The sequence below is a fragment of the Streptomyces sp. NPDC093109 genome (genome assembly GCF_040701725.1).
GTDB lineage: Bacteria > Actinomycetota > Actinomycetes > Streptomycetales > Streptomycetaceae > Streptomyces.
Map to the genome: position 1 here is coordinate 1 of NZ_JBFBEZ010000006.1, position 56,482 is coordinate 56,482.

The window sequence follows — 56,482 nt, forward strand, 5'->3', positions numbered from 1 at the left end:
CTATCAGACTCTTTCGTGTCCGATTCCCCGTCGGAGCGGGGCTTGCTTTCCAGTTCTTCGCTTTCGCGTTTCCCTTTCCGGCGGTTCCGACTCTATCAGATCCTTTCGGGCCTGATTCCCAGTCAGAGTGGGCTGTCATCCGGGCTGTTCGGCCCTTCCGACGTTCCAAACCTTAGCCGATTCCGCAGGTGACTCATAATCGAGTCAACCGAATATCAATTACGGCACGCCGAAATTGACCCCGGTCTGGGAGATCGTTCTGGTGTTTGGTTGCCGCTGACGCGGCGGGAGTGGTTGCTACGGGACCATGTCGGCTCCGTGACAACTCGAAGAACCTTACGGACCGCTGAGGGGCGTGTCAAACCGGGGAAACCCGGCTACTCAAGGTCCGTCAAGCGCCCGCCGGCATCCGGCTGGGCCTGTTCCACGCGGCGGAGGACGCGGATGAGCATCTCGCCCAGCACGCCGCGCTCGTCGCCCGAGAGGTCCTGGAGGAGTTCCTCCTCGAAGTCCGACGCCATACGCATCGCCTCCAGCCACTTCGTACGGCCCTCGTCCGTCAGCTCGACGATGACCCGGACCCGGTTTTTCTCGTCGCGGTCGCGCGTGACCAGGCCCTCGCCCGCCATGCGGTCGACGCGGTGGGTCATCGCGGCCGGGGTCAGGCCCAGGCGCTTGGCGAGTTCGCCGGGGCCCAGGCGGTAGGGCGCTCCCGCGAGGACGAGGGTCTTGAGGACCTCCCACTCCGCGCTGCTGATCCCCAGGTCGGCGACCTGTCTGCCGTACGCGACGTTCATACGGCGGTTCAGCCGGCCCAGCGCCGAGACGACCTTCTCGACCTGGGGGTCCAGATCGCGGAACTCGCGCTGATAGGCGGCGATCTGCTCGTCGAGGCTCGGTTCCTGGAGGTCCGGCGGGACCGGTTTCTCCGGTGTGGTCTCTGGCATCGGGGCAGTATGCCACGCACCCGGTGGCATTGAAGTCCTTCGATGTGTACAGTTCACCTCCTAAGTTTAGCTTTGAAGTCTTCAGCTTTGAGGGGTGAGTGGTGACCACGGCGACGGGCGCGGCGATGCGCCGGATCCAGGCGGGGAACGCGCTGAGCGCGTTCGGGCTCGGATTCACGGTTCCGTATCTCTATGTGTATGTGGCGCAGGTACGGAACCTGGGGGCGGGGACGGCCGGTGCCGTGCTGGCGGTCTTCGCCCTGGCCGCGCTGGTCGTGCTGCCCTTCGTCGGCCGGGTGATCGACCGCCGGGGGCCGCTGCCCGTGCTGATCGGCGGCTCACTGCTGGCGGCCGTGGGGGCGTTTGCCCTGGGGCTGTCGGGGAACGTTCCCGCCGTCGTCCTCTCCGCCTCTCTGCTGGGCGCGGGTACGGCGGTGCTTCAGCCCGCGCTGGCCACGATGATCGTGTGGTGTTCCACGCCGGCGACACGGACCCGCGCGTTCGCGACGCAGTTCTTCCTCGCGAACCTGGGGCTCGGTGTCGGCGGGCTCATCGGTGGACAGCTCATCGACACGGACCGGCCCGGCAGCTTCCTGCTGCTGTTCTCCATCGAGGCCGCCATGTTCCTCGTTCTGGCGGCTGTGGCCGGTTCTGTTCGGATGCCGCGGCCCGGCGGTATCGGCTCTGTCGGTACCGCCGCGCCGGCGTCGGCCGGGCGCCGGTCCGGGATGCGGGTTCTGCTGCGTGACCGGGCCATGGTGCGGCTCTGTGTGCTGGGCTTCGTGCTGTTCTTCGCCTGCTACGGGCAGTTCGAGTCGGGGCTCGCCGCGTACAGCACTGAGGCTGCCGGGCTCGACCCGTCGATGCTGGGGATCGCGCTGGCCGCCAACACGGCGGTGATCGTGCTGGCGCAGTTCGTGGTGCTGCGGCTGGTCGAGCCGCTCAAGCGCAGCCGGGTGATCGCGGCGGTCGGGCTGATCTGGGCGTTCGCCTGGCTGCTCGCCGGCTACGCGGGGCTCGGGTACGGCAGTGCGACGCTGGCGACGGCGGCGCTCATCTCGACGTACGCGCTGTTCGGGCTGGGTGAGGCGATGCTGTCGCCGACCGTGGCGCCGCTGGTGGCTGATCTGGCGCCGCCGTCGATGATCGGGCAGTACAACTCGGGGTTCGCGCTGGTCAAGCAGTTGGCGCTGGCGGTCGGTCCGGCGGTGGGCGGGCCGATGGGGGCCTCGCTGCACGCGCCGTACATCGTGACGTTCGTCCTCTTCTCGCTCGGCATCACGGTGCTCGCCCTTCGGCTCGGGCGGCTGCTCACCCCCGTACAGGACCAGCCGTCCCTGCTGACGGCGGGGTCGCGGGTGGTGGCCCGGCACGCGCCGGACGCGGTGGCCACCGTCGGTCCGGAGCGGCAGCGCTCAGTGCGGTAGCGCGAATTCGCACCAGACGGCCTTGCCGCCGCCCGGGGTACGGCGTGATCCCCACGACGAGGCGATCGTCGCGACGATCGAGATACCGCGGCCGGCCTCGTCGGCCGGTTCGGCGCGGCGGCGGCGCGGCAGGTGGTCGTCCCCGTCCGTCACCTCGATGATCAGCCGCCGGTCCGTTCTGCGCAGGCGCAGCCGCATGGGCGGGGTGCCGTGCTGGAGGGAGTTGGCGACGAGTTCGCTGGTGGCGAGGACGCCCAGGTCGCGCAGTTCCACGGGGAAGCGCCAGGAGGCCAGGACGCCCGTCGCGAAGGCGCGGGCGCGGGGCGCGGCCTCGATGCCGCCGAGCAGGTCGAGCGCCGCGTTGTGGAACAGCTCCGCGTCCGCTCCCGTACGGGCGGGGTGCTGGAGGACGAGGACGGCCACGTCGTCGTCGTGGTCGTCGGTGACGCCTAGGGCGCGGATGAGCCGGTCGCAGACGACCTGAGGGGTGCCCTGGGCGCCGGACAGGGCGCGTTCGAGCCGGGCGACGCCCTCGTCGATGTCCTCGCCCCGGCGCTCGACGAGACCGTCCGTATAGAGGACCGCGGTGGAGCCGGGCGGGAGGGCGATCGCGGCCGAGGTGTGCTGCCAGCCGCCGGTGCCGAGGGGCGGGCCCGTGGGGTCCTCGGCGCGGGTGACCGAGCCGTCCTGGGCGCGTACCAGCAGGGGGAGATGGCCGGCCGAGGCGTATTCGAGCAGCCCCTCGTTCGGGTCGTGCACCGCGTAGACGCAGGTGGCGATCTGGCTGGCGTCGATCTCTGCGGCGAGACCGTCGAGGAGCTGGAGCACTTCGTGCGGCGGCAGGTCGAGCCGGGCGTAGGCGCGGACGGCGGTGCGCAGCTGGCCCATGACGGCGGCGGCGCGGACGCCCCGGCCCATGACGTCGCCGATGACCAGGGCCGTGCGCCCGGCGCCGAGCGTGATCACGTCGTACCAGTCGCCGCCGACGGCCGCGTCCTCGCCGCCGGGCCGGTAGGTGGCGGCGACGCGCAGGTCGTCGGGCTGCTCAAGCTCCTGCGGGAGCAGGGAGCGCTGGAGGGTGACGACCGTACGGCGGTGGCGGCGCTCGCTGCCGCGCAGCCGCTCGGCGGCCTCGGCGTGGTCGGTGACGTCGGCGGCGTAGATGAGGATGCCGGCGGTGCCCCGGCAGTCGACGGGCGTGCAGGTGACCGTGTAGGAGCGGGTGAAGGGGCCGTCTGTGTGCCTGTTGGGGGCTGCTGTGGCGGCGGTTGTGCCGGGGGGTGTGCCGGGGGGTGTGCCGTCAGCTTCGTTTGCGGTCTTCTCGGCTTCGGCGCCGCCCTGGGCCTTGCGGGACTTGACGGTGCGCGGCTTTCCGCTGCGGAGGACCTGGTCGAGGAGCGGGAGCAGTCCCAGTTCGGCCAGTTCGGGGCAGCTCTCGGCGGCGGGGGCGCCGGCCTGGCGCGGTCCGAAGGCCGTCGCATACGCGCCGTTCACGTACGCGACGCGGTGTTCGGGGCCGTACACCAGCGCGGCCAGGGCGGGGAGTTCGCCGAGGACGTCCCGTACGGAGAGGTCTTCGAGGGCGGGGATGTCCGTCACGGGGTCGGGGCGCCGCTCCTGCTTTCCGCGTTCGTACTCACCGCGGGCCGCCGGCACGGACCCGCGGTCCGTGCGCGCGGCGGCGCGACGCTGCGTACCGGGGAGGCGGGCGCTCCAACGCGTGAAGTTCACGGATTCTCAAGCCTCATGGTGTCGTGATGGGGGTCGGGGCCGGTTCACTCTGTGCAGATGTGAGCCCACCTATGGTCACACGCCCAGTGTGACCGATCGCACTGACAACCGCCTCCCCCGCCGGGTTCCGGCGCCGGGTTCCGGCCGTCTCAGCTGTCCTTGGGCGGCTGGTCGGTTCCCGCAGCGCGTTCGAACTCGGCGCGCGGGTGTTCCAGTGAGCCGAGGGAGACGATCTCCCGTTTGAAGAGCCCGGAGAGGCTCCATTCCGCGAGCACGCGGGCCTTCCTGTTGAAGGTGGGGACGCGGCTGAGGTGGTACGCGCGGTGCATCAGCCAGGCGGGGTAGCCCTTGACCTTGCGGCCGTAGACGTGCGCCACCCCTTTGTGGAGTCCGAGGGAGGCGACCGAACCGGCGTACGCGTGACGGTAGTCCTGGAGGGGTTCTCCGCGCAGGGAAGCGAGGATGTTCCCGGCGAGTACCTTGGCCTGGCGGACGGCGTGCTGGGCGTTCGGCGCGCACTCCTTGCCTGCGGAATCGGCGTCTGTTCCGCCACCTGTCGCGCCACCTGTTCCGCCGGTGGATTCGGCGGTGGATTCGGCGGCGGTCAGATCGGGTACGGCGGCGGCGTCGCCCGCCGCCCAGACATGCGCGGCGCCGTCGACCGTGAGCCGGGCCGTACAGCGGAGTCTGCCGCGTCCGTCGAGCGGCAGACCGGTGGCGGCGAGGAGCGGGTGGGGCCGGACGCCCGCGGTCCAGACGACGGTGCGGGTGGGGAAGCGGGTGCCGTCGCTGAGCACGGCCAGCCGGTCCGCGCAGGATTCGAGGCGAGTGTGGAGCCGTACGTCGATGTTGCGGGCGCGCAGCTCGCGCACGGCGTATCCGCCCATGGTCGCGCCGACTTCGGGGAGTATCCGGCCGGTGGCCTCGACGAGGATCCACTTCATGTCCTCGGCCTTGATGTTGTGGTAGTACCGCACGGCGTAGCGGGCCATGTCCTCCAGTTCGGCGAGGGCCTCCACGCCCGCGTAGCCGCCGCCGACGAAGACGAAGGTCAGGGCGGCGTCGCGGACGGCGGGGTCGCGGGTGGAGGAGGCGATGTCCAGCTGTTCGAGGACGTGGTTGCGCAGGCCGATGGCCTCTTCGACGGTCTTGAAGCCGATCGCGTGTTCGGCGAGGCCGGGGATCGGGAGGGTGCGGGAGATGGAGCCGGGCGCGAGGACGACTTCGTCGTAGCCGAGTTCGACGGTGCCGGTGCCCTCGGCCTCGGAGCCGAGGGTCTTGAGCGTGGCGGTGCGCTTGGCGTGGTCGAGGGCGGTGGCCTCGCCGATGACGATGCGGCAGCCGGGCAGGACCCGTCTGAGGGGGACCACGACATGGCGGGGTGAGATGTTCCCGGCGGCGGCCTCCGGCAGGAAGGGCTGATACGTCATATATGGGTCCGGTGTGACCACCGTGACCTCGGCCTCTCCGCTTCTCAGCTTCCGCTGGAGGCGCAGCGCCGTATACATCCCGACGTAGCCGCCTCCGATCACCAGAATGCGCGGCGCTCCGGGCGGGGGTGCGGGGGTCGTCCCCCGGGAGATCTCAGCCTTCACCTTCCCATGACGCATCGGGGCCCGGGGTTTGTCCACAGGCACGACACATTGTGTGACCGGAGGTCACCGGGGGCCGTGGGCCGCCGGGAGCGCGGCTGCGTGTGGAGGATCCCAGGTCAGTGGGGGCGTGCGGGGGGGCGCGCGAAGGGGGGATCGGGTGCGTTCCGGTCCTTGCTCCGATCGGGGGGCGCTCTGTGCGGAATCACCCTCTTCTGAATTGCCCCGGGCTCAACTATGTTCGTAACCCGTCGGAGTGTCCTGTCCGGCATCTGACCGGCCGGGCACGCCCCGGCAGTCAGGGCGGGGCGTCTCCGGGGGGAGACATCGTTAACCGGGGGAACCATCATGCAGATTCAGGATTTACACGGTCATGCCGTTGTCGTCGCGGGCGGGAACGGCCGAGTGAGTACGGGACCGGGACCGAGTTCCGGTTCGGGGTTGAGTTCGGGTTCGGGCGCGGGTTCGGGTACAGGTCCGGGTACGGGTACAGGTGGCGCGGCCGGGCGTTCGGCGCCGCTCCGGGTGGACGCGCAGCGCAATCTCGAACACGTACTACGAGCGGCGCGTGAGGTGTTCGGAGAACTGGGTTACGGCGCTCCGATGGAGGACGTCGCGCGCCGGGCACGGGTCGGGGTCGGCACGGTCTACCGGCGGTTCCCGAGCAAGGACGTGCTGGTCAGGCGAATAGCCGCGGAGGAGACATCCCGGCTGACCGATCAGGCGCGGACGGCGCTCGGGCAGGAGGAGGAGCCGTGGTCGGCGCTCTCCCGGTTCCTGCGCACCTCGGTGGCGTCGGGCGCGGGGCGGCTGCTGCCTCCGCAGGTGCTGCGGGTGAGTGTGGACGGGGAGGACGTGACGTCGCCGCCTGTGGCGGCGGACGGGGCGCGGGTGCCGCAGCAGCGGCAGGCCGGGCAGAGCGATCCTCGGCCGGCCGGTGCGCGGGTGTCGGCGTCGGCGGAGGGTCTTGACGATCCGGGCGCGGCCGAACTGCTCGATTTCGTGGGGCAGTTGGTGGACCGGGCGCGGGAGGCGGGTGAGCTGCGGGGCGATGTGACCGTGGCCGATGTCCTGCTGGTGATCGCCACGGCGGCGCCTTCGCTGCCGGATCCGGCGCAGCAGGCGGCGGCTTCGGCGCGGCTGCTGGACATCCTGCTGGAGGGGCTGCGGCCTCGGTAGGCGGCTCGGTAGGCGGCTCGACAGGCAACCTCAGCAGGCGGCCTCGGTAGGCGCGGGGTGGGCTGTGCGGGACTGCGTTCCGTACGGCCCGCTCGGTGCCGCTTCTCGAACAGGCCCTCCGAATACGGCAATTGATCATTCCCCTAATGGGTGAAGATTAAAGCTCCGCTCCGGGAATCCACCCCGGACGAGTGGTTGCCACGTTCGAACATCCGGGGACACCCGGTGCGCTGTGGCACGCTGACCCGGTGTTCGGGTTGGAGCGGCGCGTACGGGGGCTTCCGCGATGAGCGGTGACGGGCGGGACGAGCGGACGGCGTCTCCACAGGTGCCTGCGCAGCGCGAGCGTGCCGGGGTGCCGTCCGCAGAAGTGCCGTCCGCCGAGGCGCCGGCCGATGACCGGCCCACGCTCGAACTGGCCGCCGTCGCGGCGCCGGAGGTCGACCCCGCGTCGCCCGCGCCGCCGCCCGCGGACGCCGTGCTCATCCGCCGGATGCGTGACGGCGACGACAGCGCGTACGAGGAGCTGTTCCGCAGGCACGCGGCGGCGGTGCGCCGTTACGCCCGTACCTGCTGCCGGGACGCGCACACCGCCGACGATCTGACGGCCGAGGTCTTCGCCCGCACGTTGCAGGCGGTACGTGGCGGGGCCGGGCCCCAGCAGGCGGTCCGGGCCTATCTGCTGACGACCGTACGGCGGGTGGCCGCGAGCTGGGCCAAGTCGGCGAAGCGGGAGCAGCTCGTCGAGGACTTCGCGGTGTTCGCGGCGCAGGCCGCCGGCTCCTCCGAGGTCCCGGACGCCGAGACCCTCGATCTGGGCGCCGATGTCCTGGCGATGCACGAAGCCGAACGGTCCATGGCGATGCGGGCCTTCCGGAGTCTGCCCGAGCGCTGGCAGGCGGTGCTCTGGCACACGACGGTGGAGGAGGAGTCGCCCAGCCAGGTCGCGCCGCTGTTCGGGCTCTCCGCCAACGCCACGGCGGTGCTGGCCAGTCGGGCGCGCGAGGGGCTCAAGCAGGCGTATCTCCAGGCGCATGTGAACGCGGCGCTGACCTCGGCCGGCGACTGCGCGCGCTACGCCGACCGGCTCGGGGCGTACGCGCGCGGCGGGCTGCGCGTCCGTGCCGAGCGCGGGCTGCGCAAGCATCTGGACGAGTGCGCCAAGTGCCGGCTCGCCGCCGGTGAACTGGCGCATGTCAACGCCGGGATCCCGGCGCTGCTGCCGGTCGCGATGATCGGCTGGTTCGCCGCGGGCTACTCGCTGAAGGCCGCGGGGATCGTGGCGGGCGGCGCGGTGGGCGCGGCCGGCGCGGGAGCGGCAGCCGCGGCGACGGGCGGAGCAGCAGGCGGGGCCGCGACCGGCGGGGCCGCAGGCGGAGCAGCGGCGAGCGGCGGCGCGGCGGGCGGGGCAGCTGCTGGCGGTACGGCCGCGGGCGGGGCTTCCGGGGGCGCGGCCGGGGGCGGTGCCGCCGCCGAGGGGCTCGGCATGCCCGCGAAGGCCGGGATCGGCGCGCTGGCCGTCGCCGTCGCAGCCGCCGGTCTGGTGTGGGCGTTCGCGGGCGGTGAGCAGAAGCCCGCGCCGAAGGCGGCGGCGAAGCCCCCGGTGGCGCGGTCCGTCGTACCACCGGAACCGGCGTCCCCGCCCGCGTCGAAGCCCGCGCCGCCGTCACCGTCGCCCGAGCCCGCCGCCGCCTCAGCTCCGGCCTCGAAGAAGCCCACGCCCACGCCCTCCTCCGCCAAAGCCGAGCCCAGCCCCAGGCCCACCCCCGCCCCGAGGCCGGCTCCCCGGCCCGCGTCCCCCACGGCCGTACCGGACACCCCGCCACCCGCCCCGCCCGAGCCGACGCCCACGCCCACGCCCCCGGAGCCCGCCCCGGCCGTCTACCAGGTGAACCAACTCGCGTACGACATCGGCGGGGACGGTACGGAGCCCGAGGTGCGGCTCGGCGCGAGCGGCGTGCTCTGGCAGCGGTCCGGCGTCTCCATCGGCGGCACCCGCTACGGCCACGGCGTCACCACGCACAGCCCGTCGTCCATCACCATCGATCTGAACCGCGCGTGCACCACCTACGAGGCCGTCGTCGGCGTCGACGACCTGACCCTGGGCCTCGGCTCGCTGCGTTTCTCCGTGTACGGCGACGACACCCGCCTCTGGCACTCCCCGGTCCTGAGCGGCGGCGACGCGGCCGTACCCGTACAGGTCGGGATCGCGGGCCGGAGCACCGTCCGGCTGGTGGTCGAGCCGCAGACACCGTTCGACGCCGTGGCGCTCGGCGACTGGGCGCAGTCCCGTATCACCTGCGCCTGAGCCGGCCCCCGCAGCCGGAAAACCGTCAACTACCGCCGCAGCGTCGGCCGCTGCGGGACCACGCCGCCCGCCACCGCGCGCTGGCGCGGCGCCGCCGTACCCGTCCAGCAGGTGCCCCGGCGCGACAGCAGGCGGCGCAGCCAGAGTTCGGTGGAGACGAGGTCGGCCAGGCCGTCGAGCGGGACGGGTTCGCCCTCGGCCGCCGCGCGCAGGGCCTTGCGGACGACGCGGGCCTCGATCAGTCCGGCGTCGGCGAGGAGCGGCGCGTCGAAGAGGGTGATCAGGTCGCCGACGGCGGCGCGCAGGCCGACGCGGGTGGCCGCGGCCGATCCGGGCCGGGAGGTGGCGCCCCAGCCGTCGGGCAGGTCGTGGATGCCGGTGGCGGCGAGGACGGTACGGAGGATCTCGGCGCGGGCGCCCGGCTGGACGCGCAGGGCCTCGGGGAGTTCGCGGCAGGCGCGTACGACCTGGTTGTCGAGGAAGGGCGCGTGGAGCCGCTGGCTGCGGATCTCGGCGGCCTGTTCGAAGACGCGGTGGTCGGCCGCGAGCCGGGTCAGGGCGGCGCGGGCGCGGGACTCGCCGGGGCGCTGGACGGAGGTCGGGCGGGTCGCCGCCGTCATCAGGCGAACCGATACTTCAGCCAGCGCCTCCCCGGTCAGCCAGCGGGCCGCCGGGCCCGGCCTGGACCAGGTGAGGGCGGAGAGCGAGGCGTTCAGCGGGCTGTCGGAGACGGGGGCGCGGAACCGGTTGGCCTCGGGCAGCCGGGCGGCGGCCTCCTCCAGACCGGTGCGGTACGGGGTACGGGCCAGCCGACGGGCCGCGCGGTACACGGTGAACGGCAGGAACAGCGAGGCGGGCAGGGCGCCTTCGGCCCGGGCGAGCGCGCTGACCGGGTGCAGCAGATGGCGTCTGCGCCGGTCCAGCAGCAGATCGGCCATGCGCGCCGGATGCGCGTCGAGCACCTCGCGCGCGCCCGTACCGGTGAAGTGGTCGGCGCTGCCCGCCGCGAGCCGGCGCCGGTGCCGCTCGGCGGTGACGAGGGAGGGGCCCGGCTCGTCGGTGAGCGGCCCGTCCAGCTCCGCGTACGGCAGGGCCTCCTCGCCGGCGGCGACGACGACATGGTGCAGCCGGGGGTTGGCGGCGATGGACCTGGCCCGTTCCAGCTCGGCCTCGTCGCGGCTCGCGCCGGACAGGTCGTTGAACGTCACGGCGAGCAGCCGCTCGCCCGCGCCCGTACCGTGCCCGAGGACCGTGCCGGGCGCGCCGGGCAGCCCGGCGGCCAGCAGCGCGAGCGTGCCCGAGGCGCTGCCGCCCGACAGGTCGGCGCCGATGCCGGGGACGGGCCCGCCCCGGGCGGCGCGCCGGTCGGCCGGGCCCATGCCGGGGACGGGGCCGGGATCGGGCGGCAGGGTCTCGGGCGCGTGGCGCGGCGCGAGCAGCCGGGCGCGTACGGCTTCGACCAGCGCGTCTCGTACGCCCTCGACCGCGCGGTCGGCGTCCTTCTCGGGCCCTGCGACGGCGAGGGACGCGACCGGTTCGTACCCGGTGATCTCGCGCGATCCCTCGCGCAGGACCAGCGCGTGGCCGGGCGGAACGCGTTTGACGCCGTCGTACGGGGTGGAGTCGCGCAGCGCCTCCGGTGTCTCCGGGCAGGCGAGGAGCGCGGCCAGATGCCCGATGTCGAGCTGGGCCTCGATGAGGTCGGCGAGCGGCAGGGCGGCGGTGGCGTACGCCGTGCCGTTCGCCCAGGGGGTGTGGAAGACGGGCCGCGCCCCGGCCAGGTCCCCGGCGACGGTGATACGGCGGCCGATCTGCGCGACGGCCGTGTAACTGCCCGGCCAGGCGGTGAGATGGCGCAGCGCGCCGCCGCGCGCGGCGAACAGCCCGACGCGCAGCTCCTCGTCGCTGGCGCCGCAGCAGCCGAGCACGGCGAGCCTGGTGAAGGGGTCGACCGTGACGACCCTCACCTCGTCGGGCCGCCAGTCGCCGACGGCCCACAGCGGATCCGGGTCGCCCCACAGGAGTTGGGAGCCGACGGGGTGCACGCTGCCGCTGTCGGAGTCGCCGACCGGGCCGACGGCCCCCGCCGTGCCGAAGCGCGCGGCGATACTGCTCCATCCCACCAACCAGCGCATCGCCGCCTCCACAGCCCGTGGACCATTCCGACCCCGGGCCAGGAGTGCAGAAGTACCGGAGTCCGGGGAGTAATCGGGGTACGCGTCGGAGGACGCGGAGCACCCGAATACCGTCCGGACGACCGGTCCGACCAGCCGTCGCCGGACCCGTTCGGGAACATGCTGCCACGACAACGGCGCATACGACGGCCCTCGGAAGCACGGGCGGGAACGCGAATGCGCCCCTGGCATTCGCCATATGGCGGAGAAACGGCCCTCGGCACATAGGCAGCATTCAGCCAATCTCCGTGCCCAGTACGGTGCTTGGGCGCGGCCGGTTGCCCGCCGCGACGCCGTCGCACGTTCAGCCCGGGAGGCGTTTCCCGCCTCCCGGACCGATCCACCGCCCGCGGGGATGGGGGCGGCGGGATCCCCCAGCCCACTGGTTTCCAGTACGCAATGGGCCGACCCACGCAGGTCTTATGGAAGCCCCGGCGTTCCTTCCCGGCCAAGAGCGCACGGCCGGGCGCACGGCCGCGCACCGGGAGCACGAGACCCCGCGCGGGGGCCGTCCTGGCGGTCGCCGCACGGACAACAATCCCGCCATCCGGAAGTCCGCCCCTTAACGGCCCGGATGTGGCGAACTACGCTGGGTTTACGAATGCCGCGCGCCTATGCCGCGACGCGGCGGCCGTCTGTGTCGAGGGGTGGCGCATGTCCAGGGAGCAACGAGGGCCGAACGAAAAGCTCGGAACCGTTCTCGCCCTCGCGGGAATCAGCAACGCCGGCCTCGCCCGGCGGGTCAACGACCTCGGAGCCCAGCGCGGTCTGACACTTCGCTACGACAAGACCTCCGTGGCGAGATGGGTGTCGAAGGGGATGGTGCCGCAGGGCGCGGCGCCTCATCTGATCGCCGCGGCCATAGGGGCCAAACTGGGACGTCCTGTCCCACTCCATGAGATCGGCCTCGCGGACGCGGATCCGGCGCCCGAGGTCGGGCTGGCCTTCCCGCGCGATGTGGGGGAGGCGGTGCGCGCGGCGACGGAACTGTACCGGCTCGATCTCGCGGGCCGCCGGGCGGGCAGCGGCGGCATCTGGCAGTCGCTGGCCGGATCCTTCGCAGTGAGCGCTTACGCGACGCCCGCTTCCCGCTGGCTGATAACGCCCGCCGACTCCTCCGTCGCGCGTGACGCGTCGGTGGCGGAGGCGGCGCAGGGAGCGCACGGCGCGGGGAACAGCTCGGGGAACAGCGCGTCGAACGGCTCGGGGAACAGCGCGGACGCCAAAGAAGCAAAAGAAACCAAGGAAGCGAAGGAAGCGAAGGAAGCCGGTGAGACGTCCCCGCTCCGCGTCGGCCACAGCGACGTGGCCAAACTGCGCGAGGCGGCCTCCGACGCCCGGCGCTGGGACTCCAAGTACGGCGGCGGGGACTGGCGTTCGTCGATGGTCCCGGAGTGTCTGCGGGTCGACGCGGCACCGCTGCTGCTCGGCGCGTACAGCGACGAGGTCGGCCGGGGCCTCTTCGGGGCCACCGCAGAACTGACCCGGCTGGCCGGCTGGATGGCCTTCGACACCGGGCAGCAGGAGGCCGCGCAGCGCTACTACATCCAGGCGCTGCGCCTGGCGCGCGCGGCGGCCGACGTACCGCTCGGCGGCTATGTGCTGGCCTCCATGTCGCTCCAGGCGACCTACCGCGGCTTCGCCGACGAGGGCGTCGATCTCGCCCAGGCGGCGCTGGAACGCAACCGCGGTCTGGCCACCGCCCGCACCATGAGCTTCTTCCGGCTGGTGGAGGCGCGCGCGCACGCCAAGGCTGGCGACGCGGCGGCGGCCGGGGCGTCGCTCAAGGCGGCGGAGGGCTGGCTGGAGCGGTCCCGCGACGGCGACGCCGATCCGGCGTGGCTGGGGTTCTACTCGTACGACCGGTTCGCCGCCGACGCCGCCGAGTGCTACCGGGATCTGAAAGCACCACGCCAGGTACGCCGGTTCACGGAGCAGGCGCTCTCCCGGCCGACCGAGGAGTTCGTACGCTCGCACGGTCTGCGGCTGGTCGTCAGCGCGGTCGCGGAGCTGGAGTCGGGCAATCTCGACGCGGCGTGCGCGGCCGGTACGCGCGCGGTGGAGGTCGCGGGCCGTATCTCGTCGGCGCGTACGACCGAGTACGTACGGGACCTGCTGCACCGGCTGGAGCCGTACGGGGACGAACCCCGGGTCGTCGAGCTGCGGGAGAGGGCGCGCCCGCTGCTGGTGGCGCCCGCCTGACCGCCCCGACGGACCGCGTTCCGGGCATATCGGCGCGTACGGCATATGCCTCCGGCCGTGCACGCCGGTATGCCCGCCCGACGGCCCCCGCATGGGCTTCGCGTGGGCTTCGTGTGGTTTAAGCACGTCATCCGCGGGCCAGTGCACTATCGGGGTGGGGAGGTGAGCCCGATGGACGGCAAACGCGGGGCCCGAGTCGCACGCGCGGAGTTCGACTGCGACGTGCTCGTGATCGGCGGCGGCATCGTCGGGCTGTCGACGGCGTACGCGGTGACGCGCGCCGCCCCCGGCACCCGCGTCACCGTGCTGGAGAAGGAACCGGGCCCGGCCCGCCACCAGACGGGGCGCAACAGCGGAGTGATCCACAGCGGCATCTACTACCGCCCCGGCTCGCTCAAGGCGCGCTACGCGACCGCCGGCTCCGCGGAGATGGTCAAGTTCTGCGCGGAGCACGGGATCGCGCACCGCGTCGGCGGCAAGCTGATCGTCGCGACCCGGCGCGACGAGTTGCCCCGGCTGCACGCCCTGGTCCAGCGCGGCCGGGAGAACGGCATTCCGGTGCGCGAGCTGGGACCCGCGCAGATCACCGAGTACGAGCCGCGGGTGCGCGGCCTGGCGGCGATCCGGGTCTCCACGACCGGTGTGTGCGACTTCACGGCCGTCGCGCGGCAGCTCGCGGAGTCGGCGGGCGCCGCGGGCGCGGCCGTACGGTACGGGGCCGAGGTCACCGCGGTCGACCGGCGGGCGTGGGGCGTAGCGGTCCGTACGGCGGCCGGGGAGACCGTACGGGCGCGGGCGCTGGTGAACTGCGCGGGGCTGTACGCGGACCGGGTGGCGCGGCTGGCGGGCGACGACCCGGGGATGCGGATCGTCCCGTTCCGCGGCGAGTACTACGAGCTGGCCCGGCCCGAGCTGGTGCGGGGGCTGGTCTATCCGGTGCCCGACCCGGCGTTCCCGTTCCTGGGCGTGCATCTGACCCGGTCCGTGGACGGCGGCGTGCACGTCGGGCCGAACGCGGTCCCCGCGGCGGCCCGCGAGGGCTACACGTGGTCGGCCGTACGCCCCGCCGAGCTGGCCGGGACGCTGGCGTGGCCCGGCTCGTGGCGGATCGCCGCCAGGCACTGGCGGTACGGCGCGGGCGAGCTGCGCCGCTCCCTGTCGAAGCACGCCTTCGCGACGGCCGTACGGCGGCTGCTGCCCGCGGTGACGGACGCGGACCTGCGGCCGGCGGCGGCCGGGGTACGGGCCCAGGCGGTGCTGCGGGACGGGACGCTGGTGGACGACTTCCTGATCCGGCGGGCGCCCAGGACGGTCCATGTACTGAACGCCCCCTCCCCGGCGGCGACGGCGTCGCTGCCGATCGGGCGGGAGGTGGCGGGGCGGGCGCTGGCGGTGCTGGCGGAGGGATGAGGGGAACGTGCGGGCGCTCCGTAGAATTGGCGCATTATGACCGAGCTGACCGAACAGGCCGTGCCGCCCGAGCAGGCCGGGCCGGACGACACGACCGAGCCACCCGCCCCGCACGCCCCCACGCCGCACGCCCCCACGCCGCACACCCCCGCCCAGCGCACCGCCGCGCACCCCATGAGCCGGATGTTCCCCGACGGCACCGGCCCGGCGGCCGACCCGGCCGGCTCGCACTTCGAGCGCCGTATCCGCAGCTTCCAGCCGCGCCGGAGCCGGGTGACCACCGGCCAGGCCGACGCGCTGCGCCGGACGTGGGCCGCCTGGGGCATGGACATCGACGGACAGCGGGAGCTGGACCTCAACGCGATGTTCGGCGGGCTGCCGGTCGTGCTGGAGATCGGCTTCGGGATGGGCGAGGCCACGGCCGAGATGGCCGCCGCCGACCCCGCCACCGGGATCCTCGCCGCCGATGTGCACACCCCCGGCCAGGGCAATCTGCTGCGGCTCGCGGAGGAGCGCGGCCTGGAGAACGTCCGGGTGGCCAACGGCGACGCGATCATCCTGCTCCGGGAGATGCTGCCGGCCGCGTCGCTCGCCGGACTGCGCGTCTACTTCCCGGATCCCTGGCCCAAGAGCCGGCACCACAAGCGCCGGCTGATCCAGGAGGAGTTCCTCACGCTGGCGGCCGGCCGGCTGCGGCCCGGGGCCGTACTGCACTGCGCGACCGACTGGGAGCCGTACGCCGAACAGATGCTGGCGGAGCTGACGGCGCACCCCGGTTACGAGAACACGGCGCCGGGCGGCGGATACGCGCCGCGGCCCGCGTTCCGGCCGCTGACACGGTTCGAGGGGCAGGGGCTGGAGAAGGGGCACGCGGTGCACGACCTGCTGTTCCGCAGGACGTCCGGCTGAGTACGAGAACGGCTCTCTCCCCCATTGTCAGTGCGGCTCGTTAGGGTCATGGGGTGTCAGAACCGTCGCCGCAGCGCCTCGACCCGCGTCCGGCGGTCCCCGACTTCGAGCAGCAGGAGCGGCTCGGCGAGTTGTGGACCGCCGTGCCGGAGCCTGCCCGCAGGCGTTACCGGCCGCGCCGGGCGCTCCTGCGCCACCGGGGGGTGCGGGCGGGGGCCGTGATCGCGGTGCTCGGGCTCTGCGCGCTGCTGATCCTCGCGCTGGTACGGGACGAGACGGGGACGGAGGGGTTCCTGGTCGGGCTGGGCCTGGCCGTCCTGCCCGTACCGCTGCTGCTGTCGGCGTTCCGCTGGCTGGACCGGGTGGAGCCGGGGCCGTGGCGGAGTCTGCTGTTCGCCTTCGCCTGGGGCGCGTTCGCCGCCGCGCTCGTCGCGATCATCGCGAACTCCTTCGCGACGGAGTGGATAGCGACGGCCACGGCGAATCCGGCGGGAGCCGAGTCCGTCGGGGCCACGGTGGTCGCGCCCGTCGTCGAGGAGAGCGCCAAGGCGGCGGCGATCCTGCTGCTGTTCCTCTTCCGCAGACGGTCCTTCACCGGGCTGGTCGACGGGGTGGTGATCGCGGGCTTCAGCGCGACCGGCTTCGCCTTCACCGAGAACATCCTGTATCTCGGGAGCGCCTTCGGCGAGGACCAGGACGTCGGCAACTCGGGCTTCGCGTCGATCACCGCCGCGACCTTCTTCGTACGGATCGTGATGTCGCCGTTCGCGCATCCGCTCTTCACCGTGCTGACGGGCATCGGCTTCGGGCTGGCGGCGACGGCCGACCGGCGCCAGAAGGTCCGCCGGGTCGCCTTCCCGCTGCTCGGCCTGGCGCTGGCGATGGGCATGCACGCGCTGTGGAACGGCTCGGGGTCGCTGTTCGGACCGTTCGGGTTCTACGCGGTGTACGCGGCGTTCATGGTCCCGGCGTTCGCGCTGCTGACCTGGCTGGCGATCTGGAGCAGACAGCGCGAGCTGCGCACGATATCCACCGAGCTGCCCGCGTACGCGGCGGCCGGCTGGCTCACCCCGGCCGCGCCCCTCGCGCTCTCCTCCATGCGCGCCCGCGGCCTGGCCCGTACGTACGCGGGCCGCGTCTTCGGCCCCCACGCGGCCCGCGCGGTCGGCGAGTACGAGGCGTTCGCGACGTCCCTGGCGTTCCTGCGCCACCGTGCCCAACGCGGCGCGGTGGGCACGGACTTCGTCGCGCGCGAGCGCGAGCTGCTGCACCATCTGTGGCAGCGCAGGGAGATAGCGGGCCCGGCGCTCACCCACGCGGCCCGCGTCACGGGCCGGGCGTGGGCGCCGCCGCCGTACGTGGACTACGAGGGCTACAACCCGTACCGGCAGTACTGAGAAGCGGTGGTCCACGCCCTCGCTGGGCACCGCCTCAGGCGGACGCGGCCGTCAGCTCCGCCACCTCCGCCGCCGTCAGCTTCAGCCCGGCCGCCGCGAGCAGCGCGGGGAGCTGCGCCACCGAGCGGGCGGAGGCGATCGGCGCGACCACGGTCGGCCGGGCCGCGAGCCAGGCCAGGGCGACGGTCGCGAGTTCGACGCCGTGCGCCCCGGCGACCCGGTCGAGCGCGGCGAGGACCCGTACGCCCCGGTCGCTCTCCAGATACTTCGCCGCGCTCCCGGCCCGCGCGCTGTCGACGGTCGTCCCGGGACGGTACTTGCCGGTGAGGAAACCGGCGGCGAGCCCGAAGTACGGCACAGCGGCGAGCCCGTGTGCGGCGACGGTGTCCCGGAGCTCGCCCTCGTAGGTGTCGCGCGAGACCAGGTTGTAGTGCGGCTGGAGCGCCACGTACCGCGCGAGCCCCTCCCGCTCCGAGAACGCGAGCGAGGCGTTCAGCCGCTCCGCGCTGATGTTGGACGCGGCGATCGCGCGTACCTTCCCCTCCTTCACCAGGCGGTCGAGAGCGGTGATGATCTCCTCGACGCCGACGGTCTCGTCGTCGAAGTGCGTGTAGTAGAGGTCGATGTAGTCCGTCCCCAGCCGGACCAGCGACGCCTCGGCGGCGGCCCGGATATTGGCCGCGGCCAGCCCCTTGTACCGGGGGTGCGCGCCGACCTTCGTGGCGATGACCACGTCCGGCCGGTTGCGGCGCGCGGCGAGCCACTTGCCGATGACGGTCTCGGACTCGCCGCCCACGTGCCCCGGGATCCAGGAGGTGTACGTGTCGGCGGTGTCGACGAAGTTCCCGCCCGCGGCGGCGTAGGCGTCGAGGACGGCGAAGGACTCCGCCTCGTCGGCGGTCCAGCCGAAGACGTTGCCGCCGAGGTTGAGGGGGAAGACCTTGAGGTCGGATGTTCCGAGCGTACGCAGTTCAGTCATACGGCATCTCTGCGCGGAACGGGATCTTCCTACTCCCCGGAACCGGCCCGGCGGGGCCGGTCGGGTGAACGGCCCGCCGCAGAAAAGCCGGGGCCCGCGCATACCGCGCGGGCCCCGGCTCTCCGTCCCGACCGGACGGGAAACGTCAGGGGTTGATGCCCCGGCTCTGGAGCCAGCTCATCGGGTCGATGCCGGTGCCGCCCGCCGTGTGGACCTCCAGGTGGAGGTGCGGGCCGGTCACGTTGCCGGTCGCGCCGACGCGGCCGATGACATCGCCGGTGGCGACCTTCTGGCCGACGCTGACGGTCATCGAGGACTGGTGGGCGTACCAGACCTCCGTGCCGTCATCCAGCTCCAGCACGGTGCGGTAACCGTACGAGCCCGACCAGCCCGCCGACTTGACCGTACCGCTGTGCACGGCCTTGACCGGCGTGCCCGTCGGCGCCGCGAAGTCGAGGCCGGTGTGGTGGCCGGAGGACCAGAGCGAGCCGGCCTGGCCGAAGGTGGAGGTGATCGTGTACGAGGAGGTGGGGAGGGAGAAGCTGGCGGCCAGCTTGGCGATGCGCTCCTGCTCCGCCTTGGCCTTGGCGGCGGCCTCGGCCTCCGCCTTCTTCTCCGCCGCGTCCTTCTCGGCCTGGGTCTGCTGCTTCTTGGCCGCGGAGGCGGCCTGCTGGACCGCGGCGGCCTCGGCGGCGGCGCGCTGCTCGGCAGCCGCCTCGGCCTGCTGCTGCTCGGCCTGCTGGAGGATCCGTGCGCGGAGCGCCTCGCCCGCGTCGGTGGCGCCCTGCTCGGCGTCCGCGACCGTGAGTCCGGCGGTGGAGAGGGGGGCCTGCGCGAGAGCCTCGGCGACCTCGCTCTTCTTGTCCGCCGTGCCCGTGCCCGAAGAGCCGATCCCCGGCAGGGACTTGCCGTCCGGGAGATTGTCCGCGATGACGTCGGGCAGGGATATGGAGACGGCCGGCTTGTCCTGCGCGGTGGCGATGCCACCGGCGCCGACGGCGGCGATGACGCCCACGCCGAGGACCGTGGAGCTGCGGGCGAGCCCGCGCTGCTTGGTGACCCGGTGCCTGCCGCGTACGGGGGGTCGGACGGTCTCCTCGGTGGGATTCCACTCCCCCCAGGTGCGCTCCGGCTCGTTGCCCTCGCCGCGGCCGAACCGGTAGGGCTCGGCGGGGGCGGCGGTCGCTACGGAACCTTCGGAGGCAGGCTTGTTGGACGCCACTGAGGCGCGCTCCTTTCCTTCCTTCTCGCCTACCGGGTTAGCTGACGGGTTCGGAGCAGGAAGGTCTCCTACGGGTTTCCGCTGTCCGCGCAAGGCAGCGAAAGTTCCCGATTCACCCCAATGTGTGGTTCCCCGGTTCCCTTGCGGGATTCGGCGCGTGCGCGCGGTGCCATCTCTGGCGACGGCTGGGACAACCGCGCTGCGTTATCGAACGTTAATAGAGACCAGGGGTTTATTCCAAGCCGTTCCTGATGATCGTTAACGAGTTCGCAACGGACACACCCGGACACAAGAGCGCGCACCCGGGCGAGTTGACCGGAGATTGGGAGGTTATGTGTTTCTGACGGTGTGTCAGCTGTTATGCGGAGGGGTACGCCCCGATCACCCCTCGTGTCCTTCGGCCCCGGGACGCGCGGATTCCGATCCGGACGCGGCCCCCGGTGCGGATTCCGGCGTGAACCCGGGCGCGGCCCCCAGGACCGGCCGGCTCACCGCCAGCAGCGCCATGTCGTCCTGGCTGCCGCCGCCCGTATGCACCCGTACGTCGTCGATCAGCGCCTGGAGCAGCTCGTCGGGCCCCTCGAAGGTCCGCCCGTCGAGCCGCTCGCGCGGCCGGTAGAAGACGCCCCGGCCGTCGCGCGCCTCGGTGAGCCCGTCCGTGTAGAAGAGCAGCATCGCGCCGTCGGGGTACGGGTTCGGCTCGGCGCGGTCCGGCCACGCACCCAGCTCGCTCATCCCCAGGGGCAGCGCGGGATCGCCCGGGGCCAGCATCAGCACGGAACCGTCCCCGCACATCATCAGCGGCTCGGGATGGCCCCGGTTGAGCAGCCGCACCACGTCCTCGCCCTGCGGGATCTCGGCCAGTACGGCGGTGGTGAACCCCTCGAAGACATCGACCCCCGCCCGGCGCGTCCCCTCCCGCAGCAGCGCCCGCTCCAGCCGCTGCGCGACCCCTTCGAGCGACGACTCCTGCTCGGCGGCCTCCCGGAACGCCCCGATGAGCACGGCCACCGCCTCGACGGCCTCCAGCCCCTTCCCCCGTACGTCCCCGACGACCAGCCGCACCCCGAACGGCGTGTCCTGCACGGCGAAGAGGTCCCCGCCGATGAACGCCCCCTCCTGCGCGGCCTCGTACCGCGCGGCGATACGCAGCCCCCCGATCCGCTCGGCGGGTCTGGGCAGCACGGCGCGCTGGGCGGTCTCGGCGATGACGCGGGCGGAGGCGAGCTGCTCACCGCTGCGTCTGACGATGCCGGTGATGTAAATCGCGAGCAGTGAGGCGACCAGCACGGTCAGCAACTCGCTCAGCGACGTCAGGGTGATCAGTGTCGAGGAACTGATACGCAGCCCCACCTCGGCGGCGACCGCGACCAAGGCGACCAGGGACGTGCCGACCATCGGGTAGAAAGGCGCGGCGACCAGCGGCGCGGCGGCGAGGAGCGGTGCGGCCGTCACCTGCGTCGGCGTGGTGACGTCGAGGATCACGCCGAAAATAATCACCAGCGCAGGCATCAGCGCCACCATCCGGTGACCGGCCCGGGTCCGGCCACCGCGGATGCCGCCGCGGCCGGTGTGCGGGTGGTCGTGGCCCGGATCGCCGGAGCCCCAGAAACCGGTGCCCTCGGCAGCCCAGAACCCCGTACCGCCGGTGGAGCGCCGCCCACTGCCGCCGGTGCGTCGTCCGAGCCTCCTCAGCTTCCCCACCACCATGGTCTCCTCGCCCGGGTCCGCTCGCGGCTGCGGACGGCTCCTCGCTCCACCCAGGCTGGCCGCTGCCGCGCGGGCGGGCGACTCACCCTCGGCCGAGTGGGCTACGGGACGGTTTCCGGGTCCCGGACAAGCACAGCCGTACCCTTCACGTTACTTGTCATAGGCTGGTATGGAATATTGATCATCGAATGATTTGTCGGCTCGGGAGCGCGTACGTGTGCGTGCGCACACGACGAAGGCCCGGATTCTTAGTGAATCCGGGCCTTCGTTTCCATCCAGTAGCGGGGACAGGATTTGAACCTGCGACCTCTGGGTTATGAGCCCAGCGAGCTACCGAGCTGCTCCACCCCGCGCCGTTGAAGACAACTCTACGGCATCCGGCGGGCCCTCATGACCACTCCCGTGACCACTCCCACCTCAGGCCGCCTCAACCACATCGGCCCGCACCGCGGCGGCCCACTCCACCAGCAACCGCTGGTAACGCTCCTGGTCGGCGGGGCGCAGCCGGCCGCCGGAGCGCGTCCACAGGGCGCGGATCTCGTCATTGACCACAGCGGCGGTCCGCACGGACCGTACGGACCGCACAGGCGGGACATGCGCGGCCTGCGCGGCCTGACAGGCGGCACGGACACGGGCACGGTGTAAAGAATCGCGGGCAACTGATGAAGAAGTGGTTGAGGAAACGAACATGGAAGCAAGGTTACGGGCAGCCACTGACAATCGGCGGAGGGTTTTCCCCCGGCGCGGCCTCACCCGTTCAGCGCACCACCACGTCAGCCCGCCTCCCCCTCCCCCTCGCCCCCGTACGCGTGCGGGGCCCCGCCCTGCCACTCCACCCAGAGCGGATCGTCGAGCAGCTCCCAGGCATCCGGCAGGCCGGCCTGCCGGAGGAACTCGACCAGGTGGTCGTCGGAGTGCGCGAGCCCCATGATCCGCCCCCGAACGGTCACCCGCCGACCCCCCGTCCCGGACGGCCGGTGCACGACGATCGGCGCCTCACTACCCATACGGCCAGAGTGCGCCGCCGCGGGCCGGGACGCAGCCCGGGGACGAGCGCGTGGCCCGGGGGACGAGCGCGTGGCCCGCCCCCGTCACTGGCCGGTCACTGGCCCGCGGACCCGAGGTCGTCGAACTCCCCGGCCTTGACGCCCTTGAGCCAGGCGGCCATCTCCGAGCGGGTGAAGAACACGGCGCCGGCCTCGGGGTGCTTGCTGTTACGTACGGCGATGGTGCCGTCGGGGAGGGCGGCGGTTTCGACGCACGAGGTATTCCCGCCGTTGCTCCCGCCGGAGAAGCTGCTCTTGCGCCACTCCGCCTTTGCCAGGGAGTCCTGCTCTGTCATGGGGTCCACCCTTCGCTTCCCTGTCTGCTCACTCATAAGTCTTCATCGTCTCGGCGATCAGGTCGGCGGATTCGGCGCGGGTAAGCGCCAGTTCGGCGAGGACCCCGAACCGCAGCGTGCACTCGCGCACCTGTTCCCGGCTCTCAAGGTAGAAAGTACCCGCGATGCCCTCGGTGTAGACGATGTCGGGGATCGGCTCCGGCAACGTCAGGATCGAGAACGGCCCCTCCAGCCCAGGGCTCGCTCCCGCGTCGCGGGGGAGGATCTGGATGGTGATGCCCGGGCTCTGCGTCAGATCGAGCAGCTTGCGGAGCTGGTCGCGCATGACCGATGAATGCCCGATGGGCCGCTCCAGCACGGTCTGATCCAGGATGAAGTGCAAGCGTGGCGGGGACTCCTTCCGGAGCAGGTGCTGCCGGACCATCCGCACGGCTGCCCCTTTCTCCAGCTCCTCCGGCGTGAACAGCCCGGGATTGATACCGCTCGCCACCGCGCGTGCGTAGTCGGACGTCTGCAACAAGCCGTGGATGAGCTGGTTCTGGAAGTCGCGCAACTCCACCAGGCCACTCTCCAGGCTGAGCAACGGCCTCATTTCAACGGGGAAGCCGCCACCGAACCGCAGCCACCACTCCCGTTGCCGGGAATCCGCTGCCATCTGCACCAGAACGTCACGCGTCGAGGCGTCAGTCACCCCGTACACGTGGAGGAGCTGTTCGACCTCCCGTGGCTTGAGCCGGTGCTGCCGGTTCTCAATCCGCGAGAGCTTCGCGTGCGACCAACGCCCCTGTCCCTGCCTGAGCCTTTCCGCCGCCCCCTCCTGGGTCAGCTCGGCGGACTCGCGCATCTCCCGAAGCGTCGCGGCGAGTTGCCAGCGGCGCACTACGGAGGACCCACCTTGCGGCGTCTGCGTCATGAACACCCTCCTGTCGTTCTCGTGCCAACGAGAGGACCTGAAGCCCCACTCTTACGCGTGAAAACTGTAAGTCCACTTTTAAATGCGGTCAGCTCGTGCCAGCCTAATGGCTACGGAGGGAAGTTAAGCAAGCACAACAAGTGAAGGGACAGTCATGCCCGTTGACACAGACCGCACCCAAGATCCGGTAACCGTCGACTCCGTCGACCCCGTTGACCCCCGCTCGCTCGAACCGCTCTGCGACGAGGAGGAGTTCACCGCAGAGCTGGAACAGCTCGCCACCGACGAGGCCCCACGCCTGTTCGCCGTGATGCAGGTTCTCGGCGACCGGGTGGACGGCTGGGTCGCGGCGTGGGGCATGGCCTTCGGTGACCGCGCCGAGGTGGTGAGTACGGACGGCGGCAGGCGCCTGAGCCTGGGATCACCGGAACGAGCCGTCCAACGGTTCGCTCACGCGCCCGAAGTCTCAGCACGGCTGGTGTGGATGGACCTGCCGCCCGGGGCTCCGGCGGCCGGCGCCGCCTGACAACTGACGCGGGACGGAAGCGAAGCAGGGTGGGGTGGGCCGGTGGCGCGGGTTGCCGGGAAGGGGGCCGCCCCTCCTGCTGTGAGTGTCGCGACTCCGGAACAGGCGTAAAGGGCGCTCCTGGCGTCGCGTCGGCTGCGCCGATTACGCTTCGCTCACCCTTGACACCTGCCCCGGAGTCGCAAGTGCGGCTTATCGGGAGGGGCGGCCGGGTGGGAGGGGGGCCCAAGAGGTCCGCCCGTTCTGCCACTCGGCTCAGGGGCCGGCGGGCCGGTGAGCCCTGCGGGGCCACGCAGCAGAGGAGAGGGGCGGCCCGACACCGGCTCAGCGGCCAACGGTCCACTGCCGGTTGCGACACATGCCCCGCTGATCACCGTGGAGTGGAGGGAAGGGCTGGTGGGACGTGTGTGGCGGTAAGTGGGCTCCAGGAGGCGGTCTTTGCCTCCAGAAGGGCGTCTAACGCACCTCAGGACACATGTGACGTCCGGAGGGACCTCCAACCACCTTCCAAACCACCCCATATAGGACAGATCGGCGGGGGTGTGAGAGCTTGATCCCGACAACTGCGACGCTGCGACCGTCTGACGTGCCCAAAGCGGCTCTAACGTCACACTCCCCGCTCCAGGACACCGCACGAAGACCCCCCGGCCACCCGATCGGCCCGAGGACCCCGGCCGGACAGCAGCCGCCGCCCGCCTTCCGGGCCCACAACGCAACAGTTACCAGCGGGGCATGAGTCTCAGCAAACAACGGACCGCCGGCCGCCGAGACGGGGCCGAGTCGCCCCATTGCACTGCTGCGCAGCCCCGCAGGGTCCACCGGGCCGCCGGACCCTGAACCGACCGACAGCCCGGCCGGCCCCCCGGGCAACCCCCTCCCACCCGGCCGCCCCTCCCAACAAGCCGCACTTGCGGCTCCGGGGCAGGTGTCAAGGGTGACCGAAGGTCATCGCGCAGCGACGCGACGCAGGAGCGCCCTTTACACCTGTCCCGGAGTCGCGACACTCACAGCTGGAGGGGCGGCCCCCTTCCCGACAACCCGCGCCACGGAACCACCCACTCAGCACCGCCCTGACCCACACCCAACAACCCCACCATGACCAGCGGACCCCGAACCGTAGCCAACAGGCGGCCGTCAGCCGCCGAGACCAGCCCCGCCGCCCCGCTCCACTGCCGCGCAGCCCCACCGGGCCACCGGGCCCCGAACCGGCCCCGACGCGCCCCTCGTACCCCCGTACCCCCGCCCCGCGCTCCCCGCGCCCCGGTGCGGGGTGAGTGATCGGCCTCCGGGCGGCCCGGCTCGTACCTACACTGGCTCGGCCGCCATGGAAGGAAAGTCCCAAATGCGACCCCCGCGATTCCAGGATTTCGTTCTTGACCTGGTCAAGAACACCCCGGGCGTGACCCGCGTCCAGAGCCTCAGCGAGGCCGGGGACACCACTCACCCCTTCGGGTTGGCCATCACGACCACAGCCGGAGAGGTGCGATGGCAGATCATCGGGCAGCTGGCCACCGGCGAGAAGCACGATGACCCCGACACCCCCGTGAACGGCGACCCCGTACCGGCCGAGGGCGGCCAGCAGGATCCGGGCGACCAGGATCCGGGTGACCACGAAGGGTGGCTGTACGCCGCCCTCGTGCGGGCCGAGTCGCCCGAGGTCGCCGCCATCACACGGTGGTCCACCCGGGAGGACGCGGGCAAGGCACGGGGGCTCACCCTTGATTTCCACAACGGCGCGCGCGCCTTCGCCCGCCGGCTCTGAGGCCGCCGAGTCAGAGGCCGCCGGGTCAGAGGCCCCTACCCCTCCAGCCTCCCGCTCTGCCGATGTCGCTTCATGTCGCCCCATGCCGGTTGGTTACGGCGCGCTCGGTGGAGCATCGGTGGAGCAGAAAGGCCCCGCCACCTGGGGTGACGGAGCCTCGCAACGTTCGGCTTTCAGGATACCGCGACGGGCCTCCGTCAAGAAGGGCTGTCCGTCGGCGCCTCCGGCTTCCGGGCCCGGGGCACCACGGACGCCGCTGACGCACCGCGCCCCTGCTCTCCTCTGGGAGGGCAGGGGCGCCTTCGTCATGTCCGAACTCTGGCCCACGGGTTGACCGCTGACAGCCTTCCCCTTCAACATGCCTACTGGACCAGTCCACTAGGCAGGGGAAGAGTAATGGCACTGCCCAAGTACGACCAGATCGCCGCCGACCTGCGAGGAAAGATCGTCCGCGGCGAACTCACACCCGGGCAGACACTGCCCTCGGAGCGGGAGTTGACCGACCGCTGGAACGTCTCGCGCGCCACCGTGGTCAAGGCGCTTGACGTCCTGCGCCAGGAAGGGTTGGTGGAGACCCGCCAAGGGACGGGCTCAACCGTCAAGGACCGAATGCTCCTTGCCCGTACCGCCGGTGAGCGGTACGCGACATCGGTGGCCACCGGGAACATCTACACAGCTGGCGAGTACGCGGAAATCCTGGCCGCCGAGCTGATGCCCGCACCGGAAGACGTCGCGACAGGGCTGGGCATCGAGGCCGGCGCTACCGTCGCGCGGCGACACCGCGTGACGTTCGAGGGAGAGACTCCGACGGCCACCTCGTACAGCTGGTTCGCGGCCGAGGTCGCTGAGGCCGCGCCTCGTCTGCTCCAGCGCGAGCGGGTACGCGAGGGCACCACGCGGTATGTGGAGATGCAGACCGGTCGGCGCCCTCACACCGGGCGGGACTGGTGGACGTCCCGGTTGGCGACCGCCGATGAACTGGAGTTGCTGCGCCTTGATGGTCCGGCCGCTGTATCGGAGGTGCGGCATGTCGCCTACGACGTCGAGGGTCGCGCGTTGACCTACGAGGTAGGCGTCTCGCCGTCCGGACGCTGGTCAAGGACGGAAGAGTATTCGATGAACGGCTGAGTGGCCGTCAATCCTCGCGTGAGCCCCCGCTGTTGGCGGGGGCTCTTTCGCGCCCACATCTTGACCTGACTAGTCCACCGGTGGACCATGCAAGTACGGAGCGCTTCCTACGAATCGCTGACAGTTACTTCAGGGGGCCACCATGCCCGACAACGGCATCCCACCGCTCGTGTTCCTCTACGACCGTCACCCCGGCCTGCGCGCCCGCGCCATCCTCGACCTCAGGCTGGACGGCTGCCAGAACTGGGCCGCGGCCCGGCGCTGGGAGATCGCCGGCCGATGGGTCGACCTCGGCGACGACGCGCTCACCGACGACCAGCGGCCCGGCTTCCACGAGCTGGTGACCTTCATGGCCGAGATTCCGGACGATCGCACGAAGATCTGCCTCGTACACCACTGGGATCGCCTCACCCGCCACGGCGACCGCGCCGACTTCCAGCGCAGGGTGCGGGAGGCCGGCGGGTTCGTCGCGACAACGTTCGGCGAGGACGACCGGGCCGCCACCCTCGCCACCCCCAGGAGCGTGCGGTGACCAGGTGCCCGAAGGGAGGACACGACTTCCCCGAGGAGAAGCCACTGTATGCGTGGTGCGCGGAGCACGGCATCACACTCCTGTGGCACGGCGACCCCATCAAGGACAGCGACTTCCCGGGCCCGCCCACCCCGCCGGCCGGGCCGTGTCTGGGCCCGATCCTGTCCAGGGGGCGGCCCTGCCCGTGCGGGTGCACGCCGTGAACATCCACCTCGCAGCCACACACGCCGCCGAGCCGCCCGCCCTGGGCAACTGCTTCCGCTGCCCCCGGCGAGGCGTCCAGACGATCCGCGTCGGCGAGATCAGCACCCCCGGCGGCCCCGGCCACACGGCAGCCGAGACACCGCTGTTCGCCTGCCGGACCTGCGAGCAGGAACTGATCGTCATACACCAGCGCGCCCACGAACCCCCCGCGCGCCGGTACGTACCCGCACGCCCCCACTGACCCCGCTCCGTCCGGAGCGGCAACCGAAGAGCACCAGCGAAGGGACACGCTATGTGGCACACACTGAGCGAATGCGACCACGACTGGACCGAGTGGAGCGGCAAGCAGCGCTGCCGTAAGTGCGGCACGACGCAGAACTGACCGGCAAATACGGAGGGGCGCCGGAGTCCGGCGCCCCTCCCTCATTCGAGAGGATCGCATGATCAACCGCGTGCAATGGGCCGAGCTTCCGGCCGAATTCCGGTCCTGCGTAGAGGAACGGACGGGGGCCGTGCTCTCCTCACGGATCGTTCCGCAAGGGCTGAGCTGCACCCTGGCCCTGACCCTGAACACGGTCCAGGACGGTCTCCTCTTCCTCAAGGGCGTCCACGACAGCGACACGGACGGGACCGCCGCTCTCCGCTGGGAGCAGCTCGTCAGCCCGGCCGTGGCGGGAATCGCGCCGGAGATCCGCCACGCGTTCCACGCATACGGCTGGTCCTGTCTGGCGTTCACGCATGTACAGGGCCGGAATGCCGACCTTGGCCCGGGGTCCGCGGACCTCGCCGCGGTGGCGGAGGCGCTTGAACGCATGGGCGAGTTGGCGCCGCCCGACATCCAGCCCCCGCCTCTTACGAACCGGCTGGCCGGTTACCTGCGGCCCGGGGAGGCTGACGCGCTGGCGGGGGATCACCTCCTGCACACCGACACCAACCCCCACAACATCATGATCGACAGCAGGGGTATGGCTCACGTCGTCGACTGGGCCATGCCCGCCGTCGGCCCGGCCTGGGTGGATCCGGCATACACAGCCGTCCGCCTCATGGAGTACGGACAGCCGCCGGCCGCCGCGCTGGAGTGGCTGAACGAATTCGCCAGCTGGCGGCACGCAGACCCGAAGGCCGTCGAAGCTCTCGTATCTGCCACCTGCCGCAAGTGGACAGACACGGTCGGCGAACGAGGGAGCCTCGCCAGCAACACGCGCTTCCGCCACCTGTCCAACTGACCCACCTACCGCCCCGACCGGTCCGCGTCCCCAGCTACCGGCCGGGGCTCCCTCTTTCACCAGCGCTGGACCCGTCACCATCTCCCGTGCCTACGCTGCGGCGCCGGAGCGCCGTAGCCCACCGCACAACCAGAGACCCCCAGCCGCGATGGTCGGGGGTCTCTGTGTCTTGATCGTTTGCACTTCGATTGAGCTTCGCTGGAGCACCTGCCCGAAATGAACTCGAACAAGAACCGAGCCCCAGGTCAGGTGTGCCCCTGACCTGGGGTCTATCGGTAGGCCATGTCGGACTCGAACCGACAACCAACGGATTAAAAGTCCGCTGCTCTGCCAATTGAGCTAATGGCCCGTGGCACAACACCCAAGAGCATAGCCCGCCGGTGGCGGTGTGCCGATCGGGTATCCCGCTCGGGGATGTCGCGGCGCAACGGGCAGGGCCCGTGGCCACCTTGAGAGTGGTCACGGGCCCTGTCGTACGTCTACGCGTCGTCGTACGACTACGCGTCAGCCGTTGCGCTTCCAGCGGGGCTTGTCGTCGCGGCGGCCGAAGGAGCCGGTGCCGGTGCCGGTGGTGCCGCCGCGGTGGTCGTCGCGGCGGGTGGCCGGACGGTCGTGGCCGCCGGTGCGGGCGCCGAACGCCGGACGGTCGTCGCGGCGGTCGCGGTTGACCGGACGGTCACCCGCGCGGTGGTCGCGGCGCTCGAAGGGACGGCCGCCGCGGTCGCCGCCACGGTCGTCACGGCGCTCCGGACGGTCGTTGCGGTCGCGGTTGAAGCCGCCACCCGTACGGTCGTCACGGCGCTGGAAACCGCCGCGGTCGCCGCCACGGTCACCACCGCGGTCGTCACGGCGCTGGAACCCACCGCGGTCGCCGCCACGGTCGCCACGGTCGTCACGGCGCTCCGGACGGTCACCGCGGTCGTTGCGGTCGCGGTTGAAGCCGCCACCCGTACGGTCGTCACGGCGGTCGTCACGGCGCTGGAAGCCGGCACGGTCGCCGCCCTCGCGCGGCGTGTAGCCACGCGCGCCGCCCCGGCCGCTGCGCTCGCCGCGGTCGTCACGGCGGCCGAAGTTGCCCCGCTCGTCACGGTCGGTGCGGTCGCGGTACGCGGGCTGCGCCGGTACGGCGGCAGCGGCAGCGGCGGCAGCCGCCACCTCGCGCTCGGCCTCGGCGATGACCTCGGCCACCGCCTCCTCCGGGTCGTCTCCCCGCTCGCGCGCCGCGCGGGCGACCAGCCGGCCGGCCTCCTCGCGGAGCTCGACGGCACGGCGCTGCGCGCGCTCCAGCTGCTTCGTCAGGTCGGCGGCCTCGCGCTCGGCCTGCTTGGCCGCGTTGTTCGCGGAGTCGGCCTGGACCTCGGTGAGCGAACGGGCGCCGGTGATCTCGGCGACCTCCGGGTCGAACGCGCCGGCCCCGCCGACCATGTGGCGCGTGGCGTCGACGCCCGCGTCCTCCATCAGCCGGAAGATCTGGCGGCGCTGGTGCGGCAGCGACAGGGAGACGACGACACCGGACTTGCCGGCGCGCGCCGTACGGCCCGAGCGGTGCAGGTAGTCCTTGTGGTCACCGGCCGGGTCCACGTTCAGCACCAGGTCGATGCCGTCCACGTGGATACCGCGCGCGGCGACGTCGGTGGCGACGAGGGCGTTGACGAGCCCCTCCTTGAAGTCCGCCAGCGTCCGCGTCCGCGCGCCCTGCGTCATGCCGCCGTGCAGCGCGTCGGCCTTCACACCGGACTCGCGGAGCTGCTCGGCGATACGGTCGGCGCCCAGCTGCGTCCGTACGAAGATGATCGTGCGGCCCTTGCGGGCGGCGATCGCGGCCGTGACCGGCGCCTTGTCCTTCGGCTTCACGACGAGGACGTGGTGCGTCATGGTGGTGACGTTGCCCTGGGCGCTGTCGACCTCGTGGCTGACCGGGTTGCTCAGGTAGCGCTTGACCAGCGAGCTGATCTCGTTCTCCATGGTGGCGGAGAAGAGCATGCGCTGGCCGCCGGCCGGCACCAGGTCGAGCAGCTCGGTGACCTCGGGCATGAAGCCCAGGTCCGACATCTGGTCGGCCTCGTCCAGGATCGCGATCTGGACCTGGTCCAGCGAGCAGGCGCGGCGGTTGATGAGGTCACGCAGCCGGCCCGGGGTGGCGACGAGGATGTCGACGCCTCGCTCCAGGGCGTAGATCTGGTTGCTCATCGACGTACCGCCGCAGACGACCTTCATCTTCAGGCCGAGGACGTCGCCGTAGGGCTGGAGCGCGTCGGCGACCTGCATCGCCAGCTCGCGGGTCGGGGTGAGGATGATGCCGCGGGGCTTCTTCTTCTCCGTGCGGCCCTCGGCCAGCGTGGCCAGGAGCGGCAGACCGAAGGAGAGGGTCTTGCCGGAGCCGGTACGGCCACGGCCCAGGATGTCCTTGCCGGCCAGGGCGTCCGGGATGGTCGCGGCCTGGATCGGGAAGGGCGCGGTGACGCCGTTCTGGTTGAGCTTGCGGACGATGCCCTCGGGCAGGCCCAGGTCGCTGAAGGTGAGGCCGGGGGCCTCGGACTCGCCGGACTCCTCGGACTCGACGGAGTCGTTCGGCTCGACGGTCTCGGCAGAGTCGTCGGCCTTCACGTTCACGTCGGCCTCAACGATCTCAACGACCTCGGCGACCTCGGCGACCTCAACGGTCTCGACTACCTCGACGGCCTCGATGCTCTCGACGACAGCCTTCACGGCCGCCTCGTCGCTCTCGGGCATGACGGAGTTATCAGTACTGGAAATGGACATGCGAAATGCGAAACCTTCCGGAGTCTCGGCACGCGCCCAAACTCCGTGATTCGCAAATCGACCGCCTCAATGCGGTCAGCCACGGCAAGGGAGAGTACGCGCCACGCGGCGCTCTTCTGTGTCGGCGCCGGGCAATGATCAAACGATCTACTACCATACGCACCCTCCCCCCTCCCTGGCAAATCACCGCCCGAATCAGCCGCGCATCAGCAGCCCATCACCGGCCTACCAGCCCCGCGCCCCGCTCACACCGGGCCCATCTGCGGCGACGCCGACGGCTCCCGCCACTCCCAGATCCCCGCCAGCGGCGCCGCCGCCCGTACGTCCGCCGCCGGTGACGCCGACGGCGCGTCCGTCGGCTTCGGCTCGGGGTCCGGGTCCGGATCGGGGTCCTGGCCGGTCGGGGTCGGGGTGGGCTGCGGCGCCGTGCGCGTCGGCTCCTTGGACGGTACGGGCTCCTCCCCCGGCGGGGTCGGGCCGCCGCCGCCCGGCCGGGGCCGGGTGCCCTGCGTGGGCTCCGGTGCCGGGGTCGCCGCCGAACTGGCGCCCGGCGACGCGCCCTTGGCCTTGCCGTCGCCGCCCGGCTCGTCCGGGCCGGCCTCGTCCTCGCCGTCCTTGCCGTCCTTCCCCTTGGCGCTCTCCTTCGCCCCCGTCTTCTTGTCGACGTGCCCGGCCGCGCCGCCCGCTCCCGTACCTCCGCGGCCCGCGCCGGGCGCCACCGGGCCGGCGTCCGCGCCCGTACCCCCGTCCGGTTCGGCGGCGGAGCCGCTCCGTTCGGTCGGGCGCGACGGCGTCGGACCACGCCCGTCGTCACCCACGCTCATGCAGCCCGCGGAGGCCGCGACCGCCAGTGAGGTGGCGATCCAGACGGCGAGACGGCCTGGGGAGGACAAGGCGGACACCTGGCGCACGGGCGGCACCTCCGGGGCGAAGGGGGTCGGTCACCCCGCCGGCGGCGAGGGAAGGTTTCCCTGCACAACTTCCTTTTCCCCACCGGGGACACGCCCGGGGACCGATCCCCTGCGCGTCCGCGACAATGACCGTGTGCTGGAGATGACACGCGAGACCTTCGAAGAACTGGTCAGCCAGGCCCTCGACCGGATCCCACCGGAACTGACCCGGGTCATGGACAACGTCGCCGTCTTCGTCGAGGACGAACCCGACCCCGCCGACCCCGAACTGCTGGGTCTGTACGAGGGGACTCCGCTCACGGACCGGGGCGAGTGGTACGCCGGGGTCCTGCCCGACCGCATCTCGATCTACATGGGGCCGACCCTGCGCTACTGCGAGAGCACGGAGGACGTGGTCCACGAGGTCTCCGTCACGGTCGTCCACGAGATCGCCCACCACTTCGGCATCGGCGACGAGCGGCTGCACGAGCTGGGCTGGGGCTGAGCGCCGTGCGCGGAGAGCCCCAGGGCTCCCAGGGCTCCCGCGGCTCCCTTGGGCTCCCCGGGCTCCCCCACCGCCCCTGCCCTCCCCCTCCGCTATCCCCGCCCTCGTCACCCGCCCCCTAAACCGTTTTGGCGATCGCTCCACCCATCCCATATGCTTCTCACGTCCCCGACGCGCTGCAAAGCGCCCAGGCGGGCCCTTAGCCCTCATCGTCTAGTGGCCCAGGACGCCGCCCTTTCAAGGCGGTAGCACGGGTTCGAATCCCGTTGGGGGCACGCAACACTGTGTGCGAGACTTGTGCTCGCACATTGCAAGGTCCTGTGGAGCAGCTTGGAGTGCTCGCCACCCTGTCAAGGTGGAGGTCGCGGGTTCAAATCCCGTCAGGACCGCTTGCAGCCGCGAGGCTGCGTGGCTGGGTAGCTCAGTTGGTACGAGCGATCGCCTGAAAAGCGATAGGTCGCCGGTTCGATCCCGGCCCCAGCCACCGCCAGGGAGCCCCAGCCGACATACCGGCCGGGGCTTTCCGCATTACCGCGTTCCCCACTCCCGCGATCCCCGCTCCCCTGCTCCCCCCTCCCGCCGAAATCCGTTCGCCGTTCCGGAGCGCCGGGTGAGATCCTGGTTTCGGTATGTCTACTTCCTTCGCCGACCTCCAGACCCTGCTGGCCGATGTCTCGCTGCGCGACGCGCGGCGGCTCGGCCGCCGTCTCGAAGGCGCCCGGCGCATCCGTAAACCCGACGCGCGACAGGCCGTACTGGACGAGATCGCCGGTGAGGCCGGGAAGGCCGCCGAGCGGACGCGCCGGCGCGGGGAGCGGGTGCCGCCCGTCTCGTATCCGGAGCAGCTGCCCGTCAGCCAGAAGAAGGACACGATCCTGGAGGCGATACGTGACCATCAGGTCGTGATCGTCGCCGGGGAGACCGGGTCGGGCAAGACGACCCAGATCCCCAAGATCTGTCTGGAGCTGGGGCGCGGGGTGCGCGGCATGATCGGGCACACCCAGCCCCGCCGGATCGCCGCCCGTACGGTCGCCGAGCGCGTCGCGCAGGAGCTGGACACCCCGCTGGGCGAGGCGGTCGGCTGGAAGGTCCGCTTCACCGACCAGGTGAACCAGGACGCGACCTTCGTGAAGCTGATGACCGACGGCATCCTGCTCGCCGAGATCCAGACCGACCGCGAACTCCTCGCGTACGACACGATCATCATCGACGAGGCCCACGAGCGCAGCCTCAACATCGACTTCCTGCTCGGCTATCTCGCCCAGCTCCTGCCCCGCCGCCCCGACCTCAAGGTCGTCATCACGTCGGCGACCATCGACCCCGAGCGGTTCTCCCGGCACTTCGGGGACGCGCCCATCGTCGAGGTCTCGGGCCGTACGTACCCGGTGGAGGTCCGCTACCGGCCGCTGCTGGAGGAGGACGGCGAGGAGGGCGACCGCGACCAGATCACCGCGATCGCCGACGCCGTGGACGAACTCCAGTCGGAGGGCCCGGGCGACATCCTCGTCTTCCTCTCCGGGGAGCGGGAGATCCGCGACACGGCGGACGCCCTGGAGAAGCGCAAGCTGCGCGCCACCGAGATCCTGCCGCTGTACGCGCGTCTGTCGCACGCCGAGCAGAACCGGGTGTTCCAGCGCCACGGCGGACGCCGGGTCGTCCTCGCGACCAATGTCGCGGAGACCTCGCTGACGGTCCCCGGCATCAAGTACGTGATCGACCCGGGCACCGCCCGGATCTCCCGCTACAGCCACCGCACCAAGGTCCAGCGGCTGCCGATCGAGGCGGTCTCCCAGGCCAGCGCCAACCAGCGCAAGGGCCGCTGCGGCCGTACGTCGGACGGCATCTGCATCCGGCTGTACGCGGAGGACGACTTCACCTCCCGGCCGGAGTTCACCGACGCGGAGATCCTCCGTACGAACCTCGCCTCGGTCATCCTCCAGATGACGGCGGCCGGGCTCGGCGAGATCGAGAAGTTCCCCTTCATCGACCCGCCGGACCACCGCAACATCCGCGACGGTGTGCAGCTGCTCCAGGAGCTGGGCGCGCTCGACTCGGTGGAGAAGGACCCGAAGAAGAAGCTCACCCCGCTCGGCCGCAAGCTCTCCCAGCTCCCGGTGGACCCGCGGCTCGCCCGTATGGTCATCGAGGCCGACAAGAACGGCTGTGTCCGCGAGGTGATGGTGATCGCCGCCGCGCTCTCCATCCAGGACCCGCGCGAACGCCCGGCGGAGAAGCAGACGCAGGCCGACCAGCACCACGCGCGCTTCAAGGACGAGACGTCCGACTTCCTGGCGTTCCTGAACATGTGGCGGTACGTGCGCGAGCAGCAGAAGACGCTGTCGTCCTCCGCGTTCCGCCGGATGTGCAAGTCGGAGTATCTGAACTTCCTGCGGATCAGGGAGTGGCAGGACATCTACTCCCAGCTCCGTACGGTCGCCAAGCAGATGGGCCTCCATATCGCGGAGGACGACGCGGCGGACCAGGCCGTCCATGTGTCGCTGCTGGCCGGACTGCTGTCCCATATCGGAATGAAGGACGTCAAAGAGGGCGCGAAGAACGAGTATCTGGGGGCGCGCGGCGCGAAGTTCGCCGTCTTCCCCGGCTCGGCCCTCTTCAAGAAGCCGCCGCGCTTCGTCATGTCGGCCGAGCTGGTGGAGACCTCCCGGCTGTGGGCGCGGGTCAACGCGAAGGTCGAGCCCGAGTGGATCGAGCCGCTGGCCGGCCATCTCCTGAAGCGCACGTACAGCGAGCCGCACTGGGAGAAGGACATGGCGGCCGTGATGGCGTACGAGAAGGTGACGCTGTACGGCGTGCCGATCGTCGCGCAGCGGAAGGTGAACTTCGGGCGGATCGACGCGGAGGCGTCGCGGGAGCTGTTCATCCGGCACGCGCTGGTGGAGGGCGACTGGCGGACGCACCATCAGTTCTTCCATGACAATCGCAAACTTCTGGGCGAGGTCGAGGAGCTGGAGCACCGCGCGCGGCGCCGCGACATCCTCGTGGACGACGAGACGCTCTTCGACTTCTACGACCAGCGGGTGCCGGCGGATGTGGTGTCCGGGGCGCACTTCGACGCGTGGTGGAAGGCGGCGCGGCGGGACGAGCCCGAGCTGCTCGACTTCGAGCGGTCGATGCTGATCAACGAGAAGGCCGGCTCGGTCACCAAGGACGACTACCCGGACAACTGGCGTCAGGGTCCGCTCAAGTTCCGGGTGACGTATCAGTTCGAGCCGGGTGCGGACGCGGACGGCGTGACCGTCCACGTACCCCTTCAGGTGCTCAACCAGGTCACGCCGGAGGGCTTCGACTGGCAGATCCCCGGGCTGCGCGAGCAGGTGGTGGTGGAGCTGATCCGCTCCCTGCCCAAGCCGATCCGCCGCCACTACGTGCCCGCCCCGAACTACGCGGACGCCTTCCTGGACCGCGCGGTGCCGCTCCAGGAGCCGCTGCCGGTGACGCTGGCGCGCGAGCTCCAGCGGATGGTGGGGGTGCCGGTCGCGGCGGAGGACTTCGACCTCTCCCGGATCCCGGACCATCTGAAGATCACGTTCCGGATCGTCGACGAGCGGCGCCGCAAGGTCGCCGAGGGCAAGGACCTGGCGGACCTCGTGCTCCAGCTGCGCCCCAAGGCCCGCCAGGCGCTCTCCCAGGCCGCGGCGGCGACCGCCGAGCGGGCGGGCGGCGAGACGATCGAGCGCACGGGCCTGACTGACTGGACGATCGGCACGCTGGTACGGGTCTTCGAGACCCGGCGGGCCGGCCAGCCGGTGAAGGCGTACCCGGCGCTGGCCGACGAGGGCGCGACCGTGGCCGTACGGCTCTTCGACACGGAGGCGGAGCAGCAGCAGGCGATGTGGGCCGGGACCCGGCGGCTGATCATGCTGAACATCCCGGTGAACCCGGCGAAGTTCGCCTCCGACCGGCTCACCAACCAGCACAAGCTGGCGCTCTCCCGCAATCCGCACGGCTCGGTGCAGGCGCTCTTCGAGGACTGCGCGACCGCCGCCGCCGACAAGCTGATCGCGGACCACGGGGGTCCCGCGTGGGACGAGGAGTCGTTCAGGAAGCTGTACGAGAAGGTCCGCGCCGACCTCGTGGACGCGACGGTGCGGACCGTCGGCCAGGTGCAGCAGATCCTGGCCGCCTGGCAGGCCTGTGAGCGCCGTCTGAAGGCCACGACCAGTCCGGTGCTGCTGCGCAACGTCCAGGACGTCAGGGACCAGCTGGCGGCCCTCGTACCGGCCGGCTTCGTGACCCGTACGGGGCTGCGCCGGCTGGCGGACCTGATGCGCTATCTCGTGGCCGCCGACCGGCGGTTGCAGCAGATGCCGACGTCCGTCCAGCGGGACACCACGCGGATGGAGAAGGTCCACGAGATGCGGGACGAGTACGCGTGGCTGCTGGAGCAGCTGCCCCGGGGCCGTCCTGTGCCCCGGGAGGTCACGGACATCCGCTGGATGATCGAGGAGCTGCGGGTGAGCTACTTCGCGCACGCGCTGGGCACGGCGCAGCCGGTGTCGGACAAGCGGATCGTGAAGGCGATCGACGCGGCGGCGCCGTAGCCGCGGGCGGGCCGGGGGCACCGGGGGGCACCGGAGGGCGGGCCGGGGGGCGCCTGCGGGCGGGCCGCGGATCCGGTTCGACCGCACCCTCCGAGCTGCTGTAGAGTCTGTCTTCGCAGCCCGGGGAACACGGGCCGCGAAACCTGGTCCTGTGGAGCAGTTTGGAGTGCTCGCCACCCTGTCAAGGTGGAGGCCGCGGGTTCAAATCCCGTCAGGACCGCAGTAGAAGAAGCCCGCATCCTTACCGATGCGGGCTTCTTCGTGTCTCACCCACCCCAGGGTCACGCCACGGTAATGACGCGGCGATGGTGCGCCTATGGCACGTCCAAATCGGGCGGGGCGGGACCTTCGCTCCTTGACGGTGTCACCGCCCCGGGAGTACCCCAGTCACATGAGCCCTGGGGGGTGGTGCGCGTGACCGTATCCACGACGGATCCGTCGGCAGGACAGACGGGACAGGTGGGACCCGCGGAGCGGCAGAGGCCGCGGAGGCCGTTGAGGCATGAGACCGGCGCGCTGCTGCGCGCTCATCTGGCGGCTGCTTCCGGCCATCCGCATCGCACGGGCCACTGCCCGATCTGTCATCGCCTCCAGCGGCTTGCCATGGAGTCCGCACCGGGCGACGATCTCTTCAAGGGCGAACTGTTCACCACTGAACTCTTCGTGAAGAGCGCCGCGGACCGCTTATCCGACGGCCAATACCCCTCGGCCGGCTGACTCCTGACCGACCGTTCACCGCCCACGGCGACGATCACCCACCCCCCACGAGGGGTCAGAGGTGTGACGGGTGTCACCTCAAGAGTTTCGACAGGAGCCTCCCTTACAACCGCCCTACACGGCACCAATTTAATATGTGCAATTGCACCCTCGGGAAAGCCTCTCCGCACCCTCCCCACGCACCCTCCGCACAGGCTCTCAACAGGGGCGGAACAGCGCCCTCACACCGAACAAAAAAGATCGCGCCGGACTCGGCGGAGTCCGGCGCGATCGACGACTTACCCGTGTTGCGAGGGCATGGCACCTGTTGGGGCAGGTGCCCCGTCGTATGGAGCTATAGGTAGGGAACGACCGAGTTGGGGGACCCGGCGATTTCCCTGGTCGGCGAGCCCTGAAGAGCCCTCACGGGCCCCATCAGGCTCTGGGGTGAGCCCTGTTGAGCGTTGCTGAGCCTTGCTTGAAGCGGTTCAGGCCTCGCTGCGCTGCTGCGGAATACCCGCAAGCAGTGCGCGAACCTCTGCCTCGCGATACCGGCGATGCCCACCGAGCGTGCGGATGGACGTGAGCTTGCCGGCTTTTGCCCAGCGCGTGACCGTCTTCGGGTCCACACGGAACATCGTGGCAACCTCAGCCGGGGTCAGCAGCGGCTCGGCATCAGGGGTGCGAGCGGTCATGAGCGGCCTCCTCGGGAGAACCGAACCATCTCGGTTCTTTCCTCTAAATTCTGCACCTTGACCCGCGTTGCCCGAAATGGCGGACGCGGGCCGAGTCGGTTATAGGACGAACGGCTTGTCCTCGGCACTACAACTACACCATCCGTCCAGCCACGTCGGCCAAACCGATGGAATTGCCCTCTGAGGTGTTCATCAGCGGCGGAAGCCGATGGACCATGCCATAGCGGACAGTCACGTCACAGATACGATCAGTCACAGAGCGATCAGGGGCCACCAGACCCCCCGTATAGAGTGCAATGACGAGTGATCCGCCCACACTTGAGCGGAAGGAGCCCTCCCCGGACTCCTTGTCCTATTTTGACACGAGGGTGGGTGTTGGGCGCAAGAGCCCCGTTAGTGCGGTCCGTCACCCTTGAGGGCAAAAGCCGGGATCGGGACTTCCGCCCCGGTGTCTCGTTCAAGTCTGGTTCAAGTCTCTCCCATGACCGTTTCACGCCCGTTTCATGCGCGGGGCGCCCGCCCCGGGCGGCCGGATACGGTCCGCACGCGCCGTAGCCGACCCGGTGCGCTCGGTTCGCGGTGACTGCCGTCAGTTCGCGAACTGCCGGTCCCTGACGGCCCGCCAGCGCTCGCTGAGCCGTCCGTACGCGACTCCCGCCGCCTCGCCGTCGCCCGAACGCAGCGCGGTGAGCGCGGCGGCCAGATCGGCGGCCGAGCGGTCCCGGTCCAGCTGGGCGCCGGACAGGACATGGACCAGGCCCCCGTAGTCCAGTTCGACCAGTGAACGCGGATGGAACTCCTCCAGCCAGCGCCCGACATCGACCAGCCCCTCGGTCATCGGACTGTCGTCCATCGCGTCCCGCAGCGTCTTCAGCGAGCGCGCCAGCCGGCGTCTGGCCTGCACCATCGGGGTCCGGTAGCGCAGGAACGGGCCCGGCTTGCCCTCGTTACCGCCCGGCTCGCTCCCGCCCCCGCCCGGCTCGTCCCGGGGCCCGCCCGGCTCGTACTCCCGTTCCTCGTCGGCGAAGAGCGTGAACCAGCGCACCGGCACCTGCCAGACCGCCGTCCTGATCCACGGCCGCGCGTCCGGATTGCGCTCGCGCCAGCGCGCGTAGTCCGCCTCCGCCTGGCCGCGCACCACCTCGGGCAGCACCGCGTCCAGCAGGCGGGGCGGGAAGGTCTGCGCCAGCTCCTCCAGCGCCAGCCAGCCGCGCAGCCGGGTCCGCCAGGGACAGACGCACACGACACCGTCCACCTCGGCGACGAACGCGTCCCCGCTCTCGTGCACGGGGACGGGCACCGGGGGCGTCGGCAGCAAGTCGGCCAGCGAGCGGCGCAGTTCGTCCTGGGCGGTCGGTGTGCTCTCCCGGGTGGCGTAATGCCGCCAATGGGCCCTCTCGGCTTCGGGAAAAGCCGCCAACGGCTCATAGACGCGCAGGTAGGACGCGTAGGGCACAGGGAGGAACGACACCGCCGGCATGTCGCGCATCGTCCCACGCCCGTCACTCTCCAGGGGGTGATCCACAGCACTGCGGCCGATCTACGCACGAGTAGGACTTAATCTCGGGTCTGCCCCGCCGGTCCCTCCCCCACCCCACGGGAGGGACGGAGGGACTTCCCACCGCCGCTTCGTACTTGGGAGTCACTACAGTGACCGATGTTTCCGGCGCGCACGTCGACGTACAGCACACCGATGTACAGCACACCGATGTACCGCACCCCGACGTACTGCACACCCTGTTCCGCACGGAGCAGGGCGGCCACGAGCAGGTGGTCCTCTGCCAGGACCGCCCCACCGGCCTCAAGGCCGTCATCGCCCTCCACTCCACCGCCCTCGGTCCCGCCCTCGGCGGCACCCGGTTCTACCCGTACGCCTCCGAGGAGGAGGCCGTCGCCGACGCGCTGAACCTCGCCCGGGGCATGTCGTACAAGAACGCCCTGGCCGGGCTCGACCACGGCGGCGGCAAGGCCGTGATCATCGGGGACCCCGAGCAGATCAAGACCGAGGAACTGCTGCTGGCGTACGGCCGGTTCGTCGCCTCGCTCGGCGGCCGGTACGTCACCGCGTGCGACGTCGGCACCTACGTCGCGGACATGGACGTCGTCGCCCGCACCTGCGAGTGGACGACGGGCCGCTCCCCGGAGAACGGCGGCGCGGGCGACTCCTCGGTCCTGACCGCCTTCGGCGTCTTCCAGGGCATGCGGGCCAGCGCGCAGCACCTGTGGGGCGACCCGTCGCTGCGCGGCCGTACGGTCGGCATCGCGGGCGTCGGCAAGGTCGGCCGCCACCTGGTGGAACACCTGCTCAAGGACGGCGCGCACGTCGTGATCACGGACGTACGGGCCGAATCGGTCGCCGCGATCACCGACCAGCACCCGGAGGTCGCCGTGGCCGCCGACACCGAGGCGCTGATCCGCACGGAGGGGCTGGACATCTACGCCCCGTGCGCGCTCGGCGGGGCGCTGAGTGACGCGTCGGTGGCGGTCCTCACCGCGTCGATCGTCTGCGGAGCGGCCAACAACCAGCTCGCCCATCCGGGGGTGGAGAAGGATCTCGCGGACCGCAGGATCCTGTACGCGCCCGACTACGTGGTGAACGCGGGCGGGGTCATCCAGGTCGCCGACGAGCTGCACGGCTTCGACTTCGAACGGTGCCGGGCGAAGGCCGCGCACATCTTCGACACCACGCTGCAAATCTTCGCACGTGCGAAGACCGACGGGATTCCGCCGGCCGCGGCGGCCGACAGGATCGCCGAGCACCGGATGGCGGAGGCGCGGCGCGGCTGACGCGCGGAGGATGCGCGGAGTGACGCGCGGACGACGCGCGGATGAGTGCGGGCGGGCCTCGGAGGGCGTTTCTCCGGGGCCCGCCCGGCAGGGGAGACCAGACTCACTCCGGTCGGCGGGTCGAGCCCTCAGAAGAGGTTAAAATCGCAGCTGACCAGGGAGGACAGGGCGTCTCACCGGTCCTGCGCCGAGGCGCGTCATGCGGGCGGCGTACCGTATGGCCGCGAGAGCAGGTACCGTTGAAGCCCTACGGACGAGCTCTCCGCGGAGAGCTCGTTCTGATTCATGAACGCGTGTCAAGACTCTGGGGCCGTCGAGCCCCGTCACCGAGGGGGTCGAGCCATGGGGCGCGGCCGGGCCAAGGCCAAGCAGACGAAGGTCGCCCGCCAGCTGAAGTACAACAGCGGCGGGACAGACCTGTCGCGTCTGGCCAACGAGCTGGGCGCATCACCTTCGAGTCAGCCACCGAACGCAGAGCCGTTCGAGGACGACGACGAGGAAGATGACCCGTACGCACAGTACGCGGATCGATACAACAACGACGAGGACGAGGACGACCAGTCCGGACCCTCGGCGCGGCGCCGCGGCGCTTGACGTCCGTATCCCCCGAGCATCATCAGCTCACATGCCCGGTCCGGGACCGACCCCGGACCGGGTTCTGTGCTGTCTTACGAACGGGATGACCTCGGGGCGGACCGGCCACTCGACACACGCCGTGACGAGTGGCCTTCCGCACACCGGGGCAGCGCCGGCACCGCTCAGCCGTTGCTCGCGTAGTCGCCGGTCAGCGCCGCTCCCGTGGTGTGGTCGCCACGCTCGGTGATCTCACCGGCGACCCAGGACTCGACACCCCGGTCCGCGAGCGTGGTGACCGCGGCGTCGACGGAGTCCGCCGGGACGACGGCGATCATGCCGACGCCCATGTTGAGGGTCTTCTCCAGCTCCAGCCGCTCCACCCGGCCGGCCGTACCGACCACGTCGAAGACCGCGCCGGGCGTCCAGGTCGAACGGTCGACCGTGGCGTGCAGCCCGTCCGGGATCACCCGGGCGAGGTTCGCCGCGAGGCCGCCGCCGGTGATGTGACTGAACGCGTGCACATCGGTGGTCCGGGTGAGCGCCAGGCAGTCCAGCGAGTAGATCTTCGTGGGCTCCAGCAGCTCCTCGCCGAGCGTGCGGCCGAACTCCTCGACCTCCCGGTCCAGCGACCAGCCGGCCCGGTCGAAGACCACATGCCGCACCAGTGAGTACCCGTTCGAGTGAAGCCCGGAGGACGCCATCGCGATCACGGCGTCACCCGTACGGATACGATCCGCGCCGAGCAGCCGGTCCGCCTCGACCACGCCCGTACCGGCACCGGCGACATCGAAGTCGTCCTCGCCCAGCAGCCCGGGGTGCTCGGCGGTCTCGCCGCCGACCAGGGCGCAGCCGGCCAGCACACAGCCCTCGGCGATGCCCTTGACGATGGCGGCGACGCGCTCGGGGTGGACCTTGCCGACACAGATGTAGTCGGTCATGAAGAGCGGTTCGGCGCCGCAGACGACCAGGTCGTCCACAACCATGCCGACCAGGTCATGGCCGATCGTGTCGTACACGCCCATCTTGCGGGCGAGGTCGACCTTCGTCCCGACGCCGTCGGTGGCGGAGGCGAGCAGCGGGCGTTCGTAGCGCTTGAGGGCGGAGGCGTCGAAGAGGCCGGCGAAGCCGCCGAGGCCGCCGAGGACCTCGGGGCGCTGCGTCTTCTTCACCCACTCCTTCATCAGCTCGACCGCGCGGTCACCGGCTTCGATGTCGACGCCCGCGGCGGCATAGCTGGCACCAGTAGTCGTTTCGGACATGGCTGGGTACTTTCCTGTCGTCGTTCGGTCGTCGAACGCTCGTAGAACGTCACAACGGGGATGTGGCGGGGTGGGGTGGAATGTGGCGGGGTGGCAGGTGGCGGGGTGGGGTGGGGTGGCAGGAGGTCCTGGCCGTCCGGGAGCCGTCCGGGAGCCGTCCGGAAATCCATCAGGACGTCAGGACGGCTCCGGACCGCTAGGGACGGCGCAGCGCCTCGGATGCGGCGCTTGCCGGGCCGGCCGCCAGCTCGGTCTCCAGCAGCTGCTTGCCGAGCAGCTCGGGATCGGGCAGCTCCATCGGGTACTCACCGTCGAAGCACGCGCGGCAGAGGTTCGGCTTGGCGATGGTGGTCGCCTCGATCATCGCGTCGAGGGAGATGTACGCGAGCGAGTCCGCGCCCATGGAGACGCCGATCTCGTCGACCGACATGCCGTTGGCGATCAGCTCCGCGCGGGTGGCGAAGTCGATACCGAAGAAACAGGGCCACTTCACCGGCGGGGACGAGATCCGCACGTGGACCTCGGCCGCGCCCGCCTCGCGGAGCATCTTGACCAGGGCGCGCTGGGTGTTGCCGCGGACGATCGAGTCGTCGACGACCACCAGGCGCTTGCCCCGGATGACTTCCTTCAGCGGGTTCAGCTTGAGGCGGATGCCCAGCTGGCGGATGGTCTGGGAGGGCTGGATGAAGGTCCGGCCGACATAGGCGTTCTTGACGAGTCCCGAGCCGTACGGGATGCCGCTTGCCTCCGCGTAACCGATGGCGGCGGGCGTGCCGGACTCGGGCGTCGCTATCACCAGATCGGCGTCGACCGGAGCTTCTTTGGCGAGTTTCCGACCCATCTCGACGCGGGACAGATAGACGTTCCGTCCGGCGATGTCCGTGTCGGGACGGGCCAGGTAGACGTACTCGAAGACGCAGCCCTTGGGCTTCGCTTCCGCGAATCGCTGCGTACGGAGACCGTTCTCGTCGATGGCGATCAGCTCGCCGGGCTCGATCTCACGGACGTACGAGGCACCGCAGATGTCGAGGGCGGCGCCCTCGGAGGCGACCACCCAGCCGCGCTCCAGCCGGCCGAGGACCAGCGGGCGGATGCCCTGGGGGTCACGGGCCGCGTAGAGCGTGTGCTCGTCCATGAAGACGAACGAGAAGGCGCCCTTGACCTCGGGCAGGATCTTGGCGGCGGCGTCCTCGAGGTTGAGGGGTCTGCCGTCGTCGTCCGTCTGGCTGGCCAGCAGGGCCGTCACCAGATCGGTGTCATTGGTGGCGGCGACGCGCGTCGTCCGGCCGTTCTCCTTCGGCAGATCGGCGACCATACCGGCGAGCTGCGCGGTATTGACCAGATTGCCGTTGTGACCGAGCGCGATGGAGCCGTGGGCCGTGGCCCGGAAGGTCGGCTGCGCGTTCTCCCACACCGAGGCACCGGTGGTGGAGTAGCGGGCATGGCCCACCGCGATATGGCCCAGGAGAGAGCTGAGAGAGGTTTCGTCGAAGACCTGCGAGACGAGGCCCATGTCCTTGAACACAAGGATCTTGGAGCCGTTGCTCACTGCGATGCCCGCGGACTCCTGTCCGCGGTGCTGAAGGGCATACAGTCCGAAATAGGTGAGCTTGGCGACCTCTTCGCCCGGGGCCCAGACTCCGAAGACGCCGCAAGCGTCCTGGGGGCCCTTCTCTCCGGGGAGCAGGTCGTGGTTGAGTCGTCCATCACCACGAGGCACACACCGAGTGTAGGCGAGATCGACCACTGGTCCGAATTGGGGATGCGGAAGAGCGCGGACCAGTGGGCCGGATCGTCTCGGGTGGATCACTCCTGAAGGGTGGTTGTCACGGTGGTTTTCGGGGTGGTTTTCGCGCTGATGCCGAGGCCGTTCCCGGCGAGGAGCTTCAGCTGGTTGTGGCCCAGCTCATACTCGATCTCACCCGTGAGCACCTTCGCGAAACGCTCTTCGAGTGCGCTTTCGGGCTGGGAGCATGCCTTCTTGGTGGTGCGGAGCGCGCCGAAGGTGATCTTGTTCGTCGCCTCGGAGATCTTCGCGGAGCCGCGGAAGACATTGCAGCCGTCGGTGCCCTCGACCGTGCCGCTCTTGCCGTCGGCGCCCTTACCGAACGTGAGGGACGCCTTGCCGTCCGTCCCCTTCGGCAGGGAGCCCTGGGTGTCGCCGGGCTCGATGACGGTGTCGACGACTCCGTCCACCCGCCAGTCCGTGCCCACGAGGGGCGCGGGACGGTCGAGGGTGAGAGCGATCGAGTCGTCGCCGGCGCCGGTGAGGGTGAGCCGGCCGTCGTCGCCGAGCGTGGTCGAGAGCTTTCCGCGGAACACCTTGCCGAAGGCGTCGGCGAAGGGTCGCTGCTCGTCCGGGCACGACATCAGCGTGGTATCGCCCGGCTCGTCACTCACGACGAGGATTCCGCCGTCGACCGTGACTTTCTGGGTGCCGAGGTTGCAGTCCGGGGACAGACGAAACGTACCGTCGGCGTCCACGCGGAGATTGGCCCTGGCCTTCTCGGTGGGGGTGATCTTCTTGCCGCCAACGGTCACGCTGGCCATCTCCCAAACGGTGCCGGTGGCGCCGTTGGTGCCCTTGGTGTTGCGCAGGACTTCGGTGAGGGCCGGGACCGCGTCCCCCTTCCCGTCCCCGTCCGCGTCCCCGTCCGCGTCGGCTCCGGCGCCCTCCGCCGCGCCGGATACGTTGCGGGCGCCCGATCCCGTACCGGACTCCGAGCCCGAGCCCGAGCCCGAGCCTGAATCCGTACCGCAGGCGGAGAGGAGGAGCAGGGCGAGCGCCGTGACGGCGCCGGGGACGGCGGTGGCCTTGGTGATCCGCTTCCTGATCATGCCCCTGACACTTCCTGGTGCATGTCCGCGATGATCGTGATTGCGGTGATCTGGGTGAACTGCTGCTTTGGCATGCCGATGTGACGGAACACACCGGCGTACGGTTCCGCCTTTTCCGTATTTCCGTCCGGACTGTTCGTCAACTCATCAGCGGGAGCAGCCCGGAGAGATCCGCGCGCTCCCCGCTCGCGCTCACCCGCGCCGTGTCGAGCGCCTCGGCCCAGGCCGTCCGCCCGGTGGCCAGCCGCAGCCAGGTCAGCGGGTCGGTCTCCACGACGTTGGGCGGCGTACCGCGCGTGTGCCGGGGCCCCTCCACGCACTGAACCACGGCGTACGGCGGGACCCGCACCTCGGTCGACGCGCCGGGCGCCTTGACGGCGAGGGCGTCGGCGAGCAGCCGCGTCGCGGCGGCGAGGGCCTGGCGGTCGAACGGGATGCTCAGCCCGGCGGCGCGGTTGAGGTCGTCGGTGTGGACGGTCAGCTCGACGGTCCGCGTCACCAGATAGTCCGCGAGCCGCATCGCCCCCACGCGGGTGACCAGCGTCTGCCGGTCGTCCGCCGCCGGCAGCAGCGCCTCGATCCGCTCGGCGGCCCGCCCGAGCAGCTCGCCGGGCGGCGCGGTCGTGGCGTACGCCGTAACGTTCTCGGCGATCGGCCCGGCGTACCGGGCCGTCACGAACGGCCACTCGGCCAGCACGATCACCGGCCCGGCCTCGGCGACCACGGCGGCCTCGGACCGTACCGGCTGCTCCAGGTAGAGGCTCACCGACTCGACCCCCATGGCCACATGCGCGGCCAGCTCCCGTACGGTCCACTCCCCGAGCCCGCTGGGCAGCGCGAGCTGCGCGGGCGTCATCGCGTCGACGGCGTCCCGTACGTGCCGGAACTGGGCGAGCACGGCGGCCCGGGTCTTGGCGGAGTCGTAGACGCGCGGACGCGGGCGCTTGGCGGCGGGGTTCGCGGCGGTCTTGTCGGCGGTCTTCCTGGCGGGATTCGTGGCGGGTGACATGGGGACGAGGCTAGGTCCTGTCCACGCCCGTCCGCGCCCACCCCGTGGGGTCGCCGCTGTCAAAGCTCGGCATATCCAGCGGCTCCGTCCACTGCCGCTCACCCATGGCCGCGAGATGGACGCCCTTCCGGATGATCTCGGCCTCAGGAACGCCACGCCGGGCGGCAATCTCTTTGGGCGCCTTGAGGGAACCCAGCGGAGGGTGGCGAGCGTTGGAGTCGGCTGCTGCCGGGGGCCGTTGTCAGTGCCGGGTGGGACACTGCCCGGCATGGTCGAATCGAACCCGAAAGCGGACCTTCTCCGCTACCTCCAGGACGCTCGCGACTCCCTGCTGTGGAAGCTGGACGGGCTCTCCGAGTACGACATTCGCCGCCCCTTCACACCGACCGGCACCAACCTGTTGGGCCTGGTCAAACACTCCGCCAGTGTGGAACTGGGGTACTTCGGCGACACGTTCGGACGACCGTACTTCGACGGGGAGAGCCGCGTCCGCCCGTCCTGGTGGTACACGGAGAGCGACGAGCCCAACGTGGACATGTGGGCCACGGCGGACGAGTCCCGCGAACAGATCGTGGACCTGTACCGGCAGGCGTGGAAGCACTCCAACGACACGATTGACGCGCTGGACCTGGACGCGACCGGACACGTCCCGTGGTGGCCCGAGGAGCGACGGGAGGTGACGCTGCACCACATCGTCGTACGCGTCATCGGCGACGCCCAGCGGCACGCCGGCCACGCCGACATCGTGCGCGAGCTGACGGACGGGTCGGTCGGGTGGTTGCAGGGCAAGGACAGCCTGGCGCCCGGAGATCAGGCGTGGTGGGAGGAGTACCGGGGGCGGCTGGAGCGGGTGGCACGGGAGACCGGGGAGGCCGAGGCGGCTCGGGAGGCTCGGGAGGCTCGGGAGGCCGAGGCGGCTCGGGAGGCTCGGGAGGCTCGGGAGGCCGAGGCGGCTCGGGAGGCTCGGGAGGCTCGGGAGGCCGGGGGCTGATCGCCAGGGCCGGCAGGCAGAACCGTCAGTACTCGGGGTCGATCCAGCGGGCATCGCGCTGGGAGAGGTCGAGGTCGACCTTGCCGCGGCTCTTCAACGCGATGCCGTACGCCAGCACGCGCCATTCCCGCTCAGGCAGCCGCGCCGCGTCCACGAGGAACCGGCGCCCGCCGGAGACCGGGTAGGCGAACAGCGCGACGGTCGGGTCCCGGGCATCGGTCCAGAACTCAAGCCGTTCGAGATCCGACCAGTCGATCTTCAGATGCACGACCCATGGGGGCGAGGTCCGTGAGTGCTCCACCGTCAGCCCGCCCCGGTCGGCGGTGATGCGGCAGGTATCCGATTCCACCCGCACCGGCTTCCACCTGGCACGCAAGCGCCGCCATGTTCCGACGGGGGGCTGTGGACTTGGCCAGGACGGTGGCGGTGGTAGTGGTACGGGGGGAGTGGACGGCGCGGGGGGTACGGGGCGTGCTGGGGGCTTGGGCCAGTTCTGTGGTCTCTGTGGTCTCTGTGGTTCCTTTGGTCTCTGCGAGGCCGGCCCCCACCACCCCGCCCGGTTCACCAGGTCGTTCAAGTCCTCCGGCCGCGTCCAGCTTGTCTCCGTACCCTCGTCCTCGTCCTCGTCCCCGTACCCGTACGCGTCCTCGTTGTCGAAGGCGGGCCGGCTCATCCGTGCGACCAGTACGACTGTGGCGCTGAAGGCCGCCAGTCCCACGTACCACCACGTCACGTACCCGAGAACGATCGAGCCCGCGAGCCCGCCGAAAAGCATGTGCACCGATAAGAATTCCCGGGCCGCCGTCCCGGCGGATGTGAAGTAGTACCCGGCGGCGATCACCATCGCGTGGGTAACCACCAGTCCGACACCCACGCCCACGAAGTTCCCGGCTATCGCCCAGCCGGCCAGCCCACCCACCGCGCATGCGATGACCTCGACGATGGGCCCCACACAGCCGGTACTTGCCTTGCCATCCACCCCGGCCCCCCTGGAAACGCATGCCCCCGAAGCACGTTCCGTTGCGCCACCACGACCGCCCCGCGCTTCCGCCGGACGCCGCCTGTCGCACTTTCGAGAGTAACGCCGGATGGGTTCAGATCCAGGCTTGCCGAACCATGAACTTCCTTTGAATCAGGACTTGTTGACGTATCGCTCGACGGACGGCGAATCAGCCTGGAGGGCGGTGTGGAAGGTGCGCCAGGCGGTGGGGGTGAGGAGGAGGGTGGGGCCGGCGGGGTGGGTCTTGGAGTCTCGGACGGCGACGGTGTGGGCGATATTGAGGGCGACCTCAACGCACTCGCCGGTCGAGTCGCTGTGGCTGGACTTCCTGAAGCGGTGCATGTCAGGCACGGCTGCCATCCAGGGAGTACGCGGCTTCTACGAAGCACTTCCAGGCGGTGGGGTTGAGGTGTAGGACGGGCCCGGTGGGCTGGTTCTTGGAGTCCCGGACAGCGACGGTGTGGGCGATGTTGAGGGCGACCTCAACGCACTCGCCGGTCTGGTTGCTGTAGCTGGACTTCCTGAAGCAGTACATGTCACACACTCAATTCTTGGCCGATGCTCTCGATGAGCCGCGCCGAGTCGTAGGGCGAGAGGCTGACTGAGCACAGGCGGCCAAAGAGATTTGCATAGATCGCGCTCTCCTCCACTCCCTCAACCCAGGTCGTGGAACCGAGCCCGTCCATGTGGACCACGTCCAGCGCGCTCTCCTCAGCAAACGAAAGAATGTTAAAAGGACCGCCCACGCCAGGGTATCCACCCGCCTGAAGAGGGAGCACCTGCACACGGATGTTGGGCAGTTCGGCCAGCTCTCGCAAGCGCATAAGCTGACGCCCCATGGCTTGCGGTCCTCCGATGAGCTGGCGGAGAGCCGCCTCCCAAATCACAGCGTGAACCTGTAGCGGTTCCTCTCCGTGGAGGAGCGCCTGCCGCTTCTGCCGTACGTCGACGATCCGCTCAATGTCATCGATCTCGTCAGGTGAAGTTACTGGCACAGCCATGGCTCTGATGTAGTCCGCCGTCTGGAACAACCCCGGAATCAGCGAAAGCTGCCACAGGCGCACCTTGAGCGCCACATCCTCCATCGCGATGTACTCACGCAAGTTGCCCTGGTCGAGGGCGTTCCACCAGCCCTTCGCCCGGCGCCGCTCGCGGTCCAGCTTCGCCAGCCGGAGCAGGCCGGCCACGACCGCGTCGTCCTCGACCCCGTACAGCTTGCACAGCGCGATGATGTCGGGATCCCGGAACGGCACCCAACCTCGCTCCATCTTGGCGACCTTGGCCGTCTGGGAGCTGAGCACTTCTGCGGCATGCGACTGATTGAGGCCGACAGCATCCCTGAAGGCCAGGAGCTGACTGCCCAACTGGCGTGCCAGCACTGTTGATACGCGTTTCGCCGAACTCGCGCGCCTCTCCGCCACCACTGACGACCTCCTCATGTCACGCACAGTCTGCATCGGCTTCACGGTAAGCCACAATCACTCTTCCGAGGATAATTATCCGCGCAACATTGTCCGGGGCCGACTCAGTCGCTACGTTCGGTACGTGACCGCTCGCACAGCGGAGCCACTTGGTGGAAGTGCACCGCCCCGCGCTGCCCTGCGCACAGCACCACGCGGCGCGACATCGCCACCGCCAGCCCACCAACCCCGGCTGTCCCCGACCGCACATGGAGGTGCGTGTCCATGACCTCGATCAACGAGGCAAACGAAGCCCATCCGCCCCAGCCCGAAGGGCCGTTGCGGGAGGACCGGCTGAACTACACGCCCGTACCGGGCAGTGTGACGCTCGCCCGCCACCGCACATCCCGGCTGATCACCGAGTGGGGCCATCCCGAACTCGCGTGGGCCACCGGCCTCGTCGTCAGCGAACTCGGCACCAATGCCCTGCTGCACGGATGCCTGCGGGACCGGCTCTTCCAGGTCGCCATCCTGCTCCGGCCCGCCCTCTTCCGTATCGAGGTCAGCGACCCGCGCGGCGAACGGCTGCCCGCCCTCCGGACCGCCGAGGACGGCGAGTGCTTCGGGCGCGGGCTGCCGCTCGTCGTACAGATCACCGACCGCTGGGGCACCGAACCCCGCACCGTCGGGAAGACCGTCTACGCGGAGATCGACCTCACACCCCCGCCGGCGCGGTGACCGTAACGACCGCCGTGACCGCCGCCATGGACGAGCAGACCTTCTGGGGCGTCACCGCCCTCGCCATCAGCTTCACCGTGCTCATCCTCGGCGTGCTCTACGCGGCCAGCTCACGCGAGGAGGGGGGCGATCGGCCGCCGCCACCTCTGCCGGTCGAGCCCGAGGAGACGTACTCGTACACCTGTTACTGCCACCGCAACCCCGTGCACATCACCATCCGCGTCCACCAGATCCCCCGCATATTCGGGCGCGGGCGCTGGGGGTAGGGGGTGGGGGCCGCGCACCGCTCACGCGGGGCGGCCGACCACCGGGTGCGTCCTAGCTGTTGTCGGCTGTCTGCTCCATCGCGCGGCGCAGGCTCAGGGGGCGCATGTCCGTCCACACCTCTTGAACGTACGTCAGACACTCCCCCTTGGTGCCGGTCTTGCCTACCGCGTTCCATCCGGCCGGGATCTCGCGATCCTCCGGCCAGATGCTGTACTGCTCCTCGTGGTTGATAACCACCTGGTAGGTGTTGTTGTCTTCCTGCTCGTTCCAGCTCATCGCCGCTCTCCTTCAATCACCGGTCGGTTTGCCACCAGTTGAACGAGAGAGACAACGCCCCGTCACGCGCGCCTGCGGTGTTCAGCTGCCGCCGTCGCTGCCTGCGTGTCAGAGCAACGCCGAGTGGGGTGGGTCGGTGGCGGGGGTTGTGGGCGTGGGGCCGCCCCCTTCGGCCGTCATTTTCGCGCTTCCGGGCCGGGTATCAAGGGCGCTCCTCCGTCGCGTCGGCTACGCCGATTCCGCTGCGCTCCACCCCTGACACCCGGCCCTCCAGCGCAAGTGCGGGAGTGGAGGGGGCGGCCGGGGGGTGAGGGGGGCCCAAGAGGTCCGCTGCCCTGACGGTCGGCTCAGGGGCTGGCGGGCCGGTGGGCCCTGCGGGGCCGCGCAGCAGTGGCATGGGGCTGCGGGGCCTGTCTCGGCGGCTGACGGCCGCCGGTTGGCCGGCACTCATGCCCCGCTGATCACTGTTGCGTTGTGGTGCCCGGGAGGTGGGCGATGCCTGCTGTCCGGTCGGGGTCTTGGGGCCGGTCCGGGGTCTCCGGGCGGTGGCCGGGGCGGGGAGTGCGACGTTAGAGCCACTTCCGGCACGTCAGACGGCTACAGCGTCGCAGTCTTCGGGATCAAGCACTCCAACCCCACCGATCTGTCCCATATGGGGTGGTTTGGAAGGCGATTGGGAGTCTCTCCGGACGGCACATGTGTCCTGAGGTGCGTTAGACGCCCTTCTGGAGGCAAAGACCGCCTCCGGGAGCCCACTTGCCGCCACACGAGTCCCAGCAGACCCTGCCCCCACTCCACGGTGACCGGCGGGGCATGTGTCTCAGCCAGCAGCGGACCCTTGGCCGCTGAGCCGGTGCCGGACCGCCCCTCTCCTCTGCCGCGTGGCCCCGCAGGGCCCACCGGGCCGCCGGACCCTGAGCCGAGTGGCAGAACAGGCGGACCTCCTGGGCCCCCCTCCCCCCGGCCGCCCCCTCCACTCCCGCACTTGCGACTTCGGGGCAGGTGTCAAGGGTGACCGGAGGTCATCGCGCAGCGACGCGACGCAGGAGCGCCCTTTACACCTGTTCCGAAGGCGCGACACTCAAAGCAGAAGGGGGCGGCCCCACGTGCCACGCTCGCCCCCGTACACCCCTGTTACCTCTTGGTACTGACTCGCACCCGACAACTTCACGGAGCGAACAGCGGACCGGCGGGCGTCTGTACGCCGTCAGCCGGTTTGGCGTTCTGCCGCGCTGCGCTCCACGCAGAACTCGTTGCCCTCGGGGTCGTGCAGCGTCACCCAGCCCAGTCCGTCGGGGCGGCGGTGGTCGCCCTGGAGTGTGGCGCCCAGGGCCAGCAGGCGCTCCACCTCCTCGTCCCGGGTGCGGTCCTGGGGCTGGAGGTCCAGGTGTACGCGGTTCTTCACCGTCTTGCGGTCGTCGACCCTGATGAACAGCACGCCGGTCGCCCCGGCCGTGACCAGGACTTCCGGGTCCCCCGGAAAGTCGTCGTCGGCCAGCGCGCCGTCCAGAGCCTTGGCCCAGAACGTCGCCAGGGCATAGGGATCGGCGCAGTCGATGGTGATATGCCGGATCAAGGAACTCATACCCGTAACCCGATCACGGATCCCACCCGGCGTCCAGAAGTGGGTGTCGGTGGGGTGGGGTTGACTGTCCTCGGTCGACTACCGAAATATGGAGGATTCAGGTGCGGGAAGACGTCATGACGGCAGGGACAGGGCTACGGGTCTACCCCGAGCCCGCAGACGTGTTCGTCGCCGACCAGATCGGGCTGGCGGAGCACCTGCACCCGTTGGTGTCGATCGACCTCGCCGAGGTGGATCCGGCCTGGCACGGGTGGATCCACCTCGTGAGCCCGCTGGAGCCCACAGAGGGCTACCTCGGCGATCACACCGAGGCCTTCCACTCACCCCTCCAGAGAACCAACTGGCTCGGGTTCGCCCTGGAGGACGACCGCTACCGCCTGCTCGGCGACCCGCGCTACTTCGTACGGGCAACCCGTCCCGAGGAACTGCCCGACCCCTGGCCGGGGTTCCGTGCGCGGCTCGTTGAGCACTGCGCGTCCGAAGGGCGCAGCTACGTGGCGCACCGGGACGCCTTCCGCCGTGACGGCAACCTGCTCATGCGCCACGACGACGGGTCCTCGCGGTACGACGACGCCACCGGCATGGCACTGCTTGAGCAGCTCGGTGGTGACGCGGACTCGCACGGCAACTGGGTCCAGCCCGACCTGTTCCACGTCGAGTACGACGACGAGCGCGCATGGCCGGTCAGTCCGGCCGGCAATCCGTTCCGCTTCGTGGCATCGGTGCCGGGCTGGCACTACCGGACCACGGGCGCCGATGCGATTCTGCTGTTCTTCGAGCCCGTCGAGCGGCTCGCGCTCCTCACCTTCGACTGGAGTTGAGCAACTGCCCGTGCCCGCGCGCCCGTAGAGAGGAATCCGATGAAGCTCTACCTCCTCATCCCCGTTGCCCTGGTGGCCCTGCTCATCGCCGCCTCCGGCATAGCGGCTGTTTCCCGTGGCTGGATCCTCCCCGTGAACCGGCGCACGGTCCACCGGCCGCGCCTCCACGGCTGGGGGCAGCTGACCATCGCCGTCGCTCTGTGCTGGCAGGCGGGCTTCTTCCTGGCCGGCGACATCGACGTACGCCAGTTCGGCACCCTGAGCGGCAGCGCGCTGCTGCTGGCCGGCATCATCGTGATGACGCTGAGCCACCGCCCCGGCGGTGACCAACGCACCCCCTGATACTGCGGCTTACGCACCTCAGGGCACATGACCGCTCGGCAAGGCCCCCAACCTGCCGGGCAAAGTGGGGCATAACGGGCGCTTGCAGGACCGTTTGCCGCTGAGCCGGTGCCGCGCCGCCCCACTCCGCCGCCGCGCAGCCCCGCAGGGCCCACCGGGCCGCCGGACCCTGAGCCGAGTGGCAGGGCATCCGGTCCCCCGGGCAACCCCCTCCCACCCGGCCGCCCCTCCCGACAAGCCGCACTTGTGACTCCGGGACAGGTGTCAAGGGTGAGCGAAGCGAAATCGGCGCAGCCGACGAGACGCAGGAGCGCCCTTTACACCTGTCACGGAGACGCGACACTCACAGCAGGAGGGGCGGCCCACCTACCCAACGACCCGCACCACCGCTCCCGTACAGACACACCGCTGCCCCGGACACGGTCGCTCGCGTGGCGGTGTCCGGGGCAGTGTGCCGAGCGGGCCGAGCCGGCCCGGGCCGGGTCGGCCCTACTTCCGCAGCAGCAGTGTGACGCCCGCCACCACCAGGCCCAGCGCGACCGCCGCCGCGCCGTACGCCAGGCGGTGGGTCCTCACCCACGGGAGGAAGCGGTCGACCGCGATTCGGCCGGGGCCGGTCAGGGCGAGGGCGGCGGCGCCGGCCGTCAGGAGGAGTTCGTACTCGATGCCCTGGGGCGCGAAGAAGTGGCCGGTTCCCTTCACGGCGATCGCGTTGATCATCGTGCCGACCACCGCGGCGCCCGCGAGCGGCGTCAGCAGGCCGATCACCAGGGCCAGGCCGCCCAGGGTCTCGCTCAGCCCGGCCACGACGGCCAGCGCCTTGCCGGACGGGTAGCCGCTCATGGTGAAGAAGGTGCCCGTGCCGTCGAGCCCGCCGCCGCCGAACCAGCCGAAGAGCTTCTGGCTGCCGTGCGCGGCCATCGTCAGGCCGAGGACGACGCGGAGTAGCAGCAGCCCGACGTCATAGGCGTGGGGCGTGGCCGCGTGATCGCGGAAGGCGCCCGCGGCGGGGGCTCCCAGGCGGGGGCCGGTGGTGCCGGTCGTGCCGGCGGTGGTGCTCGTGCGGCTTGTGGAGCTTGTGGTGTTCACGGGGGACGTCATAGCGGCGCTCTCTCCTGAGGTGAGGGGGGCAAAAAACGCTGTGCTTGAAAGTTACAGCAAATCCTCGGCCGACCGCGTATGAGGTCCATGACCACCTTGTGAATACTTTTTCGAGCCAAGGCAACCCGATCGACGGCCCACCGCGTTCGACAGGCGTGGCAAACCGAACAGAATGGCGAGGGCAGGACCATGGATCCGGGCGACGGCGACTTCGAGGCATTCGTCGCCGCCCGCGGGCCGCGGCTCCTGCGGGTCGCGTGGCTGCTGACCGGCGACGCGCATCTCGCGGAGGACCTGCTCCAGAGCACCCTCGCGAAGGTGTGGCCGAAATGGTCGCGGATAGCGGGCGGCCGGCCCGAGGCGTACGTCCGCAAGGCGCTCGTCCATCAGCACGCCTCCTGGTGGCGGCGGCGCTGGCGCGGGGAGCTGCCGTACGGCGAACTCCCGGACGCGGTCGGTGCGGTGGACGCGTACGAGCATGTGGATCTGGAGCAGACGCTGGCGTCGGCTGTGCGCTCCCTGCCGGTACGGCAGCGGGCCGTCGTCGTGCTGCGGTACTTC

General features: G+C 70.8%; 50 protein-coding genes, 6 tRNA genes and 1 riboswitch (1 of these 57 cut by a window edge). Of the genes, 28 read left to right on the plus strand and 28 right to left on the minus strand.

Features of this window, described 5'->3' with window-relative positions; genetic code table 11:
* Positions 1-377: 377 nt before the first annotated feature.
* Positions 378-947, minus strand: a complete 570-nt coding sequence (locus AB0389_RS08230; RefSeq protein WP_366394517.1) for a MarR family transcriptional regulator — start codon at positions 945-947, stop codon at positions 378-380.
* 101 nt (positions 948-1,048) lie between these two features.
* Between AB0389_RS08230 and AB0389_RS08235 the strand changes: the two genes are divergently transcribed.
* Entirely contained in the window at positions 1,049-2,374 is a 1,326-nt protein-coding gene (locus AB0389_RS08235; protein WP_366394518.1) for an MFS transporter, read from the plus strand.
* On the opposite strand, the gene AB0389_RS08240 is transcribed toward AB0389_RS08235, so the two are convergent.
* Both AB0389_RS08240 and AB0389_RS08245 read right to left on the minus strand, forming a co-directional pair.
* Positions 2,363-4,105 (minus strand): ATP-binding SpoIIE family protein phosphatase, encoded by a 1,743-nt coding sequence (locus AB0389_RS08240; RefSeq protein WP_366394519.1) that lies wholly within the window; start codon positions 4,103-4,105, stop codon positions 2,363-2,365. The two genes, AB0389_RS08235 and AB0389_RS08240, sit on opposite strands and share 12 nt — an antisense overlap.
* A 149-nt stretch (positions 4,106-4,254) precedes the next feature.
* Positions 4,255-5,715, minus strand: coding sequence for an NAD(P)/FAD-dependent oxidoreductase (locus AB0389_RS08245; RefSeq protein ID WP_366394721.1), 1,461 nt, complete (start codon positions 5,713-5,715; stop codon positions 4,255-4,257).
* A gap of 330 nt (positions 5,716-6,045) precedes the next feature.
* Here AB0389_RS08245 and AB0389_RS08250 point away from each other — a divergent pair, with 330 nt between their 5' ends.
* Together AB0389_RS08250 and AB0389_RS08255 are read left to right on the plus strand one after the other, a co-directional pair.
* Complete coding sequence (locus tag AB0389_RS08250; protein WP_366394520.1) at positions 6,046-6,876, plus strand: helix-turn-helix domain-containing protein; 831 nt, start codon at positions 6,046-6,048, stop codon at positions 6,874-6,876.
* Between the two features lie 415 nt (positions 6,877-7,291).
* Positions 7,292-9,184 (plus strand): sigma-70 family RNA polymerase sigma factor, encoded by a 1,893-nt coding sequence (locus AB0389_RS08255; protein WP_366394722.1) that lies wholly within the window; start codon positions 7,292-7,294, stop codon positions 9,182-9,184.
* 29 nt (positions 9,185-9,213) lie between these two features.
* On the opposite strand, the gene AB0389_RS08260 is transcribed toward AB0389_RS08255, so the two are convergent.
* A complete protein-coding gene (locus AB0389_RS08260; RefSeq protein WP_366394521.1) occupies positions 9,214-11,319 on the minus strand; it encodes an asparagine synthase-related protein in 2,106 nt (701 codons plus the stop codon).
* A 693-nt stretch (positions 11,320-12,012) separates the two neighbouring features.
* Here AB0389_RS08260 and AB0389_RS08265 point away from each other — a divergent pair.
* The 4 genes from AB0389_RS08265 to AB0389_RS08280 all read left to right on the plus strand — a co-directional run bounded on the left by AB0389_RS08265 (position 12,013) and on the right by AB0389_RS08280 (position 17,276).
* The gene (locus tag AB0389_RS08265) at positions 12,013-13,560 is read left to right on the plus strand and encodes a sporulation protein (RefSeq protein WP_366394522.1); all 1,548 of its coding nucleotides are present in this window, start codon (positions 12,013-12,015) and stop codon (positions 13,558-13,560) included.
* 171 nt (positions 13,561-13,731) lie between these two features.
* Positions 13,732-14,970 (plus strand): L-2-hydroxyglutarate oxidase, encoded by a 1,239-nt coding sequence (lhgO, locus tag AB0389_RS08270; RefSeq protein WP_366394523.1) that lies wholly within the window; start codon positions 13,732-13,734, stop codon positions 14,968-14,970.
* A gap of 174 nt (positions 14,971-15,144) precedes the next feature.
* A complete protein-coding gene (gene trmB, locus AB0389_RS08275; RefSeq protein ID WP_366394723.1) occupies positions 15,145-15,879 on the plus strand; it encodes a tRNA (guanosine(46)-N7)-methyltransferase TrmB in 735 nt (244 codons plus the stop codon).
* A 53-nt stretch (positions 15,880-15,932) separates the two neighbouring features.
* Positions 15,933-17,276: a PrsW family intramembrane metalloprotease gene (locus AB0389_RS08280; RefSeq protein ID WP_366394524.1), complete on the plus strand. Its 1,344-nt coding sequence runs from the start codon at positions 15,933-15,935 to the stop codon at positions 17,274-17,276.
* 34 nt (positions 17,277-17,310) lie between these two features.
* On the opposite strand, the gene AB0389_RS08285 is transcribed toward AB0389_RS08280, so the two are convergent.
* The 8 genes from AB0389_RS08285 to AB0389_RS08320 form a co-directional block, all read right to left on the minus strand.
* Positions 17,311-18,255 carry an aldo/keto reductase gene (locus AB0389_RS08285; protein ID WP_366394525.1) on the minus strand — a complete coding sequence of 315 codons (945 nt, stop codon included), beginning with the start codon at positions 18,253-18,255 and terminating at the stop codon, positions 17,311-17,313.
* 145 nt (positions 18,256-18,400) lie between these two features.
* Positions 18,401-19,477, minus strand: coding sequence for a M23 family metallopeptidase (locus AB0389_RS08290; RefSeq protein WP_366394526.1), 1,077 nt, complete (start codon positions 19,475-19,477; stop codon positions 18,401-18,403).
* Positions 19,478-19,488: 11 nt separating this feature from the next.
* A riboswitch (cyclic di-AMP (ydaO/yuaA leader) is annotated at positions 19,489-19,643 on the minus strand.
* A 215-nt stretch (positions 19,644-19,858) separates the two neighbouring features.
* The gene (locus AB0389_RS08295) at positions 19,859-21,001 is read right to left on the minus strand and encodes a PP2C family protein-serine/threonine phosphatase (protein WP_366394724.1); all 1,143 of its coding nucleotides are present in this window, start codon (positions 20,999-21,001) and stop codon (positions 19,859-19,861) included.
* Between the two features lie 465 nt (positions 21,002-21,466).
* Positions 21,467-21,540 (minus strand) — tRNA-Met (locus tag AB0389_RS08300).
* A gap of 64 nt (positions 21,541-21,604) precedes the next feature.
* Positions 21,605-21,754 (minus strand): hypothetical protein, encoded by a 150-nt coding sequence (locus tag AB0389_RS08305; protein ID WP_366394740.1) that lies wholly within the window; start codon positions 21,752-21,754, stop codon positions 21,605-21,607.
* Positions 21,755-21,960: 206 nt separating this feature from the next.
* Entirely contained in the window at positions 21,961-22,194 is a 234-nt protein-coding gene (locus tag AB0389_RS08310) for a hypothetical protein (protein ID WP_366394527.1), read from the minus strand.
* A 95-nt stretch (positions 22,195-22,289) separates the two neighbouring features.
* Positions 22,290-22,529 (minus strand): DUF397 domain-containing protein, encoded by a 240-nt coding sequence (locus AB0389_RS08315; protein ID WP_366394528.1) that lies wholly within the window; start codon positions 22,527-22,529, stop codon positions 22,290-22,292.
* 28 nt (positions 22,530-22,557) lie between these two features.
* Positions 22,558-23,442, minus strand: coding sequence for a helix-turn-helix transcriptional regulator (locus AB0389_RS08320; protein WP_366394529.1), 885 nt, complete (start codon positions 23,440-23,442; stop codon positions 22,558-22,560).
* Positions 23,443-23,596: 154 nt separating this feature from the next.
* On the opposite strand from AB0389_RS08320, the gene AB0389_RS08325 reads away from it, so the two are divergent.
* From AB0389_RS08325 to AB0389_RS08350, 6 genes are all read left to right on the plus strand, one after another.
* Positions 23,597-23,968: a hypothetical protein gene (locus AB0389_RS08325; protein WP_366394530.1), complete on the plus strand. Its 372-nt coding sequence runs from the start codon at positions 23,597-23,599 to the stop codon at positions 23,966-23,968.
* A 1,342-nt stretch (positions 23,969-25,310) separates the two neighbouring features.
* The gene (locus AB0389_RS08330; protein ID WP_366394531.1) at positions 25,311-25,730 is read left to right on the plus strand and encodes a hypothetical protein; all 420 of its coding nucleotides are present in this window, start codon (positions 25,311-25,313) and stop codon (positions 25,728-25,730) included.
* Between the two features lie 396 nt (positions 25,731-26,126).
* Positions 26,127-26,858 (plus strand): GntR family transcriptional regulator, encoded by a 732-nt coding sequence (locus tag AB0389_RS08335; RefSeq protein WP_366394532.1) that lies wholly within the window; start codon positions 26,127-26,129, stop codon positions 26,856-26,858.
* 142 nt (positions 26,859-27,000) lie between these two features.
* Complete coding sequence (locus tag AB0389_RS08340; protein ID WP_366394533.1) at positions 27,001-27,390, plus strand: recombinase family protein; 390 nt, start codon at positions 27,001-27,003, stop codon at positions 27,388-27,390.
* Between the two features lie 199 nt (positions 27,391-27,589).
* A complete protein-coding gene (locus AB0389_RS08345) occupies positions 27,590-27,835 on the plus strand; it encodes a hypothetical protein (protein WP_366394534.1) in 246 nt (81 codons plus the stop codon).
* 199 nt (positions 27,836-28,034) lie between these two features.
* Entirely contained in the window at positions 28,035-28,820 is a 786-nt protein-coding gene (locus tag AB0389_RS08350) for a phosphotransferase (RefSeq protein WP_366394535.1), read from the plus strand.
* 276 nt (positions 28,821-29,096) lie between these two features.
* Here the strand turns inward: AB0389_RS08350 and AB0389_RS08355 are convergent.
* From AB0389_RS08355 to AB0389_RS08365, 3 genes are all read right to left on the minus strand, one after another.
* Positions 29,097-29,169: transfer RNA gene (locus AB0389_RS08355), tRNA-Lys, on the minus strand.
* A 155-nt stretch (positions 29,170-29,324) separates the two neighbouring features.
* Positions 29,325-31,583: a DEAD/DEAH box helicase gene (locus AB0389_RS08360; RefSeq protein WP_366394536.1), complete on the minus strand. Its 2,259-nt coding sequence runs from the start codon at positions 31,581-31,583 to the stop codon at positions 29,325-29,327.
* Between the two features lie 245 nt (positions 31,584-31,828).
* Complete coding sequence (locus tag AB0389_RS08365; protein WP_366394725.1) at positions 31,829-32,485, minus strand: hypothetical protein; 657 nt, start codon at positions 32,483-32,485, stop codon at positions 31,829-31,831.
* 142 nt (positions 32,486-32,627) lie between these two features.
* Here AB0389_RS08365 and AB0389_RS08370 point away from each other — a divergent pair, with 142 nt between their 5' ends.
* The 7 genes from AB0389_RS08370 (at position 32,628) to AB0389_RS08400 (ending at position 38,257) form a co-directional block, all read left to right on the plus strand.
* Positions 32,628-32,978, plus strand: a complete 351-nt coding sequence (locus tag AB0389_RS08370; protein WP_366394537.1) for a metallopeptidase family protein — start codon at positions 32,628-32,630, stop codon at positions 32,976-32,978.
* Positions 32,979-33,180: 202 nt separating this feature from the next.
* Positions 33,181-33,253: transfer RNA gene (locus tag AB0389_RS08375), tRNA-Glu, on the plus strand.
* Between the two features lie 39 nt (positions 33,254-33,292).
* Positions 33,293-33,367 (plus strand) — tRNA-Asp (locus AB0389_RS08380).
* Between the two features lie 21 nt (positions 33,368-33,388).
* A tRNA-Phe gene (locus tag AB0389_RS08385) sits at positions 33,389-33,462 on the plus strand.
* A 145-nt stretch (positions 33,463-33,607) separates the two neighbouring features.
* Positions 33,608-37,540: an ATP-dependent RNA helicase HrpA gene (hrpA, locus tag AB0389_RS08390; protein ID WP_366394538.1), complete on the plus strand. Its 3,933-nt coding sequence runs from the start codon at positions 33,608-33,610 to the stop codon at positions 37,538-37,540.
* Positions 37,541-37,685: 145 nt separating this feature from the next.
* Positions 37,686-37,760, plus strand: a tRNA-Asp gene (locus AB0389_RS08395).
* A 275-nt stretch (positions 37,761-38,035) separates the two neighbouring features.
* Complete coding sequence (locus AB0389_RS08400) at positions 38,036-38,257, plus strand: DUF6274 family protein (RefSeq protein WP_366394539.1); 222 nt, start codon at positions 38,036-38,038, stop codon at positions 38,255-38,257.
* Between the two features lie 467 nt (positions 38,258-38,724).
* Here AB0389_RS08400 and bldC read toward each other — a convergent pair whose 3' ends face one another.
* Together bldC and AB0389_RS08410 are read right to left on the minus strand one after the other, a co-directional pair.
* Entirely contained in the window at positions 38,725-38,931 is a 207-nt protein-coding gene (bldC, locus tag AB0389_RS08405) for a developmental transcriptional regulator BldC (RefSeq protein WP_003949541.1), read from the minus strand.
* A 589-nt stretch (positions 38,932-39,520) separates the two neighbouring features.
* Positions 39,521-40,411, minus strand: a complete 891-nt coding sequence (locus tag AB0389_RS08410) for a hypothetical protein (RefSeq protein WP_366394540.1) — start codon at positions 40,409-40,411, stop codon at positions 39,521-39,523.
* A gap of 248 nt (positions 40,412-40,659) precedes the next feature.
* Between AB0389_RS08410 and AB0389_RS08415 the strand changes: the two genes are divergently transcribed.
* Entirely contained in the window at positions 40,660-41,718 is a 1,059-nt protein-coding gene (locus tag AB0389_RS08415; protein WP_366394726.1) for a Glu/Leu/Phe/Val dehydrogenase dimerization domain-containing protein, read from the plus strand.
* A gap of 342 nt (positions 41,719-42,060) precedes the next feature.
* A complete protein-coding gene (locus AB0389_RS08420; protein ID WP_366394541.1) occupies positions 42,061-42,312 on the plus strand; it encodes a DUF3073 domain-containing protein in 252 nt (83 codons plus the stop codon).
* Between the two features lie 164 nt (positions 42,313-42,476).
* Here the strand turns inward: AB0389_RS08420 and purM are convergent, their stop codons facing one another.
* The 4 genes from purM to AB0389_RS08440 all read right to left on the minus strand — a co-directional run bounded on the left by purM (position 42,477) and on the right by AB0389_RS08440 (position 47,400).
* Positions 42,477-43,553 (minus strand): phosphoribosylformylglycinamidine cyclo-ligase, encoded by a 1,077-nt coding sequence (gene purM, locus AB0389_RS08425; RefSeq protein WP_366394542.1) that lies wholly within the window; start codon positions 43,551-43,553, stop codon positions 42,477-42,479.
* A gap of 196 nt (positions 43,554-43,749) precedes the next feature.
* Positions 43,750-45,273, minus strand: a complete 1,524-nt coding sequence (gene purF / locus AB0389_RS08430; RefSeq protein WP_366394543.1) for an amidophosphoribosyltransferase — start codon at positions 45,271-45,273, stop codon at positions 43,750-43,752.
* An 86-nt stretch (positions 45,274-45,359) separates the two neighbouring features.
* Complete coding sequence (locus tag AB0389_RS08435) at positions 45,360-46,391, minus strand: META domain-containing protein (protein ID WP_366394544.1); 1,032 nt, start codon at positions 46,389-46,391, stop codon at positions 45,360-45,362.
* Positions 46,392-46,530: 139 nt separating this feature from the next.
* A complete protein-coding gene (locus tag AB0389_RS08440) occupies positions 46,531-47,400 on the minus strand; it encodes a sterol carrier family protein (RefSeq protein ID WP_366394545.1) in 870 nt (289 codons plus the stop codon).
* 268 nt (positions 47,401-47,668) lie between these two features.
* Between AB0389_RS08440 and AB0389_RS08445 the strand changes: the two genes are divergently transcribed.
* On the plus strand, positions 47,669-48,391 hold the full coding sequence (locus tag AB0389_RS08445) for a DinB family protein (RefSeq protein WP_366394546.1): 723 nt from the start codon (positions 47,669-47,671) through the stop codon (positions 48,389-48,391).
* A 25-nt stretch (positions 48,392-48,416) separates the two neighbouring features.
* On the opposite strand, the gene AB0389_RS08450 is transcribed toward AB0389_RS08445, so the two are convergent.
* The 4 genes from AB0389_RS08450 to AB0389_RS08465 form a co-directional block, all read right to left on the minus strand.
* Positions 48,417-48,740 (minus strand): hypothetical protein, encoded by a 324-nt coding sequence (locus AB0389_RS08450; RefSeq protein WP_366394547.1) that lies wholly within the window; start codon positions 48,738-48,740, stop codon positions 48,417-48,419.
* A gap of 783 nt (positions 48,741-49,523) precedes the next feature.
* Complete coding sequence (locus AB0389_RS08455; RefSeq protein ID WP_366394548.1) at positions 49,524-49,751, minus strand: DUF397 domain-containing protein; 228 nt, start codon at positions 49,749-49,751, stop codon at positions 49,524-49,526.
* Positions 49,735-49,926, minus strand: coding sequence for a DUF397 domain-containing protein (locus AB0389_RS08460; RefSeq protein ID WP_366394549.1), 192 nt, complete (start codon positions 49,924-49,926; stop codon positions 49,735-49,737). The genes AB0389_RS08455 and AB0389_RS08460 overlap by 17 nt, the downstream gene beginning before the upstream one ends.
* A 1-nt stretch (position 49,927) precedes the next feature.
* Entirely contained in the window at positions 49,928-50,848 is a 921-nt protein-coding gene (locus tag AB0389_RS08465; protein ID WP_366394550.1) for a helix-turn-helix transcriptional regulator, read from the minus strand.
* A gap of 228 nt (positions 50,849-51,076) precedes the next feature.
* Between AB0389_RS08465 and AB0389_RS08470 the strand changes: the two genes are divergently transcribed.
* The gene (locus tag AB0389_RS08470; protein ID WP_366394551.1) at positions 51,077-51,529 is read left to right on the plus strand and encodes an ATP-binding protein; all 453 of its coding nucleotides are present in this window, start codon (positions 51,077-51,079) and stop codon (positions 51,527-51,529) included.
* Positions 51,526-51,795: a hypothetical protein gene (locus tag AB0389_RS08475; RefSeq protein ID WP_366394552.1), complete on the plus strand. Its 270-nt coding sequence runs from the start codon at positions 51,526-51,528 to the stop codon at positions 51,793-51,795. The genes AB0389_RS08470 and AB0389_RS08475 overlap by 4 nt, the downstream gene beginning before the upstream one ends.
* Before the next feature lie 52 nt (positions 51,796-51,847).
* Here AB0389_RS08475 and AB0389_RS08480 read toward each other — a convergent pair whose 3' ends face one another.
* Both AB0389_RS08480 and AB0389_RS08485 read right to left on the minus strand, forming a co-directional pair.
* Positions 51,848-52,072 carry an MbtH family NRPS accessory protein gene (locus tag AB0389_RS08480; RefSeq protein ID WP_366394553.1) on the minus strand — a complete coding sequence of 75 codons (225 nt, stop codon included), beginning with the start codon at positions 52,070-52,072 and terminating at the stop codon, positions 51,848-51,850.
* 1,207 nt (positions 52,073-53,279) lie between these two features.
* Positions 53,280-53,657, minus strand: coding sequence for a VOC family protein (locus AB0389_RS08485; RefSeq protein WP_366394554.1), 378 nt, complete (start codon positions 53,655-53,657; stop codon positions 53,280-53,282).
* Positions 53,658-53,773: 116 nt separating this feature from the next.
* Here AB0389_RS08485 and AB0389_RS08490 point away from each other — a divergent pair, with 116 nt between their 5' ends.
* Positions 53,774-54,478: a hypothetical protein gene (locus tag AB0389_RS08490; protein WP_366394555.1), complete on the plus strand. Its 705-nt coding sequence runs from the start codon at positions 53,774-53,776 to the stop codon at positions 54,476-54,478.
* Positions 54,479-54,517: 39 nt separating this feature from the next.
* Positions 54,518-54,820, plus strand: coding sequence for a hypothetical protein (locus AB0389_RS08495; RefSeq protein ID WP_366394556.1), 303 nt, complete (start codon positions 54,518-54,520; stop codon positions 54,818-54,820).
* A gap of 489 nt (positions 54,821-55,309) precedes the next feature.
* Here AB0389_RS08495 and AB0389_RS08500 read toward each other — a convergent pair whose 3' ends face one another.
* Positions 55,310-55,840 carry a DoxX family protein gene (locus AB0389_RS08500; protein WP_366394727.1) on the minus strand — a complete coding sequence of 177 codons (531 nt, stop codon included), beginning with the start codon at positions 55,838-55,840 and terminating at the stop codon, positions 55,310-55,312.
* Between the two features lie 270 nt (positions 55,841-56,110).
* Here AB0389_RS08500 and AB0389_RS08505 point away from each other — a divergent pair, with 270 nt between their 5' ends.
* Positions 56,111-56,482, plus strand: the 5' portion of a protein-coding gene (locus AB0389_RS08505; RefSeq protein ID WP_366394557.1) for a SigE family RNA polymerase sigma factor. Its footprint extends 162 nt past the window's final position; the window shows 372 of its 534 coding nt (coding positions 1-372); the start codon lies at positions 56,111-56,113; the stop codon falls past the right edge of the window.

Bases quoted from the DNA above. Each gene is read 5' to 3' on its own strand.
- AB0389_RS08230 (WP_366394517.1), bottom strand. From the start codon at position 947: ATGCCAGAGACCACACCGGAGAAACCGGTCCCGCCGGACCTCCAGGAA.
- AB0389_RS08245 (WP_366394721.1), bottom strand. From the start codon at position 5,715: ATGCGTCATGGGAAGGTGAAGGCTGAGATCTCCCGGGGGACGACCCCC.
- AB0389_RS08250 (WP_366394520.1), top strand. From the start codon at position 6,046: ATGCAGATTCAGGATTTACACGGTCATGCCGTTGTCGTCGCGGGCGGG.
- AB0389_RS08260 (WP_366394521.1), bottom strand. From the start codon at position 11,319: ATGCGCTGGTTGGTGGGATGGAGCAGTATCGCCGCGCGCTTCGGCACG.
- AB0389_RS08265 (WP_366394522.1), top strand. From the start codon at position 12,013: ATGTCCAGGGAGCAACGAGGGCCGAACGAAAAGCTCGGAACCGTTCTC.
- lhgO (WP_366394523.1), top strand. From the start codon at position 13,732: ATGGACGGCAAACGCGGGGCCCGAGTCGCACGCGCGGAGTTCGACTGC.
- trmB (WP_366394723.1), top strand. From the start codon at position 15,145: ATGAGCCGGATGTTCCCCGACGGCACCGGCCCGGCGGCCGACCCGGCC.
- AB0389_RS08285 (WP_366394525.1), bottom strand. From the start codon at position 18,255: ATGACTGAACTGCGTACGCTCGGAACATCCGACCTCAAGGTCTTCCCC.
- AB0389_RS08295 (WP_366394724.1), bottom strand. From the start codon at position 21,001: ATGGTGGCGCTGATGCCTGCGCTGGTGATTATTTTCGGCGTGATCCTC.
- AB0389_RS08310 (WP_366394527.1), bottom strand. From the start codon at position 22,194: ATGGGTAGTGAGGCGCCGATCGTCGTGCACCGGCCGTCCGGGACGGGG.
- AB0389_RS08315 (WP_366394528.1), bottom strand. From the start codon at position 22,529: ATGACAGAGCAGGACTCCCTGGCAAAGGCGGAGTGGCGCAAGAGCAGC.
- AB0389_RS08320 (WP_366394529.1), bottom strand. From the start codon at position 23,442: ATGACGCAGACGCCGCAAGGTGGGTCCTCCGTAGTGCGCCGCTGGCAA.
- AB0389_RS08325 (WP_366394530.1), top strand. From the start codon at position 23,597: ATGCCCGTTGACACAGACCGCACCCAAGATCCGGTAACCGTCGACTCC.
- AB0389_RS08330 (WP_366394531.1), top strand. From the start codon at position 25,311: ATGCGACCCCCGCGATTCCAGGATTTCGTTCTTGACCTGGTCAAGAAC.
- AB0389_RS08335 (WP_366394532.1), top strand. From the start codon at position 26,127: ATGGCACTGCCCAAGTACGACCAGATCGCCGCCGACCTGCGAGGAAAG.
- AB0389_RS08340 (WP_366394533.1), top strand. From the start codon at position 27,001: ATGCCCGACAACGGCATCCCACCGCTCGTGTTCCTCTACGACCGTCAC.
- AB0389_RS08350 (WP_366394535.1), top strand. From the start codon at position 28,035: ATGATCAACCGCGTGCAATGGGCCGAGCTTCCGGCCGAATTCCGGTCC.
- AB0389_RS08360 (WP_366394536.1), bottom strand. From the start codon at position 31,583: ATGTCCATTTCCAGTACTGATAACTCCGTCATGCCCGAGAGCGACGAG.
- hrpA (WP_366394538.1), top strand. From the start codon at position 33,608: ATGTCTACTTCCTTCGCCGACCTCCAGACCCTGCTGGCCGATGTCTCG.
- bldC (WP_003949541.1), bottom strand. From the start codon at position 38,931: ATGACCGCTCGCACCCCTGATGCCGAGCCGCTGCTGACCCCGGCTGAG.
- AB0389_RS08410 (WP_366394540.1), bottom strand. From the start codon at position 40,411: ATGCCGGCGGTGTCGTTCCTCCCTGTGCCCTACGCGTCCTACCTGCGC.
- AB0389_RS08420 (WP_366394541.1), top strand. From the start codon at position 42,061: ATGGGGCGCGGCCGGGCCAAGGCCAAGCAGACGAAGGTCGCCCGCCAG.
- purM (WP_366394542.1), bottom strand. From the start codon at position 43,553: ATGTCCGAAACGACTACTGGTGCCAGCTATGCCGCCGCGGGCGTCGAC.
- AB0389_RS08435 (WP_366394544.1), bottom strand. From the start codon at position 46,391: ATGATCAGGAAGCGGATCACCAAGGCCACCGCCGTCCCCGGCGCCGTC.
- AB0389_RS08440 (WP_366394545.1), bottom strand. From the start codon at position 47,400: ATGTCACCCGCCACGAATCCCGCCAGGAAGACCGCCGACAAGACCGCC.
- AB0389_RS08445 (WP_366394546.1), top strand. From the start codon at position 47,669: ATGGTCGAATCGAACCCGAAAGCGGACCTTCTCCGCTACCTCCAGGAC.
- AB0389_RS08455 (WP_366394548.1), bottom strand. From the start codon at position 49,751: ATGGCAGCCGTGCCTGACATGCACCGCTTCAGGAAGTCCAGCCACAGC.
- AB0389_RS08460 (WP_366394549.1), bottom strand. From the start codon at position 49,926: ATGTACTGCTTCAGGAAGTCCAGCTACAGCAACCAGACCGGCGAGTGC.
- AB0389_RS08465 (WP_366394550.1), bottom strand. From the start codon at position 50,848: ATGCAGACTGTGCGTGACATGAGGAGGTCGTCAGTGGTGGCGGAGAGG.
- AB0389_RS08470 (WP_366394551.1), top strand. From the start codon at position 51,077: ATGACCTCGATCAACGAGGCAAACGAAGCCCATCCGCCCCAGCCCGAA.
- AB0389_RS08480 (WP_366394553.1), bottom strand. From the start codon at position 52,072: ATGAGCTGGAACGAGCAGGAAGACAACAACACCTACCAGGTGGTTATC.
- AB0389_RS08485 (WP_366394554.1), bottom strand. From the start codon at position 53,657: ATGAGTTCCTTGATCCGGCATATCACCATCGACTGCGCCGATCCCTAT.
- AB0389_RS08490 (WP_366394555.1), top strand. From the start codon at position 53,774: ATGACGGCAGGGACAGGGCTACGGGTCTACCCCGAGCCCGCAGACGTG.
- AB0389_RS08495 (WP_366394556.1), top strand. From the start codon at position 54,518: ATGAAGCTCTACCTCCTCATCCCCGTTGCCCTGGTGGCCCTGCTCATC.